Below are 57,416 nucleotides of genomic sequence, written 5' to 3' on the forward strand. Positions count from 1 at the left end.
ACTTGGAGACAAAGCGGCAGTGCCGCGCGGCGTGCATCACCGGGATGTCGAGCCACGAGATGTGGTTGGCCACCAGCATCACCGGGCCAGTGACCGGGGGCTGGCCCAGGATGCGCAGGCTGATGCCCGCATGGGCCAGCAGCTCCATCGACCACACCTGAACGCGGGCGTGCTGCTGGTCCGGCGACAGCGACGGGAACCGCAGCGCCACAATCCACAGGCCCTTGGCAATATGGCCCAGCAGCCGCAAGAGGCGCCAGCTGGCGCGCAGGAACTTCACGGCTGGGCCTTATCGCGTTGAGTCGTCTCAGCTGCGGTCGAAAGCGACCTGTCCGCCCACCAGGGTCATGCGCACGCGGCCGGGCAGCTCGTAGCCCGAGAACGGCGTGTGTTTGCCCTGGCTGGCGAACGCGTCGTCCTGCACCGTCCACGCGGCCTGCGGGTCGAAGATGCAGAGGTCGCCCACGCCGCCTTCCACGATCTGGCCCACGCTGGCCTGCAAGGTGCCGAGCGCATTGCCCAGCACGCGTGCGGGCTCGGCCGTGACCACGGCCAGCGCGCGCTGCAAGGGCACGCCGCTGTCCTGCGACCACTTGAGTGCCAGCGACAGCAGCAGCTCCAGGCCCGTGGCGCCGGGTTCGGCCTCGGCAAACGGCAGGGTCTTGGCGTCTTCATCCACCGGGGTGTGGTCGGACACCAGCGCATCGATGGTGCCATCGAGCAGCGCCGCGCTCAGGGCGTCGCGGTCGCGCTGCTGGCGCAACGGCGGCGTCAGGCGCGCGCGGCTGTCAAAGAAACCGATGTCGTTCTCGGTGAGGTGCAGCGAGTTCATGCTCACATCGGCCGTGACTTTCAGGCCATCGGCCTTGGCGCGGCGCACCAGATCAACACCCGCAGCGCTGCTGAGGCGGCACAGGTGCACGCGCGCGCCGGTGGTCTTGAGCAGTTCAAAAATGGTGTGCAGCGCGATGGTCTCGGCCGCCACGGGCACGCCCGACAGGCCCAGCCGCGTGGCCAGCGCACCGCTGGCGGCCACGCCCTTGCCCAGGTGCATCTCTTGCGGGCGCAGCCACACGGTGTAGCCAAAGGTGGCGGCGTACTGCAGCGCGCGCTGCAGCACCTGGGTGCTGGCCAGCGGCACCTCGGCCTGGCCAAAGCCCACGCAGCCGGACTCGGTCAACTCGGCCATCTCGGTCAGCACCTCGCCGGCCAAACCGCGTGTCAATGCGCCCAGCGGGAACAGGCGCGACTGGTGCAGCTTCTCGGCGCGGAACTTGAGCATCTCCACTAAGCCGGGCTCGTCGAGCACAGGGTCGGTGTCGGGTGGGCACACAAGGCTGGTCACGCCACCGGCCACGGCCGCAGCCATTTCGGATTCGAGCATGCCTTCGTGCTCGTGGCCGGGTTCACGCAGGCGCGCAGCCAGGTCCACCAGGCCGGGCAGCACGATGCAGCCGGCAGCGTTGATGGTGCGATTGGGCGCAAAGTCGGGCGGCACCCGGTTGACCCCCACGATGCGGCCTGCCGCCAGCGCGATGTCGCAGGTCTGGTCAAGGCCCGAGGCGGGGTCGATCACACGGCCGTTCTGGATCAGTATCTTCATGATTTCAAGCCAAATAGGCCGATAGCGCCAGTGATATATGCGCTAGCAGCTATCAAAACAGGAGCATTCACCGAACGGATCACGCTTCATTCCCCGCGACGATGGACATCACCGCCATGCGCACCGCGATGCCGAAGGTCACCTGCGGCAGGATCACGCTCTGCTTGCCATCGACCACGGCGGAGTCGATCTCCACGCCACGGTTGATGGGGCCGGGGTGCATGACGATGGCGTCAGGCTTGGCCAGTTGCAGCTTCTCCTGCGTGAGACCGAAGCTCTTGAAATACTCCTGGCTGGACGGCAGCAGCGCTCCGCTCATGCGCTCGTTCTGCAGGCGCAGCATGATGACCACGTCGGCATCCTTGATGCCCTCTTCGAGCGTGTGGCACACGCGCACGCCCATCTGCGCCATGTCGCTGGGCACCAGGGTGCGCGGGCCCACCACGCGCACTTCGGCACAGCCCAAGGTGGTGAGGCCGTGGATGTCGGAGCGCGCCACACGCGAATGCAGCACGTCACCCACGATGGCCACGGTGAGGTTGCTGAAGTCCTTCTTGTAGTGGCGGATGGTGTACATGTCCAGCAGCCCCTGCGTGGGGTGGGCATGGCGGCCGTCGCCGGCGTTGATCACGTGCACATGGGGCGCCACGTGCTGGGCGATCAGGTAGGGCGCACCCGACTCGCTGTGCCGCACCACGAACAGGTCGGCCGCCATCGCGCTCAGGTTGGCGATGGTGTCGAGCAGCGATTCGCCCTTGCTGGCCGAGCTGCGCGCGATGTCCAGGTTGATCACGTCCGCCGACAGGCGCTTGGCCGCGATCTCGAAGGTGGTGCGGGTGCGCGTGCTGTTCTCGAAGAACAGGTTGAACACGCTCTTGCCGCGCAGCAGAGGCACCTTCTTCACTTCGCGGTCGTTCACGCTCACGAAGTTGGCGGCCGTGTCGAGGATGTGCGTGACGATGTCGCGCGGCAGGCCCTCGATGGACAGCAGGTGGATCAGCTCGCCGTTCTTGTTGAGTTGGGGGTTGCGCTTGTGCAGCACGGTCGGGCCTCTTTAGTCTTTGTCCTGGACTTGGAATTGGAAGGTGCCGCTGTCGCCCCGCGCCAGGGCCAGCGACTGGGCGGCGGGCAGCGCCACGCGCGCGGCGGCAAAGTCGGCCTGCACGGGCAGCTCGCGCCCACCCCGGTCCACCAGCACGGCCAGGCGCACGCTGGCGGGGCGGCCGTAGTCGAACAGCTCGTTGAGCACGGCGCGGATGGTGCGGCCGGTGTAAAGCACGTCGTCGAGCACCAGCACGTCGGCTCCGTTCACATCAAACGGCAGCGCGGTCTGTGCGCTGGCCGACAGGCCGCGCTGCGCGAAGTCGTCGCGGTGCATCACCGACGAGAGCACACCGGCGGGCCCTTCCAGGCCCAGGTCTTTTTGCAGGCGCTCGGCCAGCCAGGCACCGCCCGAGGCAATGCCCGCCAGGCGCGTGGTGGGGGTGAGCATGCTGCGCACGCCGCGCAGCAGCTCGCGGTACAGCGCCTCGGCGTCTAGCACCAGGCTGCCGGACATTCCGGGGGATGGGGTGGTCATGGGAGATTCCTCAAAAACTGTTCCAGGATGATGCAGGCCGAGGCCGCGTCGGCATCCTTGGCGCCACCAGCGATGGCTTCGGTGGTGCTGTAGCGCTCGTCCACCTCAAACACCTGCAGGCCAAAGCGCCCTCGCAACTGGCGCCCGAATTTGAGCGCGCGTGCGGTGTTCTCGTGGCTCGCGCCGTCGGGGTGGTAGGGCACGCCGATCACCAGCGCGTCGGGCTGCCATTCCTTGATGCGCTCGGCCACCTGTGCAAAACGGGCGTCGCCCTCGGCCTGGATAGTGCGCTGGGGGGTGGCGCTTTTGAGCATGCGGTTGCCCGAGGCGACGCCCGTGCGCTTGAGCCCGAAATCAAAAGCAAGAAAAGTCTGGAAATGCGCAGGAACGGCTGGCGGCTGAATGGACTGAGCGGGCGCGCCAGTCATGCGTGCCCCGCCTCGGGCGACAGCATCCAGGCCTGCAGGCCCAGCAGCGACAGGGCCCGGTCGTAACGCTCAGGCACGGGGGTATCGAAGATCACCGACAGATCGGCCGCCACGGTGAGCCAGGCGTTCTCGGCCAGCTCGGATTCGAGCTGCCCCTCGCCCCAGGACGAGTACCCCAGCGTGATCAGCACGCGGCGGGGGCCTGCGCCCGTGGACAGGGCTTCGAGCACGTCCTTGGAGGTGGTCATCTCCAGGCCGCCGGGGATGGTCATGGTGGAGGCATAGGCCGACTCGTCGGTTTCCCCCTTGTCCATGAGCATGGGTTCGTGCAGCACAAATCCGCGCTCGGTCTGCACCGGGCCGCCCTGAAAAACGGGCTCTGTGGTGAGGTCCTCGCGGCGCAGCGACAGGTCCACCTTGTCAAACAGGCCCTTGAGGGTGATATCGGTGGGCTTGTTGATGATGAGGCCGAGCGCACCGCGTTCGCTGTGCTCACACAGATAGACGACGCTGCGCGCAAAAGACTCATCTTCCAGGCCGGGCATCGCGATCAGGAAGTGATGCGTCAGGTTGATGGGCGCAGAATCGAAAGACATCCCGCAATTTTAACGGTGAACATGCCCCCCTCCCCCGAGCCCACTTACTCCCGTGGCCTGGTCTGGTTCCGCCGCGATCTGCGTGCCCACGACCAGGCGGCCCTGTACCACGCGCTGACGCGCTGCGAGCAGGTGTTCTGCGCCTTCGTCTTTGATAAGGACATCCTCGATGCCCTGCCCCGCGCCGACCGGCGGGTGGAGTTCATCCGGGAGTCGCTGGTGGAGCTAGATGAAACCCTGCGCGCACTTTCGGGGCATGAAAGGGGAGGCCTCATCGTGTGGCACGCGGTGGCCAGCGATGCCATTCCGGCACTGGCTAACGCCCTGGACGTGCAGGCGGTCTTTGCCAACCACGATGACGAACCCCAGGCGCTGGACCGCGACCGCTTGGTGCGCACGCGCCTGGCGGCTGCAGGCAAGGCCTTCCACACGTTCAAGGACCATACCCTGCTCGAGCGCAGCGAAGTGCTGACGCAGACCGGCAACCCGTACAGCGTGTTCACACCGTACAAGAATGCATGGCTCAAGAAGATCGATGTGTTCCAGCTCAAGAGCTATCCGGTGGAGCGCCACGCCCACCACTTGGCGGCGCGCCCAGAGGCTCATTGCCAGCCTGTGCCCACCTTGCAGGACCTCGGGTTTGAGCCCACAGCGCTATCCCAGCTGCGCCTGCCCACCGGCGCCCAGGGCGCACAGCAGTTATTCGACGATTTTCTCGGCCGCATCGAGCGGTATGAGGACACGCGCAACTTTCCGGCAGTAAAAGGGCCCAGCTACCTGAGCGTGCACCTGCGGTTTGGCACCATCTCGCCGCGCTTGCTCGCGCGCACGGCGCACCGCCTGATGCTGGAGGGCAACCCGGGCGCCACGACCTGGCTCAGTGAGCTGATCTGGCGGGACTTCTACTTCCAGATCCTGCACCACCACCCGCATGTGGTGGGCCAGAGCTTCAAGCCGGCCTACGACGCCATTGCCTGGGAGACCGGCCCCGAGGCCGATGCCCTGTTTGCCGCCTGGTGCGAGGGCCGCACCGGCTACCCGCTGGTGGATGCCGCCATGGCGCAGATCAACCAGACGGGCTACATGCACAACCGCCTACGCATGGTGGTGGCCAGCTTTCTGGTGAAAGACCTGGGCATCGACTGGCGGCGCGGCGAGGCCTACTTTGCCACGCACCTCAATGACTTCGACCTGGCCGCCAACAACGGCGGCTGGCAGTGGGCCAGCTCCAGCGGGTGTGATGCCCAGCCCTATTTCCGCATCTTCAACCCGGTCAGCCAGAGCGAGAAGTTCGACCCGGAAGGCAAGTTCATCCGCCGTTACCTACCCCAGCTCGCAGCGCTCCCCACCAAGGCACTCCACGCCCCCTGGCTGGCGCGCCCGCTGGAGTTGCAGGAAGCGGGCGTGCGCCTGGGAGACACCTATCCCTTACCCGTGGTGGAGCACGATGCCGCACGGCAACGCACGTTGGAGCGGTATGCCGTGGTGAAGACGGCTGCAGGGTGACAACACACGGACCCACAGACTCAAGCAGGTCGCCGAGGGCTAGCGATGCGCGGTGGGCGGCGGGTCGTCCGGCGGGGGTTCCTCCGGCGCCATCTGCATGCTCTCACCGCCCAACGAGGCCCCGGCGGCCAGCCGCAGCCGCAAGCGCACATCGGTGCGGTTGTCCGCGTTGGCGATGGCTTCTTCGGGCGATATCGCACCGGCCTCCACCATGCCCAGCAGCGACTGGTCAAAGCTCCACATGCCCTGCTCGCCACTGCGGGTGATGGCGGTCTTGAGTTCGTCGATCTGCCCCTTCTGGATCAGCTCGGCCACATAGGGCGTCAGCAGCATGATCTCGGTGGCGGGCACCAGATGGCCTGCAAGCCCCTGGACCAGCCGCTGCGCAATCACGGCGCGCAGGTTGAGCGACAGGTCCATGAGCAGTTGGCGGTGCGCATCCTCGGGGAAGAAATTCACGATGCGCTGCACGGCCTGGTTGGCGTTGTTGGCGTGCAGGGTGGACACACACAGGTGGCCGGATTCGGCGTAGTGCAGCGCATGCTGCATGGTGGCCCGGTCGCGGATCTCGCCAATCATGATCACGTTGGGCGCCTCGCGCATGGCGCGGCGCAGCGCCTCGTCGTAGGACAAGGTATCGAGCCCCACCTCGCGTTGCGTCACCAGGGATTTTTTGTGGCTGTGCAGGTATTCGATGGGGTCTTCCACCGTGAGGATGTGCCCGCCGGTGTGCGTGTTGCGATGGTCCAGCAGTGCCGCCAGCGTGGTGGTCTTGCCGGAGCCTGCCGAGCCCACCGTCAACACCAAGCCCCCTTTGAGAAACGCCAGCCGCTGGAGCACGGGCGGCAACCCCAGTTCTTCCAGCGTGGGAATCCGCGCAATCACATGGCGAATCACCATGCCAACCTGCCCGCGCTGCATGTGCACATTCACCCGAAAGCGCTCACCATCGGCGGTCTGCAGCGAGAGGTCACATTCCATCGTGGCCTCAAACTCCTTGCGCTGGGCCTCCCGCAGGATGGAATAGGCCATTTGCCGCACATCGTCGGCTGAGAGCACTTGCTGCGCAATGGGGATGAAGGCGCCCTGCCGCTTGATGGTGGGCGCAGCACCGGCCATCAGAAAAAGGTCCGAAGCGCGCTCGCGCGCCACCAGGGCCAAGCAAGCCAGCAGCCGGGGATCGGGGGGCGGGGATGGTGTCAGCGGGTTCATCACGGAGACTCGGTCCGCCGTGTCCTTGCACAGGACACAAGCGATGGTGATGAATGAGCACTCCCGACCCAGGCTGACTCGCAGGGTCGGGAGTGGGCCTGCATGGTGTCAGGCCTCGGCCGCTGCGGCGATGCGGGCGTAGTGCTGAATCAAGCTCAGCAGCTCTTCGTCCGAATACGGCTTGCCCAGGTAGTGGTTCACGCCCAGCTCCATTGCATGCTCGCGGTGCTTTTCAGCAATGCGCGAAGTGATCATGATGATGGGCAGATCACGCAAGGCACCGTCTGCACGGATGTTGCGCGCCAGATCGAAGCCGTCCATGCGCGGCATTTCAATGTCGGACAGAACCACCGTCGGACGCTCTTCCTGCAGACGCTCCAGCGCCTGCAGACCATCTGCCGCCAGGGCCACACGGTAGCCTTCGCGCTGCAGCAGGCGCTGCGTGACGCGGCGCACCGTGATGGAGTCGTCCACCACCAGCACCAAAGGCACCTGGCTGGGGCCCGACAACTGCTGGGACACCACGGCTTTGCCCGTGCCGCCGGCAGCGGGGGCGTCGGGTGCTGGCGCCATATCGGCACTGGCTGCGCGCACCTGGTCGCCGTACACCGTGGCCAGGGCCACCGGGTTGTAGATCAGTACCACGGCACCCGAGGCCAGCACAGACATGCCCGCCAGACCTGGCAGACGGGACAACTGCGGCCCCAGGTTCTTCACCACGACTTCCTGGTTGCCCAGCACTTCGTCCACGTGCATGGCCACGCGCTGGGCAGCGCTTCGGAAGATCACCACCGGACGGGTCTTGCCCGCTGGCTCGGTGCTGCGGGTGGACGACTGCAGGAGGGCTCCCGACCAGAAGAACGGGATCTTCTCCATGCCGTCGTCAAACACACCGGTGCGATACGCCTCTGCAAGGTCGGGGGCCGAGGTGCGACGGACGATTTCGACCACGTTGGCCGGAACCCCGATCGCCAGATCGCCCGAGCGCAGCATCACCACCTGCGTCACCGCCGTGGTCAACGGCAGCACCATGCGGAACGCAGCGCCCTTGCCGGCCTCGGTGGTGGTCTCTATGCGGCCGCCAAGCGCGTTGATTTCGGCACGCACCACGTCCATGCCGATGCCACGACCTGCCAGGCCCGTGACCTCCGAGGCCGTCGAGAAGCCCGGCATGAAGATCAGGTTGGCGGCGTCAGCATCGCTCAGCTCCACGCCAGGTTCCACGATGCCCTGGGACAGGGCCTTTTCGCGGATGCGCGGCAGGTTCAGGCCTGCGCCGTCATCACGGAACTCGACAGACACGTCGTTGCCTTCGTGGTGCAGATCCACCGTAATGGTGCCCGACGCCGGCTTGCCAGCCGCCATGCGGACCTCCGGCTCTTCGATGCCGTGGGCCACGCAATTGCGCAGCAAGTGCTCGAAGGCGGGTGTCATGCGGTCCAGCACGCCACGGTCCATTTCAATGGAGCCGCCGGTGATGTCCAGCTTGATCTGTTTGCCGGTTTCCTTGGAGGCCTGGCGCACTACGGCGTACAGGCGTTCGGCAATGCCTTCGAACTCCACCATGCGGGTGCGCAGCAGATCGCGCTGCAACTCACGCGCCTGGCGGCCCTGGGCGATCAGGTCGTCTTCGGCGCCTTCCATGGCGCGTTGCAGATTGCGCTGCACCGTGGCCACGTCGTTGACCGACTCGGCCATCATGCGGGTCAACTCCTGCACCCGGGTGAAGCGGTCGAACTCCAGCGGATCGAAGCCTGCCGCAGAGTCCTTGGACAGCGCCAGGCGCGACTGCATCTGCGACTCGGCTTGCACCTCGATGTCGCGCAATTGCTGGCGCAAGCGGTCCAGGTTGCCCGACAGATCGGTGAGCGAGCTGCGGAACTGGCCCAGGCGCGCGTCGAGGCGTGAACGGCTGATCATCACCTCGCCCGCCTGGTTGACCAGGCGGTCCAGCAGCTGTGCACGCACGCGCACCGACTGGTTGGCCGCCACCCGCAGGGGCGCCAGTTGCGAGGGTCCGGGCAGACGCACGGCCGGGGCCGTCATCGCCACTGGCTTGGCAGACGGTGCGGCCGCCGACGGTAAGGAGGCCTCCGCCACATCCGCCACGCTGGCGCGGGCGGCAGGCACGGCTTCCACTGGCAGGGCCACCACATCGTCCGAGGGAGCCTGGCCAATGGCACGCAGCGCCTCGAAGTTGGCTTGCAGACCGTCGAAACTACCTTGCAGCGGCTCGATCTGGTCGGCCGTGACGTTTTCCGCGTCGAGTTGTTCGATCGCAGATTCCAGCCGGTGGGCCATTTCGCCCAGGCGCATCGCACCGGCCAGTCGTGAACTGCCCTTGAGCGTGTGCAAGGCTCGCAACACTTCGCTGCGGGCGCTGAGGTTGTCGGGTCGCGAGGCCCACTGGCGCAGCGCACCACCCAGCTGGGGCAACAACTCGGCCGCCTCTTCCTCGAAGATGGGGAACAGGTCGGGGTCGATGACGTCGATCGCATCGATATCGTCGTCCGCGTCCGGGATCGAGGCAATGGCATGCGCGATGGCATCATCAATGTGCTGATCATGGTCGTGGACGACCGCAGACAACGCGGGCGCCACATGGCCCACGGCAGGCGCGGACACGGGTTCGGGCACGGCTGGTGCAACTGGCTCAGGCTCGGCGACCGCTGCGGCCGCCTGCGCCACCGGCTCTGGTGCCAATTCGGCAGCGGCAGCTTCGGACGCTTCCTGCTCGGCGGCGTCGAGGTAGGCCTGCGCATCCTCTTCGGGCGGAGACTGGGTGCTGACCACCTCGGTTTCCAGAATCTGGCGCAACTGGGCCAGCACTTCCGGGCTGGGCTCTTTGAGGAACCCGGCAGCGAACTGGTGCAGCAGGCGACGGATGTCTTCCGCCGCTGCCATGAAGGCGGACGCCTGTTCCTCGGTGCCCCCCGACTGCAACTGCACATGCTGCAGCGTGTGCTCCAGCACGCGGGCCATTTCGGACAATGCGGTGAAGCCTACCGTGGCCGAACTGCCCGCCAGCGAGTGCGACAAAGCCACAGCCGTGTCAGGCAGCGGCTCGTGCAGCTCCAGCGCCCATTCCTGCAAGCAGGTCACCAGGCGACGAGACCATTCATCGGCCTCATTCAGGTACACGTTGTACAGCGGGATGCCAATGCGCAGCGTGTCGATGACCTTGACGGCATCGTCGCTGCCGCCTTCTTCCTGCGGCAGGGCATCGAGCAGATTCGCCACGTCTTGCGCGGACCCTGCCTCAGCGAGGTCGTCTGGCAAGGCTTCGGGACTTGCCTCGGCAACGCCCTCGGAGGCAGGTGCCTGCAGTGAAGCAGCCTCGGCAGACTCGGCCTCCAGCAGCTTCTCCAGCTCGGCCACATCCAGCGCTTCCAACCCGTCCGAAGGAACGCTGGCCTCCGTGACCACCCCGGTTTCCGGTTCGGGCGCGTCGAGCACCAGGTCTTCCGGTAGCAGGAATTCGTCGCCCAGAGCGTCTGCAGGGACTTCCAGCGGCGCGTCGACGGGCTCTGCGTGAGCCATTGCTGGCGCTGGCATCTCGGCCGACACAGGTTCCAGATCGGGCAGCTCAAGGTCGAGCACGAAGTCTGCGCTGGACGGATCCACCGCCGGTGCAGGTTCAGAAGCGGAATCGCTCAGTGCTGCGGTGAACACGGAGAAGTCGATCTCCTCGGCCACCTCTGGCGCAGCGCTGGCGGCTTCGGCAGGCTGTTCGGGCACATGGTCCGAGATCTCGGTGGCCTGGAAGTCCGGCACCGCCAGTTCGTCTTCGAGCGTATCGGCAGGAAGGGCCACCGCCGCCATGGTCGGCTCCGGTGCGGGCTCCTCTGCAACGTCTGCCACTGCCGAGGCCAGAACGGGCTCCACGGCGGCAGCGCCACCAGCCGCCATGGCCAGCGGCACCAATGTGCCGTCCAGACGCATGGCGTCGGCAGATCGACGGAAGGACTCGGGGTCCCAGCCCGTCGCCCGGCCTGCAGCGATGTCATCGGCCCAGCTGCTGAAGGCATGCAGGGCATCGGTCGACAACTGCAGCAAGCTGGGCTGCATGGGCTTTTGTTCGGCAAGCCAGACGTTGAGCACCTGCTCCATCGACCACGCGGCTTCGCCAAAGTCGTTCAGCCCCACCATGCGCGAACTGCCCTTGAGCGTATGGAACGCACGACGCAGTGTGGTCTGCTCGCTCAGGTCACCGGGCTCGCCCCGCAGCTGCTCGATGGCAGCCAGGCCGTTCACCACCACTTCGCGCGCCTCTTCGAGGAACACGTCGAGCAGTTCGTCTTCCACATCGGGCACTGCGGCGGGCGCAGCGGCGGGCACCGGGGACGCCGCCTCGGCTGGCGCAGGGGCCACCACGGCAGGGGCCGGAACGTCAAAAGAAATGTCCGGGGCCAGGCCGGCGGGCTCAGCCGCCACGCCAGCATCGGCCGCAGGGGCCGAATCAAAATCAGGGAACGGCGCAAAGTCCGTGGGCTCGCTGGCAGGCTCCTGCACAGGGAACCGGGGAATCACGTCGGGCACCACGGTGGCTGAACGCTCTTCCAGCTTGGCGGGCGCTTCTTCCACCGCATCGGAGGCGCGCGCACGGGTCTTGCCCATGAGGATGCGCAACTCGCCCAGATCTTCGTCGTAGACGAAAAGCTTGCGCGCCATGGTGCGCTGGTAGCTCAGCATGTCGATCAGGAAGCCCAAGGCTCCCAGGCTGTTGCCCAGCTTTTCAAATGCGCCCTGGCGTTCTTCTTCGGGCACTTCATTGATCAGCAGACGCTCCACCGTGTCGCGCATGCGAACCACGGCCAGCGACGCCTGGTCCAACCCCAGCACCGACAGCACGCCACGCATTTGCGCTAGATGCCCTGGCACGGTCGCCAGCACAGCGGTGTCCTTGGGGTTTCGGAAAAACTGGTCCATGGCCTTTTCGGCCTCGCCCAGGGTCACGCGGAGTTCGTCAACCACGCTGCCCATGGTCTGGTTGTCGCTGACCCGGCGGTACAGCTCTTCCATCCATTGTTCGAGCGGTTCGGGCTCGGCACCTGCCGTGACCGCGTCCAGACGCTCTGCGAGACGGCTGGCGCGGGCTTCCATCTGCTCGTCCGCCGTGTCCAGCTCTTCAAAAGCCGCTTGCAGATACAGCACCGAGGTGGCCACTTCCATGGCCAACGCGGGCGATGGAGGCTCACCCGATCGGGTGGTGGAATCAAGGGCACGCGTCAGCGCCTGCGCCAAGTTCTCACTGCCGGGGTGGAGCTTGCGCAGCGAATCGCACACCAGACTGAACTGGTCTGCCGCTGGCTTGAGTTTGTTGCGGTCACCGCCCGCCAGGGCGGACCAGGTTTCCGTGGCCGAAGCAATGCGCTTGCGCGCCTGGGCCAGCACCGCCGGGTCAAAACGGCCAAAGCGGGCGGTCTCGTAGTCCACCGGCTTGAACCGGTCCAACGCAAAAGCTTGGCGAACCGCCCGCAGCGAGGGCGCAGCGTCATCCGGGAGATCTGCCACCCGCGCCTGCGAGCAGAAGAACAGCAGATCCTGCACCAGCCGGTCGGCAATCGTCGGATCACCCTTGGCCAGGGTGGCGTACTGCATGAGCACACGGGACGCCACGCGCTTCACGTACACATCCGGCGGCAGGAGCCCCGAGCCAAAGGCGTCGAAGAAGCCCGCGCAGATTTTCCAGAACGCGCGCGCTTGCCGATCCGTCTGGGCAGCCACAAAACCCAGGCAGGTGTCGCGCAAGCTGAGGGCGGCCTTCAGATCCCCCGACTTGACGATGCGCAGCACCGCAGCATCCAGCCGCGCACGCGCCTCGGGACCATAAGGCAACGGAGGCAGCGACACCGCGCCTTCAGGTTCGCGGAAACGGCGTTCCACCGGCCACAGGTCTGCGGGGTGAACACGATCAGCGCCCGCCAGGGCCTGGGCATCGCGGTATTGCGGAAACAGCGCCACCGGCGACACGGCTTTGCCGGCCAGCACGGTTTCCAGGTATTCGATCAGTGCAAAACTGGCACGCTCGATGACGGCGGCAGCGTCATCGCTGCAGGTCTCGGGGCGCTGCACAAACTTCTGCACCGCCGATTCCATGGACCGCAGCACCAGTGCGGGCGGGCCCATGCCCACCATTTCCAGCGCGCCGCAGGCCTGGTGCAACTGCTGGCGTGCAATGCGCAAGGGGCCAGCGTCCAGCGCCGCCAGATCGGACTCGCGTGCTACCTCGGCATCACGCACAAAGCGACGCATCGCCTTGACGGCACCGTCCAGCGATTTGCGCAGCTCGTCAAGCACCCAAGCCAAAGGACCCAGGTCCTGATCTCCCTGGGTCCCGTCGGCGGCCGGTGCATTGTTGACATCAATAGATGACATGGATTCGTCCCCGGCTGCAATGAGCCAGCTGGTTGATGACTAACTGCTGCGTCAGGCGATCTTGAACCGTGCCACCGATTGGCGCAGTTCTTCGGCCATGTGCGAAAGCTCGCGCACCTGCTGCGCAGTCGTGCGGGTACCTTCACCCGTCTGTTCGGTCACCGCAAAAATGTGCTGGATGTTGTCGGCCACTTCGTTGGCCAGAACAGCTTCCCGGGAAGTCGAAGACGAAATCTGCTCAATCAGTTCAGCCAGACGACGCGACACACGGTCGATTTCGGTCAGTGCGGTACCGGCGCTGTCGGACAGCCGAGCCCCTTCCACTACACCCTGCGTGGAGCGCTCCATAGCGGCCACGGCGTCCTGGGTGTCGGTCTGAATGGCTTTCACCAGCGCCGAGATCTGGCGCGTAGCGTCTGCGGAGCGTTCAGCGAGGCGCTGCACTTCTTCCGCCACCACCGAGAAGCCGCGACCGGCTTCACCGGCAGACGCGGCCTGAATGGCGGCGTTCAGAGCCAGCACGTTCGTCTGCTCGGTAATGTCAGAAATCAGCTCGGTGATTTCACCGATCTCCTGCGACGATTCGCCCAGGCGTTTGATCCGCTTGGAAGTGTCCTGGATCTGGTCGCGGATGGAGTTCATACCGCCGATAGCGTTCTGCACGGCCTGCAGACCCGAGTCCGCAGCTTGCAGCGACTGACGGGCCACCGTAGCGGACTCTTGCGCCTGTGTGGACACCTCGTTGATTCGGGTCGCCATGTCCAGAACGGAGCGGCCGGTTTCGCGAATTTCGCGCAGCTGCTCGGTCGATGCCGCCAGCAGCTCGGTCGAGGTGTTGTCCACCTGAGCGGTCGTCTGCGCCACGCGGGTCGCCGTGTTCTGCACGCTGCCCACCAGCTGGCGCAGCTCTTCCACCGTGTAGTTCACCGAGTCAGCAATAGCGCCAGTGATGTCTTCCGTCACCGTGGCTTCTTGCGTCAAGTCACCTTCAGCAACCGACTGCAGCTCGTTCATCAAACGCAAAATGGCGGCCTGGTTGGCGTCGTTGACGCGCTTGGCTTCCTGCTCTTGGCGCTTGGCGTCGCGTTGCTGGTTTTCAGCAGCTGCCTGACGGCCACGGCTGTCCAGCAGCTGAACGCGCGAAATACCGATACCGCACAGCAGCACGAACAAGCCTGCCAGCGCCAGAGCGGCGAACTGGCCTGCGCCCAGACCGGTCTGGGCGGACAGCTTGCTCTGCAGGCCTTCCAGCTGGCGGCGCAAGGGTTCGCTGTCGGCAATGATGGCGGACTGCGCTTCGCGGGCAGACACCAGACCTTGCAGGTTGCCCAGAATGGCGCTGGCCTGGGTACGGGTCTGTTCGTACAGCTTGATCAGCGCTTCCAATTGCTCGCGGGTCTGCGCGTCCTTGGTGGCCGACAGGCGCAATTCGGGGCTGCCTTCCAGCAGGCCTTGTGCAATTTCCTTGAAGGAGTTCAAGTCCTTGCCCAGCAGGAACACGGCCTCGGGGCTCACGCCTTCCATGGTCTGGAACTCGTTGGCAGACTTGCCGATCCGCTGGGTCAACATCACCAGCTGGCCTGCGGCAGAGATTTCGGCCGCAGGAGCGTTTTGTTGCAGCTTGAGCGACGACACCGTTTCAGCGATTTCCAGCAGGTCGGACGACTGGCGGTTGATGGTGCGCAGAGCGTCACCCACCTGCGTCAGGATCTTTTGCTGGCCCATCACCACGCTGGCATTGCGCTCTGCGCGCTCCATCAGGGGGTTGACGGCGTCCAGATCGGGCTTGAAAGGTTCGCCCAGCGACTGCACACCCAGCTCGTTGTCACCCGCATTCAGGGCGCGCACGTTGCGGGCCAACACGCCCGAGCTTTCCACCACGTCCGGGAACGCCTGTGGACTACCCACCAGCGCCTGCGACACCGACTTGGCGAGACGTTGCGACTGCATCAGCGACTGGCCGGTAGCCGCCAGTTGCTGCGCGGAACGGTCGGCCTGCTGCAGCACCCAACCGGCGATCAGTGCCAGCACCACCACCCCTACGGCCAGCAAGGCCAGCAGTCGGCGCTGATGGCCCGCGGCAGTCGAGCGGCCCAGCAAGGGCAGGCTGATGAGGTCTTCTTCCGCTTCGGGCGCGGTCAGTTCCGGCGTGTAGCCGTCGGGATCGCCCTGGACGCTGTTCATGGCTTCGGCCTGGTAGGAGTCGCGCAGTTGCGAGCCATCCAGGGCTCCCGTGGCCAGGAGGTCCTGCCCATCGTCGGTCGCGCCGGTGGCTGCGCCGGTATCAGGCGTGGCGGGTTTCCGGTTGAACAGTTTTCCAAATTGATTGACGACGGACATGGTGCAGCCTTACAGAAAAACTCAAGCACTGATGCTCAGGAAAGCGGGATGTTGGGACAGGATCTGCAAGTTCAGCTCCTGCCAGCGTGTGCCACTGGAATCGATATAGGTGGTGCCGAAGAAGCTGGGCGAATCCTCGGCCGGCGGTTCGGACGACACAAACGCGTCCGTGCCGCGCAGCCCGGCCAGGCGGTCCACCAGCAGGGCGGCATTGACGTCGAGCGCGGCGTTGAACGCGAGCAGGCTGGCCTCGGACAAGGCTTGCTCGGTGCGCGGTACGGTGGAACCGAGCAAACCCGCCAGGTCCACCACCCCCACCAGGCCACCGCGCAGGTTGGCCACGCCCAGAAACCAGCTCTGGGTGTAAGGCACGGCCTGCACCGACACCCAGGGGAAGATCTCCCCGGACTGCCCCAGGGGGAGCAAATAGAAATTCCCGGCGGACTCTACAGCCAGCCAGGAGGACACGGACGTACCTTCGGACCTTGCAGCCTGCAAGCGGCTGGCAAGTCGGGTCTGGAGCTCCCGTAGGGCTTCGCGGTTTGCCATGAGCGCGCCGCTGCCTCAGTTCAGAGCGTCGATTTTGGCCTGCAGCTCTGCGGGGTCCACCGGCTTGGTGATGTAGCCGCGCGCACCTTGGCGCATGCCCCAGACACGGTCGGTTTCCTGGTTCTTGCTGGTGCACATGATGATGGGCACATCAGCGTAAAGAGGGTCGCGGGTAATGGCACGCGTGAGCTGGAAGCCGTTTTGGCCGGGCATCACCACATCCATCAGGATGAGGTCGGGCTTTTCTTCGGCCAGACGGCGAAATGCCTCTTCGGCATTTTCTGCAGTACGGACTTGCATGCCTTTTTTCTGAAGCAGGTCCGTCAAAAACATCAACTCGGTCTTCGAGTCGTCGACGACCAATACTTTCTGAATGGGCATTAGAGGGCTCCTTGTTGGGAATTGCCAAACTGCTGCACGGCCTGCAACAGCTGGTCTTTGGTAAACGGCTTGGTGAGATATTCCTGGCAGCCGACCATGCGCCCGCGCGCCTTGTCGAACACACCGTCCTTGGAGGACAGCATGACCACCGGGGTATCCGCAAAACGGGCGTTGCGCTTGATGATGGCGCAGGTCTGGTACCCGTCGAGCTTGGGCATGAGGATGTCGCAGAAAATCAGCTGAGGCTGGTAATCGTTGACCTTGGCCAAAGCATCAAAGCCGTCGTCGGCCAACAAGACTTCGTGCCCCCCCTGCTTGAGAAAAATCTCGGCGCTTCGACGGATGGTGTTGCTGTCATCCACCACGAGCACTTTGAAAGATGCGCCTGTTGTAGTCAATTGTCACTGCTCCCGATGGAGAAAATAAACAACGCAGCAGCGAATGGTGCTGGAGCGCCTCAGATCTGGACCATCTCGAAATCTTCCTTGCGGGCGCCACATTCTGGGCAGGTCCAGTTCATGGGGACCTGATCCCAGGGCGTGCCGGGTGCAATGCCGTGCTCGGGAGACCCCGCCGCTTCGTCATAAATCCAGCCGCAAATCAAACACATCCAAGTTTTAAAGTCGGTCACAGCTTAAAGGGCCTTCACATAGAATGCAACGATTGTATCTAGCGATTTCCGCGGCCTGCAGCTTCCGTGCCACCCCTCCAGCAGGATCTGGTCCATGACCACCAAAGCCTCCCTTCCCCCCTCTGAAATCCCAGATATTGACGACGATGACGCGGAGGAAGCGAGCCCGGCCTGTGTGCTGGTCTTCAACGCCAGCGACCCCAGTGGAGCGGGCGGACTGACCGCCGACATCACCACCATCGCCTCCGTCGGCGGACACCCGATCGCCGTGGTCACCGGGGCCTACGCCCGCGACACGGCTCAGATTTTTGACCACTTCAGCTTCGACGACGAGGCGGTGTCCGAGCAGGCGCGGGCCGTGCTGGAAGACCTGCCCGTGCAGGCGATCAAGGTCGGCTTTGTCGGCAGCCCCGAGAACATCAGCACCATTGCAGAGATCACGACCGACTACGACGAAGTCCCCGTGATCGCCTACATGCCCAACCTGTCCTGGTGGCGCGACGAGCTGATTGACGAGTACCTCGACGCCTTCCGCGAGCTGCTGCTGCCCCAGACCTCGGTGTTGGTTGGAAACCACAGCACCCTGTGGCGCTGGCTGCTGCCGGACTGGGCGGGCGAGCGCAGCCCCACCGCCCGTGACATTGCCCGTGCCGCCTCCGAGATGGGCGTGCCTTACACCTTGGTCACTGGCATCCCGCTGCCCGAGCAGTTTGTCGAGAACGTGCTGGCCTCGCCCCAGACCGTGCTGGGCAGTGGCAAGTTTGAGCTGTTCGATGCCACCTTCTCCGGAGCGGGCGACACCCTCTCGGCAGCCCTCACCGCCTTGGTGGGCAGCGGCAACGATCTGGGCGAAGCCACCAGCGAAGCACTGGGCTATCTGGACCGCTGCCTGGATGCAGGCTTTCGCCCCGGCATGGGGCACATCGTGCCCGACCGCATGTTCTGGGCGCAGCCCGAGGACGACGAGACCGGCGGCGACGAAGAAGAACCCACGATTGACGAAACACAGGCCCTGGAGGGTTTTGTGATGCCACCCCATGACACCAAGCACTGATCTCAATATCCCCCTGTTCGAACGCGCCAAGGCGCTGATCCCCGGCGGCGTGAACTCGCCCGTGCGGGCTTTCAAGGCGGTGGGCGGAACGCCCCGGTTTGTGAAACGCGCACAAGGCGCCTACTTCTGGGATGCCAACGACCAGCGCTTCATCGACTACATCGGCTCCTGGGGCCCGATGATCCTGGGCCACGGCCACCCGGCGGTGCTGGAGGCCGTGCAGAAGGCCGCGCTCGAAGGCTTCAGTTTTGGCGCACCCACCGAGCGCGAAGTGGAGCTGGCCGAAGAGATCCTGAGCCTGGTCCCTTCGATGGAGATGATCCGCCTAGTCAGCTCGGGTACCGAAGCGGGCATGAGCGCCATTCGCCTTGCGCGCGGCGCCACGGGTCGCAGCAAGTTCATCAAGTTTGAGGGCTGCTACCACGGCCATGCCGACTCGCTGCTGGTCAAGGCCGGCTCGGGCCTGGCCACGTTTGGCAATGCCACCAGCGCCGGTGTGCCGCCCGAAGTGGTGCAGCACACCATCGTGCTCGAATACAACAACATCCCGCAGCTCGAAGAAGCCTTTGCCCTGCACGGCAAGGAGCTGGCCTGCGTGATGATCGAACCCATTGCGGGCAACATGAACCTGGTGCGCGCCAGCGTGCCCTTCATGAAACGCTGCCGTGAGCTGTGCACCGAGTACGGTGCGCTGCTGGTGCTCGACGAAGTGATGACGGGCTTCCGCGTGGCCCTGGGCAGCGCCCAAAGCGTGTACGCCAAGAGCATCCCCGGTTTCCAACCCGACCTTACCGTGCTGGGCAAGGTGATTGGCGGCGGGATGCCGCTGGCGGCGTTTGGCGGGCCGCGCGCCATCATGGAACATCTCGCGCCACTGGGCGGCGTGTACCAGGCGGGCACGCTGTCGGGCAACCCGGTGGCCACGGCCTGCGGGCTGGCCACGCTGCGCGAGATCCAAAAGCCCGACTTTTTCGATGCGCTGTCGGCCCGCACCCGCTCGCTGGTCGATGGACTACAAGCGGCCGCCGATGCTGAAGGCGTGCCGTTCTGCGGCGACTGCGAGGGCGGCATGTTCGGCTTTTTCCTGCTTCCCGAGCTGCCGCAAAACTACGCCCAGGTGCTCAAGACCGACAGCGCGCGCTTCAACCAGCTGTTCCACGGTCTGCTGGACCGGGGCATCTACATTGCACCGGCCCTGTACGAAGCCGGTTTTGTAAGCGCTGCCCACACTGCCGACGACGTGGCAGCCACTGTGACTGCAGCGCGTGAAGTGTTCAAGACGCTCTCAAAATAATAGCTGTCTGCGCATATTGCACTAGCGCTTCCTGCCTATTTGGCACTGAATGGCCCTCACGAGGGCCATTTTTCATGGCGACGAGGCTTGTGGCGGACAGTCACAGCAGTCCGCGCAGTTCACGGGCGGCCTCCTGCAGCAACGGCAGCATGTCGCGCTGCAAGCTGCCCTCGTCCATCTGCTTGGGCGATGCCACCACGTTGAGCGCCGCCACGGTGTGGCCCTGCAGGTTGCGCAGCGGCACGGCCAGCGCGTGCACGCCCAACTCGTGCTCCTCCACCGCCAGGCAATAGTCGTCGCGCCGCACCTTGGTGATCACCTGCCGCAGCGGGCCCACCTGCGTGATCGTCTGCGGCGTGAGGCGGTGCAGGGGCCGGTTCTTGAGCCAGGCCGTCAGCTCCGCCGGGGGCAGCGCCGCCAGCAACACCCGCCCGGTGGACGTGGGGTGGGCCGGCAGCCGCGCGCCCAGGTGCAAGCCATAGGCCAGCACCCGCGCCGGCGCGCCATACACGCCGCTGCGCGCCACGATCACCACCTCATCCCCGTCCAGCACCACCGCCGAAAACGACTGCTGGGTCAGCGCGGCCAGCCGGTTCAGCGTGGGCTGCAGCACGCGCGGCAGCCGTGCCGACGCAAGGTAGCTGCCCGAAAACCGCAGCACCTTGGGAGCCAGCCAGAAGTAGCTGCCATCCGTCTCCAGGTACCCGAGGTGCGCCAGCGTCAGCAGGTGCCGCCGCGCCGCCGCGCGCGTAAGGCCCGTGCGTTGTGCCGCCAGGGTGGCGTTCAGGCGCTGGCGCTCGGTGTCAAAACTTTCCAGCACGGCCATGCCCTTGGCCATGCCTTCAATGAAATCTGCCTTGGCGATGGGGGTGGAAGCCATGGGCGGTGGTGTGTGCAGTGCAGGTGGATGGACCCGGGGCGCAAGGGCTGGCGGAGCCCCGCAGCAGCTCGGAGCGATGACGGCCAGGGTTGCCAACTCCAGCCACCCCGGAGACTGCGCGATCATCGCACAAAACATCCACTGATCGCACGCAATCGGTAGCGCCGGATATCGCTTTGATCTGGATCAACCTACGCTCAAGGCCATTGGTTTTCGGCATCTCCCCAGCTTCCACATCCCTTTCCAAGAGGTTTCCCATGCGCACCCAGGTTGCCATCATTGGTGCCGGCCCCGCCGGCCTGCTGCTCGGTCAGTTGCTCCACAAGTCTGGCGTTGACGCCGTCATCATCGAGCAGCGCAGCCCCGACTACGTGCTCGGCCGCATCCGCGCCGGGGTGCTGGAGAAGGTCTGCATGGACCTGCTGGACCAGGCAGGCGTGAGCGCCCGCGCCCATGCCGAGGGCCTGCCCCACGATGGCATCGAGCTGCTGTTCAAGGGCCAGCGCCACCGCATCGACCTGCACGAGTTGACCGGCGGCAGCCGCGTGACGGTGTACGGCCAGACCGAAGTGACCCGCGACCTGATGGATGCGCGCGCAGCGGCGGGCCTGATCACCGTGTACGACGCACAGAATGTGCAAGTGCACGACTTTGATGGCCAGCAACCGCGCGTGACGTACGAGAAGGACGGCCAGACCCACGAGCTGGCCTGTGACTTCATCGCGGGCTGCGATGGCTACCACGGTGTGTGCCGCGCCAGTGCGCCAGCCAACCTGCTCAAAACCTATGAGCGCGTGTACCCCTTTGGATGGCTGGGCGTGCTGGCCGATGTACCGCCCGTGTCGCACGAACTGATCTACGCCAACACCGAGCGCGGCTTTGCACTGTGCAGCATGCGCAGCGCCACGCGCAGCCGCTACTACGTGCAGGTGCCCACGACTGACAAAGTCGAGAACTGGACCATCGACCAGTTCTGGACCGAGCTGGGCAACCGCCTGGACCCCGAGGCCCGCGCCAACCTGGTGACCGGTCCGGCGCTGGAGATGAGCATCGCCCCGCTGCGCAGCTTTGTGGCCGAGCCCATGCGCTTTGGCCGGATGTTCCTGGCCGGTGATGCCGCCCACATCGTGCCCCCCACCGGCGCCAAGGGCCTGAACCTGGCCGCCAGCGACGTGGGCTATCTGTGGACCGCACTGTCCGAGTTCTACAACGAGAAATCGTCCGTGGGCATCGACACCTACTCCGACCGCTGCCTGCGCCGCGTGTGGCGAGCCGAGCGTTTTTCGTGGTGGTTCACCTCGCTGATGCACCGCTTTCCAGAAACGGGCGAGTTCGGCCAGAAGATCCAGGAGGCGGAGCTGGACTACCTGGTGCACTCCCGTGCAGCCTCGGTGTCGCTGGCCGAGAACTATGTGGGCCTGCCGATGAACTTTGGGGCCTGAGCCCCGGCCGCCATCGCTTTCAGCGTGGCGCCGATGCGGCCTCCGAGGCCGACGCGCCGGGTGCTGCCGCAGCAGAGGACGGCACCGGCAGCGACACCAGCCACTGCGCCATCTCACGCGCCTGGGCTTCTGTGACTTGCGGGTGGCGGGGCATCACGGTGCGCCCCCACGCGCCCACACTGCCGTTGCGGATCTTGCCGGCCAGGTAATCGACGGCGTCGGCGCGGTCGCGGTACCGCGCTGCAATCTGCTGGAACGAAGGGCCTACGTAGTGGCGCTCCATGCCATGGCAGCGCAGGCAATCGGATGCTTCCACCAGGCGAAGTCCGGCCGATGCGGAGGGCGGTGAAGCAGCGCTGCCTTGCCCGCCAGCACCCGACACGGGCTGCAACATGCGCCAGCCCAGGTTGAGCATGCCCAACACCACCAGCGCCATGAACACCATCAGGGCCCACCCCAGCCAGCGGGGCCGGGGTGGCGGGGTCTCATCGTCGCGGTGCATCATGCACGCGCACCGCTGCGGGCCCCGTCGCCATTCCCGTCATCTCAGTGGCGGAAGTGGCGCACGCCGCTGAAGACCATGGCTACGCCACGCTCGTTGGCCGCGTCGATCACTTCGTTGTCACGCATCGAACCGCCGGGCTGGATCACGCAGGTCGCGCCCGCATCGACCACCACGTCCAGACCGTCGCGGAAGGGGAAGAACGCATCGCTCGCCACCACGGTGCCTTGCAAGGTCAGGCCTGCGTGGCCTGCCTTGATGCTGGCGATGCGGGCCGAGTCCAGGCGGCTCATCTGGCCGGCGCCCACGCCCCTGGTCATGCCGCCCTTGCAGAACACGATGGCGTTGCTCTTGACGTACTTGGCGACCTTCCAGGCGAACAGCAGGTCTTCCATCTCTTCGAGCGTGGGCTGCTTCTTGGTCACGACCTTGAGGTCGATGAGAGACAGCTCGTGGTTGTCGGCCGTCTGCAGCAGCAGGCCCGAGCCGATGCGCTTGGCGTCCATGGCATTGCGGCCGCGCTCCCAGTCGGTCTTGCCACCGTGGGCGGGCAGCGCGATCTTGAGCAGGCGCACATTGGCCTTGGCCTTGAAGATTTCCAGCGCATCGGCGGTGAAGTCGGGGGCCATCAGCACTTCGACAAACTGCTTGCTGACCTGCGCTGCGGCGGCGCCGTCCACCACGCGGTTGAACGCGATGATGCCGCCGAAAGCGCTGGTGGGGTCGGTCTGGAAGGCCTTGCTGTAAGCGCTCAGCGCATCCAGGCCCACGGCCACGCCGCAGGGGTTGGCGTGCTTGACGATCACGCAGGCGGCGGCTTCAAAGCTCTTCACGCATTCCCACGCGGCATCAGCGTCGGCGATGTTGTTGTAGCTCAGCTCCTTGCCCTGCAGCTGCACGCCGGTGACCAGCGAGCCGGGCGCAGGGTGCAGGTCGCGGTACAGCGCGGCCTGCTGGTGGCTGTTTTCGCCATAGCGCAGGTCCTGCACCTTGGTGAAGATGCCGTTGCTCTGGCCGGGGAACTGGGTGCGCGTGGGCACGTAGGTTTCCGACAGCTTGTCTTCTTCGAACGTGACGGACGAGAGGTAGTCGCTGATGGCGCCGTCGTACTGGGCGATGCGATTGAACGCGGCCACCGACAGCGCAAAGCGCAGCTTGTCGCTCAACTTGCCACCGGCCTTCAGTTCGGCCAGCACGGCGTCGTACTGGTCGGCCGACGTGATCACGCCCACGTCCTTCCAGTTCTTGGCGGCGCTGCGCACCATGGCGGGGCCGCCGATGTCGATGTTCTCGATGGCGTCGGCCAGTGTGCAGCCAGCCTTGGCCACGGTGGCTTCAAAGGGATACAGGTTGACCACCAGCAGGTCGATGGTGTCGATGCCGTGTTCCTTCAGCGCAGCCATGTGTTCTGGCAGCTCGCGGCGGGCCAGCAGCCCGCCGTGCACCTTGGGGTGCAACGTCTTCACGCGGCCGTCCAGCATTTCGGGGAATTGCGTGACCTCAGCCACTTCGGTCACGGGCAGGCCCTTGTCGGCCAGCAGCTTGGCGGTGCCGCCGGTGGACAGCAGCTTGATGCCCAGCGCGTGCAGCGCTTGCGCGAATTCGACGATGCCGGTCTTGTCAGAAACGGAGAGGAGTGCGTTCATGGTGGTGGTGCGGAGGTTTTGAATAAAAACGGGCTGTAGCGCTAGTGCATCATGCACTGGCAGCTATTAATTTAGTAGTTGTATGTCTTGTAGAGCAGTCAGAGGCTGAGAGTTTTTTGGCCGCGCCCGAAAGGCGCGCGAAAACGCTTCGGATCTAGGCGCAAAGCACAGCCATAGCTCGGGCTATGGCGAGCATTTGGAACGACGAGCCGGAGTGTTTTGGCGTGCATGGCGGGTTCGGACAAGAGACTCTCAGTCTCTTAGAGCAGCTTGTGCTCGACCAGCTTCTTGCGCAGTGTGTTGCGGTTCAGGCCCAGCCATTCGGCGGCGCGCGACTGGTTGTTGTCGGCCTGCTGCATCACGACTTCCAGCAGCGGCCTTTCGACCACACGCACCAGCATGTCGTACATGCCATCGGGCGTCTCGCCGCCCAGGTCGCGAAAGTAGCCCTGCAGACTCTCGCGCACGCATTCTTCTATGTGTTTCTTGCTCATGCAGCCAATCCCTCTTGTTCTTCTGTGTCGGCATCCACGTCGGTGGCGGCAGGCAACCGGTCCATCTGCTGGCCCAGGGCGTCCAGGTAGTCAGCCACGGCCTGCCACTGCGTGGTGCAGTCTTCGATCGTATTGATGTGTGCCCGCAGGGCCTCGCCGCCGGGCAGCGCGCGCAGGTACCAGGCAATGTGCTTGCGCGCACTGCGCACCCCGGTCAGCTCGCCGTACAGGCTGTAGTGGTCTTGCAGGTGGTCCAGAAGCAGTCGGCGCACCTCGGCCACCAGCGGTGGCGCCAGGTGTTCGCCCGTGGCCAGAAAGTGGCCGATCTCGCGGAAGATCCACGGTCGGCCCTGGGCGGCACGGCCGATCATGATCGCGTCGGCGCCGGTGGCGGCCAGCACGTCGCGCGCCTTTTCGGGCGAGGTGATGTCGCCGTTGGCGACCACGGGCACTTTCACCGCCGCCTTGACGGCTGCGATGGTGTCGTACTCGGCTTGACCTTTGTAGCCCTGCTCGCGTGTGCGGCCGTGCACCGTGAGCATCTGGATGCCCACGGCCTCGAACTGGCGCGCAAGCTGCACAGCGTTCTTGTGCTCCTGGCACCAGCCGGTGCGCATCTTCAGCGTGACGGGCACGTTGTAGGGAGCGCAGGCCTCGACCACGGCAGCGGCAATCTCCACCGCCAGGGCTTCGTTCTGCATCAGCGCAGAGCCCGCCCATTTGTTGCAGACCTTCTTGGCCGGACAGCCCATGTTGATGTCGATGATCTGCGCGCCGCGCTCCACGTTGTAGACCGCTGCTTCGGCCATCATCGGCGCATCGGTGCCGGCAATCTGCACGGCAATGGGCCCCGGCTCCCCTTCATGGTTGGCCCGGCGCGAGGTCTTGAGGCTGTTCCACAAGTCCTTGCGCGAGGTCACCATCTCACTCACCGCATAGCCTGCCCCTAGCGCCTTGCACAGCTGGCGGAACGGCCGGTCGGTGACGCCCGCCATCGGGGCGACGAACAACCGGTTCGCCAAAGGAATGTGGCCGATTTGCATGGGCGGGGTAGGAAGCGGGGAGGCAGCAAAAGATGCTGAAAAAGGAGGCGGGATTGTACCTGCTCAAAATTTCAGCAACTGAAATGGGGTGCACGCGCTTTCTATCTGCGGCCAAGGCTCCATTGACGGACCGCTATGGGCCTGCGCCCTCTAACCTCCCCCTGAGGTCAGGTGCCCCGGGGACAGAGCCTCACTTCACCGTGCGGCGAGATCGGTGTCTGCAGCCTGCGCGGGCGGCAGACCCCGCTGCGCGAAATGCCACCAGGCATCCGGCAGGTTGTCGAACTGGTGGCGCGCCATGAGCGCACGCAGCCACTGGCGGTTGTGCAACACATCGGGGGAAAAACCCGTGGCTCCCGCTGCGGCCTCGGATCGTGCAGCGCCCGCCGGGGTGCCCATGTCCACCGCTTGCCCGTCGGCCAGCGGCCCGCGCACCACCTTGTGGGCCTTGGTGCCATCCACCACCTGCACCTGCACCACCCAGCCCCCGCTGGCAGCGTTGCAGGTGGCCTGCAATGCCATCCCTTGGGACTGCAGCTCACGGCCAATACGCTCCAGCGCGGGCCTTGCGGTGGGCTCCTTGTCGCAGGGCGAGGTGGCCGTCTGCTCCCACGGCATGACCCCGCTTTGCAGTCCCGGGGTGGGCACCGCGGCCTGGGGGCTGTGCGCACACGCCGACAGCAGCAAGGCCACGGCCACGGACGACCAGCGGGTCGCTGGCGGCATGGCAGCGGTGGGATTCAAGCGGCGGGAAGTGGGCGTGGTGGGCAATGCCAGCATGGGCGACCTCCTGGGTGTGTCATTCAGGGCCAATGTGTTTTCACGATACAAAAGCCCTTCCAGCCCGGCCATGCGCCGATGGCGCGCGCCGCTGTAGGACAGCGCCCCCAGGGGCGAACGAAGCCCCGGCAGCCCCCTACACTCAGCCGCTATGGAAATCTGGATGCACCAGCTGCTCGAATGGCTGGCCCTGCCGCAGTTCGGACTGAGCACGGTCTTTGTGGTGTCGTTTGTCTCGGCCACGCTGCTGCCACTGGGCTCCGAGCCGGCCGTGTTTGGCCTGATCAAGCTCAACCCGGACCTCTTCTGGCCTGCCATCCTGGTCGCCACCGTGGGCAACACCCTGGGCGGTGGCGTGAGCTGGTGGATGGGCCTGGGGGCGCACAAGGCCGTGGACAAGGCGCGAGGCAATGCGACCGAGGTGCAGGCGTTGAACTGGCTCAAGCGCTTTGGCGCGCGCGCCTGCCTGCTGAGCTGGCTGCCGGTGGTGGGCGACCCGCTGTGCGCGGTGGCCGGCTGGCTCAAGCTGCCGTTCTGGCAATGCCTGGCCTACATGGCTGTGGGCAAGTTTCTGCGCTATCTGGCGATGACCAGCGTGCTGCTGTATTTCATGCCTGGTCATCTGGCGATTTAGGTTGTTGCCGGTCAGAGCCCTGCTGCAATGGGCTTTGGCAATGAACTCATGGTGGTTCGATGCCTCCGATGCGCAGGGCGCCTGGGGGCTTGTGCGCCCATGCGGGCGAGTCCCTACAAGAACGCGTGGCTGCTGGGAATCGACAAGTCCGACATCTGCGAGTCGCCCTTGGCAATCGGCTCCTCGACCACCACCTGGTTGCGCCCGCCCTCCTTGGCCATGTACATGGCGGTGTCTGCCCGCGAGAAGAACTCCAGCACCGACTCGCCCAGCACATACTGCGTCACGCCGATGGAGACCGTCACGCGGCCCTTGAGCAGGCCCGTCCAGGCGTGCGACTCCACCTGGGCCCGGATGCGCTCGCAGGTGTTGAGCGAGGGCAGCAGCGAGGTGGCCGGGAAGATCAGCAAGAACTCTTCCCCCCCATACCGCCCAAACACATCACCGCCACGCACGCCCTGCTGCGCAATGCGGGCAAAGGTGCGCAACACCTCGTCGCCTCCGAGGTGGCCCAGCTCGTCGTTGATGCGTTTGAAGTGGTCAATGTCCAGCACAGCCAGGCACAGCGGAATCCCGCTTTCATCGGCCAGCTGCTTTTGTTCTTCGAGCGCCGCCAGGATGTAGCGGCGGTTGAAGCAGCCCAGCAAGGTGTCGCGCTGCGCGTCTTCCTGGATGTTCTTGATCTTGCGGCTGGCCTGGTACAGGCTGCGGTACAGCCGCTGCACGCGGCCCATGAGGACGATGAACGCCGGCACCGATACGGCCAGTGCCAGCAGGTGCATCAGCTCCAGCCGCAACAGGGCGTCGTTGCCCTGCTCTGCATAGTGCGCAGCAATCACCGCCGCATAGGCGCACAACACAGCGGCCGTCAGCACCAGCAGCGTGCGCCGGGGCACGGTGAAGATGGCGTAGGCCACTGCCACGAACATGAACGGCGCCAGCAGGATCTGCGTGACCGGCTCCAGATAAAACACCACCAGCATGCCGCCGATGGCCGTGGTCACGATGCCCAGCTTGAGATGCCGCAGCCTGAGCTTGCGCTGCAAGCCCGACCGGAACACGGCACCGAAAACGGCAAAGCCCGCAGCCGTGAGGCCAGCCAGTACCCATAACACCTGAGCCCCCACCACGCCCAGGGCGTAAAACCCCGCCAGGGCCAGCGCGTACAGGCCAATCAGCCCTGCCACGGCCCACCACTTGGACGAAGCGCTGCGTTCGCCCCGGGGGCCAAAGCCGTCCAGTGCGCGCCGTCCAGGTCGGACGGCCACCGACGAAGAATCGTCGAACTCCAGCACGGCATCGGTCAACGGGAAGGCATCCGTCGCCGAAAACAGGTTTTTGCGTCCAAAAAGCATGTGGTGGCGGGCTCAGGCCTGAAAGAGAAAGGAAAGGTGGCGCAGCAACACACATGCGGCACCCGTCAGACAAATCGCAGGATCTTACGCGTGGCTGACAAAATCGATCTGCGCGTTTTCCAGTAGCCCAGGTGACAACCGCCCACCCGCAGGCGCGCTATGCGAGCACCGCCCGCTGGCGTGCCCACCAGCCCTCCACGCTGTACACCACCAAAGCCGCCCAGATCAGCACAAAGCCCACCAGACGCGCAGGCTGAAAGGCCTCGTTGTACACCCAGACGCCCAGTGCAAACTGCAGGCTGGGGGAGATGTATTGCAGGATACCCAGCGTGGACATGGGAATGCGCCGCGCGCCAGCGGCAAACAGCAGCAGAGGCACGGCGGTCATGGGCCCAGCCAAAAGCAACCAGCCCACGGTGGACGCATCCCCCTGCACCAGGGCCCCCTGCCCCTGCCAGCTCCACCACGCCAGCACCACGGCGGCCACCGGCGCCAGCATCAAGGTCTCCAGCGTGAGCCCCTCCAGAGCGCCCAGCACCGCCACCTTGCGCAACAGACCATAAAACCCGAAGGTCAGGGCCAGCACCAGCGCGATCCAGGGCAGGCGCCCTGCCTGCACGGCCAGCCACAGCACACCGGCCGCAGCCACTGCAACAGCCAGCCATTGGCCTGGCCGGGGGCGCTCGCGCAGGAACACGAAGCCCAGCGCCACATTCACCAGCGGCAAGATGAAATACCCCAGGCTCGCATCGACCACATGGTGGTTCTGCACGGCCCACACGTAAGTCAGCCAGTTGCCCGACAGCAGCACTGCCGACAGCGCAAAGGCCCCCAGCACACGCGGCTGGCGCACCACCGACGCCATCCACGCCCATTGCCTGCGCACCGCCAGCAGCCCCAGCACCACGGCCAGCGACCACAGCGTGCGGTGCATCACCACCTCCAGCGAGGGCACATCGGCCACCTGCTTGAAGTACAGCGGGAACAATCCCCAGGCGACATAGGCCAGGGCGGCGTAGAGGATTCCGGTATTCATACGCAAAAAACCCAGAACGGGTAAATGGGTGGACAGCCGCGGGATCGAACGCGGCATCGCCAGAAAAAATCCCTGCCAGCCCAAGGGCAGACAGGGATGGCGGGGAGCACGGCAGACCCACACGGGTCTGGGGGGTGGTCAGACGTTGAACAGGAAGTTCAGCACATCACCGTCCTTGACCACGTACTCCTTACCTTCGGCGCGCATCTTGCCGGCATCCTTGGCGCCCTGCTCGCCCTTGTAGGCGATGAAGTCCTCAAAGGCGATGGTCTGCGCGCGGATGAAGCCGCGCTCGAAGTCGCCGTGGATCACGCCCGCCGCCTGGGGGGCGGTGTCGCCGATGTGGATGGTCCAGGCGCGCACTTCCTTCACGCCCGCCGTGAAGTAGGTCTGCAGGCCCAGCAGTTTGAAGGCGCCACGGATCAGGCGCGCCAGGCCCGGCTCGGTCTGGCCCATCTCGGCCAGGAACATGTCGCGGTCTTCGTCGCTCATTTCGGCCATCTCGGCTTCCATCTTGGCGCAGATGGCCACCACGGGGGCGTTCTGGCTGGCCGCGTAGTCCTTGAGGCGGTCTAGGAACGGGTTGTTCTCGAAGCCGTCTTCGCTCACGTTGCCCACGAACATCGCGGGCTTGGCCGTGATCAGGCACAGGGACTTGAGCAGGGGCTGCTCTTCCTTGGTGATCTCGACCGAGCGGGCGGGCTTGCCTTCGTTGAGGGCAGCCTGGATGCGCGTGAGCAGCGCCACCAGCTTGGCGGCATCCTTGTCGTTGCCCGACTTGGCGGCCTTGGTGTAGCGGTTCAGGGCCTTCTCGACCGTACCTAGGTCGGCCAAGCACAGCTCGGTCTGGATCACTTCGATGTCGGAGATCGGGTCCACACGGCCTGCCACGTGGATCACGTTGTCGTCTTCAAAGCAGCGCACCACGTTGACGATGGCATCGGTTTCACGGATGTGGGCCAGGAACTGGTTGCCCAGGCCTTCCCCCTGGCTGGCGCCCGCCACCAAACCGGCAATGTCTACAAACTCGACGATGGCAGGGACGATGCGCTCTGGGTGGATGATCTCGGCCAGTTGCTGGAGGCGGGGGTCCGGCACTTCCACCACGCCCACATTGGGCTCGATGGTGCAGAAGGGATAGTTTTCGGCGGCAATACCAGCCTTGGTCAGCGCGTTGAAAAGGGTGGACTTGCCGACGTTGGGCAGGCCCACGATGCCGCATTGGAGGCTCATGGCAGGGCTTTCTGGTGTTCTGGAGACAAACCGCCGATTTTACGGGCCCGCCCAGCACCCGCTGCCGAGGGCCTGCATCAGGCCTTCATTCAAACCGCAAATCGGCGGCCATGCGCTGCCCCACGCGCAGCCACTGCCCCGCACCACTGCGCACGATGGCGTTCATGCCAAAGGTGATGGCGCCGTCCAGTCGCTTGTCCTGGCGGTAGGTGCGCAGGGTATCGCCCACCGACGGATGGCTCTCGGCTGTGGCCGGGTCGATGTCGGGAATGGGGCATCGCGAGCAGGGCTTTACCGGCTGCAGGTGGACGTCGGCGGTGCCATCGCCCTCCACATGAATCATGTCCACACGGTCTTCGTCGTGGGCATCCACTCCGGCCAAGACCACATTGGGCCGGAACCGCTCCATGCCAACGGCGGAATGCCCCTCGGCGGCAAGCCGCACATTGAGGTCCTGCAAGGAGGCCTCACTGGTCACCAGCAGCGGAAACCCGTCGGCAAACTGGTTGGGGACCTCCACGCCCCCCGTCCACTCCAGGCTGGACAGGCGCCGATGCTCTGGGTCAAACCGCACCAGGCGGCAGGGCTGCCCCAGAAAATCGCTGAACCACTGCGCCGCCACAGGACCCATGTCCCACGCAGGCACCGTGTCGCGCCAGACGGTCACCGTGGCCGGAGCTTCCACCGCATCGATCGCCACATGCAATGCCAGCATGCCCGGAGCCCGCAGCACCATTTCGTCGCTCTTGAGCTGAGGCCGGATCAGCGCCATGCGGGGCAAGCTGCGCTGGGTGAGGAACATGCCCTGCGCATCCACCACCATCCAGGCGCGGTCCAGATCCAACCCGGTCTCGGTGAGCAGCGCCTGCTGCACCTCGATGCCCGCACAGGATTTGACGGGGTACACAAACAGCCGCGCAATGGTGCCGGACAGATCAGACTCGGAAGGGAAACTCACGCCAGGTGCTCCTGAAGAAGGGTGCCAGAAAGGCCAGACCGCAATTCTGCCCTCTCATCGCAGGGGGTAAGACCCCTCCTACAATGCCTCTCATGGCCCCAACCTTTGATATCTGTATTCGTGGCACCGGCATCGTGGGCCGAACCTTGGCCTTGTTGCTGGCGCGGGAACGACTGAAGGTGGCCCTGGTGCCCGCCCCGGGCCCACACAGCGCGGCGGCCGCCGACGTACGGGCTTATGCCCTGAATGCAGCGTCCCGTAGCCTGCTCGAATCGCTGCGCAGCTGGCCCGATGCTGAACACGCCACCGCCGTCAAGCACATGCAGGTACAGGGTGATCAGGACGGCTGCGTGCATTTCGATGCCACTCCCCAAAGGGTGGAAGCACTCGCCTGGATTGTGGATGTGCCGGCCCTGGAAGAGCGCCTGGCCCAGGCTGTGCGGTTTCAGCCCCTGGTGGAGGTGGTGGACAGCCCGGTGGCCGCGCCCCTGACCGTGGTGTGCGAAGGCCGCGCCAGCACCACCCGGGCCGAGTTTGGCGTGCGCTTTGACGTGACGCCCTATGCCCAGCACGCGATTGCCACGCGGGTGCGCTGCGAACACCCACATGGACAGGTGGCACGCCAGTGGCTTTCGCCCCAAGGCATTCTGGCTTTTTTGCCGCTGGAGGGCGCTCAGGGGAACTCTGTGGCCGTGGTGTGGTCCGTCCCTGAGGACCGGGTGTCCGCACTGATGGCCTTGCCTGCCGACGCTTTTGCGCAAGAGTTGCAGACGGCGAGCCAGCACACACTGGGCAACGTTCAACTCATTGCAGAGCGTGCCACGTGGCCGCTGCAACTGGCCAAGGCAGACCGCTGGTGCGGCGCTACCTCTACCGGAAATGCTGCACGAAGCTGGGTGCTCGCGGGCGATGCCGCCCACAACGTGCACCCGCTGGCAGGGCAAGGGCTGAATCTGGGGCTGGCTGATGTGGCAGCCCTGGCCGAGGTGCTGCGCACCCGCGACTACTGGCGCAGCGTGGCTGACTTGCGACTGCTGCGCCGCTATGAGCGGCAGCAAAAAGCAGCCCTGGCAGCGATGGGCTTGGCCACCGATGGATTGCAGCAACTGTTTGCGCGCCAGGAAGCCCCCTGGCAAGCCCTGCGCAATTGGGGCATGAAGGGCTTTGAACGCAGCGGCATGCTGAAAGATTTTGTGGCCCGCCAAGCCATGGGAATGCGCTGAACGCGCGAGTTTGATAAACAGGAATACGATGAAACTGACCACTGCTTTGCTGACCGTTGGGGCAGCCACCCTGAGCCTGAGCGCCACAGCGCAAGAGGACGCCATCCGCAAGGCATTGGCCCAACGTATTCCTCAGATGGACAAGATCGACGAAGTGCGCGCTACGCCCATGAAGGGGTTGTACGAGGTGCGCATCGGCACAGACCTGTTCTACACCGACGCCAAGGGCGACTATGTGATCCAGGGCGAACTCATCGACTCCAAAGCGCGCCGCAACCTGACCGAAGACCGTATCAGCAAGCTGACGGCTGTGAGCTTCTCAGCCCTGCCCTTGAAAGATGCCGTGACCATTGTGCGCGGCGACGGCAAGCGCAAGGTGGCCGTGTTCGAGGACCCCAACTGTGGGTACTGCAAACGCTTTGAGCGCGACCTGCAGCAGATCAACAACGTGACGGTGTACCTGTTCTTGTACCCCATCCTGAGCCCGGATTCGGCCGAAAAGTCGCGCAACATCTGGTGTTCCAAGGACCAGGCCACGGCATGGCAAGACCAGATGGTGCGTGACAAGCCCGCACCGGCAGCCAGCTGCGACACCAGCGCACTGCAACGCAACCTGGCCTTTGGCAAGAAGTACAAGATCACCGGCACCCCCACCCTGATTTTTGCCAACGGCACACGCGTGCCCGGCGCCATCGGCGCCCAGGAGGTGGAGAAACGCCTGGCCGAAGCCGCCAGCGACACCACCACCGCTAATTAATAGCCGCTGAAAGCCCCCGACCGACGACTCCGCGCGGCCCTTGCGCGGCACATGCCATGCCCCTCTCCCGCCCAGCCTCTGCCGCAGACATTCACTACCGCGTCGAACCCACAGACCTGAATGCGCATCTGTTCACCGTTACGCTGACGGTGCAGCGGCCGACGGCATCGCAAGAGCTGTCTCTGCCGGTCTGGATCCCGGGCAGCTACCTAGTTCGGGAGTTCTCCAAGAATCTGCAAGCGCTGGCGGCTCGGCAAGGCCAACGCGCTTTGCAAACGGCCCAACTGGACAAGCACCGCTGGCAAGTGCAATGCGCAGAGGGCAAGCCCTTGGTGCTGACCTATCAGGTGTGCGCCTACGACAGCTCCGTACGCACTGCCTGGCTGGACGCCTCACGCGGCTTTTTCAACGGCACCAGTCTGTGCCTGCGCGTACATGGCCAGGAGACGCAGCCCCACACCCTGGAGCTGGCACGCACGGCTGCCACAGCGACCTGGGCTGCCGCCACCGGTCTGCGGCCCCTGGATACCGACAAACAAGGCTTTGGCCTGTACCTGGCGGCCGACTACGACGAGCTGGTGGATTGCCCGGTGGAGCTGGGCAACTTCTGGGTGGGGCGCTTTAAGGCCTGCGGCATTGCCCACCAGTTTGTGGTGGCGGGAGCGGCTCCATCGTTCGACGGCAAGCGGCTGCTGGCCGACACGCAGAAAATTTGTGAAACCGCCATTCGCTTCTGGCACCGCGAGGGTAAGGCGCCGTTCAAAAGCTACGTCTTCATGCTCAACGCCGTGGGAGACGGCTATGGCGGGCTGGAACACCGCAACTCGACAGCGCTGATTTGCGGACGGCGTGATCTGCCGCGTCAGGGCGAGGCGCGGGCCAGTGAGGGTTACACCACGCTGCTGGGCCTCATCAGCCACGAATACTTTCACACCTGGAACGTCAAGCGCTTGCGGCCCGCCGAGTTCGCCCGCTACGACTATGCGCAGGAGAACTACACCGAGTTGCTGTGGTTCTTCGAAGGTTTTACCAGTTACTACGACGACCTGCTGCTACGCCGCGCCGGGCTGCTGGACGACGCCACCTATCTCAAGCTCATCACCAAAACCATCAACCAGGTGCTACAAACACCCGGCCGGTCAGTACAAACCGTGGCCCAGGCCAGTTTTGACGCGTGGGTGAAGTACTACCGGCAGGACGAGAATACACCCAACACCACCGTCAGCTACTACACCAAAGGCTCTCTGGTGGCCCTGTGCCTGGACCTGGCCCTGCGGCGTGAGGGCAAAGCCACTTTGGACGATGTGATGCGTGCACTGTGGAAGCGCTGCGCGGGCGGGCCGATGACCGAAGCAGATCTGCGCGCCGTGCTCCACGACTTGGCCGGGCGACCATTCGACAAAGAGCTGGCGCACTGGGTGCATAGCACTGTCGATCTGCCCCTGGAAGAGCTGCTGGCGGCCCACGGCGTGGCGCTCAAGGCCGACCGGCCGCAGCTGGCCCAGCGCTTGGGTCTGCGTGTGGCCGAGAACCACAGCGTGCAGATCAAGACCGTGCTGCGTGGCGGAGCCGCAGAGAAGGCAGGAATGTCTGCCGGCGATGAGTGGCTGGGCATAGAAGTGCAGGGCCAGGGCTGGCGCATTAGCAAGCTCGACGACGTCACTTTCTACGCGGGGACCCACACCACCCTGCAGGCCCTGGTGGCACGCGACGGGCGGCTCCTGCGCCTGCCCTTGGAAATGCCGCTGGTCCAGTCGACTGGAGTCCCTGCCAAGGGCCGACGCAACGCTGCAGCTCCATCCATGGCGCCAGACACCATCAGCCTGACGGTGACAGACGCCGCCGCGCTGGGACGCTGGCTGACCTGACGACAGCAAAGCCCCACTGCCTTGGGTATATTGCTGCAGCTTTCATAACCAACCATAACCCCCAGGAGATTTCATGGCTTACGAAACCATCGAGGTGCGCGTTGAAGCGGACAAGGTCGGCATCATCACCCTCAACAGGCCCAAGCAACTCAATGCGCTGAACGACCAACTCATGAATGAACTGGGCGCTGCCCTCAAGGCCTTCGATGCGGACGAAAAGATCGGCTGCATGATCGTCACCGGCAGCGAAAAGGCTTTTGCGGCGGGCGCGGACATTGGTGCCATGGCCAAGTACAGCTTTGCTGACACCTACAAGGGCGACTACATCACCCGCAACTGGGAGACCATCCGCTCCATCCGCAAGCCCGTCATTGCAGCCGTCAGCGGCTTTGCACTGGGCGGCGGCTGCGAGCTGGCCATGATGTGCGACTTCATCATCGCTGCGGACAATGCCAAGTTCGGCCAGCCCGAGATCAAGCTGGGCGTGATCCCTGGTGCCGGTGGCACGCAGCGCCTGCCCCGCGCTGTGGGCAAGTCCAAGGCCATGGACATGGCACTGACAGGCCGCATGATGGACGCGACCGAAGCTGAGCGCGCTGGGCTGGTCAGCCGCGTAGTGGCTTACGACAAGCTCATGGACGAAGCGCTGGGCGCTGCCATCATCATTGCCGGCTTCTCGCAGATTGCCGTCATGGCGGCCAAGGAATCGGTCAACCGTGCCTTCGAGGGCACGCTTGCCGACGGCGTGATGTTCGAGCGCCGCCTGTTCCACGCGCTGTTTGCCACCCAAGACCAGAAGGAAGGCATGGACGCGTTCATGAACAAACGCACGGCAAACTTCACACACCAATAATTTTTGTTCTATAATCTTGGTCTGCGGTCGTATAGCTCAGTTGGTTAGAGCGCAGCATTCATAATGCTGATGTCGGTGGTTCAAGTCCACCTACGACCACCAAATACAAAAACCCACAGTGAGGCAACCCACTGTGGGTTTTTTCTTTCAGGCAAGCCCAAGAACCCGCTCCAGTGACCATTGATGCACGGGCCGCTTGACTTGTCCGAGGGATGTGCCACGCTGGCAACCCCCTTCTAAAATTGTGCCTTCAGCCCCTGGATGTAAACCATGAACCGCTGCACCACACGCTCTTCCGGCCCAGCCCCCTCCCGCCGGGCACCTCGATTTTTCCAAGCTGCATTGCTGGCAGTGATGGCCAGCACAGCCCTCTGCGCCGTGGCACCCGCCTCGGCCCAGACCCAGCCCGGCCTGGGCCTCTCACGCCCGTTCCCTGAAGCCGCGCTGCGTGGCACGTTGAGCATCAACACCGCGTCCGAAGCCACACTCAATGGCAAGACCATCCGCATGGCCCCGGGCATGCGGCTGTTCAGCCCCCAGAACACCCTGGTCATGGCGCACACCGTGATGGGCCAGACCTTCAAGGTCAACTATGTGCTGGAGAACAGCACCGGCATGCTGCACGCTGCCTGGATCCTGACCGAAGGCGAGGCCGCGCAGCCTCGCAAGGGCAGCGATGCCGTCATCACCAACATCACGACCAGCTCGGGCGCCGCGCTGAAGTAACCCTTCAGCGGCGCTACTGCCAGGCCGCTGCGCCGCTGCCCCTTCACAGTCTCCGCGCCACGCAGGGCGCGGTGTTTGCTTGCCTTTTTGCGAAATTGCCATGGCCAAAAAAGTCTTCATCAAAACCTTCGGCTGCCAGATGAACGAGTACGACTCGGACAAGATGGCCGACGTGCTCAACGCCGCGCAGGGCTATGAGCCCACCCAGAACGTGGACGAGGCCGACCTCATCCTCTTCAACACCTGCTCCGTGCGCGAGAAAGCGCAAGAGAAGGTCTTCAGCGACCTGGGTCGCATCAAGCACCTGAAGGCGCGCGGCGTGAAGATTGGCGTGGGAGGCTGCGTGGCCAGCCAGGAAGGCGCCGAGATCATCAAGCGCGCCCCGTATGTGGACGTGGTGTTTGGCCCGCAAACCCTGCACCGCCTGCCCGAGATGCTCAACCAGCGCGAGCAGCTCGATAAGCCACAGGTGGACATCAGCTTCCCCGAGATTGAAAAGTTCGACCACCTGCCGCCCGCGCGCGTCGAAGGTGCCTCGGCCTTTGTGTCAATCATGGAAGGCTGCAGCAAATACTGCAGCTACTGCGTGGTGCCCTACACCCGTGGCGAAGAAGTGAGCCGCCCGTTTGACGATGTGCTGGTCGAAGTGGCGGGCCTGGCCGACCAGGGCGTGAAGGAAATCACCCTGCTGGGCCAGAACGTGAACGCCTACCTGGGCAAGATGGGCGGCACGGCCGAAATTGCCGACTTTGCGCTGCTGCTCGAATACGTGTCGGACATTCCCGGCATCGAGCGCATCCGCTACACCACCAGCCACCCCAACGAGTTCACGCCCGGGCTGATCGAGGCCTATGCCAAGCTACCCAAGCTGGCCAGCCACCTGCACCTGCCCGTGCAGCACGGCAGCGACCGCATTTTGATGGCCATGAAGCGCGGCTACACCGCCATGGAATACAAGAGCACGGTGCGCAAGCTGCGCGCCATCCGCCCCGATCTGGCCATGAGCAGCGACTTCATCGTGGGCTTCCCCGGCGAGACGGAAGACGACTTCAACAAGATGATGAAGCTGATCGACGACATCCACTTCGACAACAGCTTCAGTTTCATCTTCAGCCCACGCCCTGGCACGCCTGCTGCGGGCCTGCACGACGACACGCCGCACGATTTGAAGCTGCGCCGCTTGCAGCACCTGCAGGGCGTTATCAACGCCAACATCAAGTCCATCAGCGAAAGCCGCGTGGGCACGGTGCAGCGCATTCTGGTGGAGGGCGCCTCCAAGCGCGATGCGGGCGAGCTGATGGGCCGCACCGAATGCAACCGCGTGGTCAACTTTGCCGGGCAGCCTCGCCTGGTGGGGCAGATGGTGGATGTGACCATCACCGAAGCCAAGGCCTACACCCTGCGGGGCGAGGTGCTGACGCACGAAACCGCCGCACTGGCCGGCTGACGCGCGGGTACCGACACCCCGCACGCCCCGCGCCCTTTTGGCTGCAATGCCCACCCCCAGCACACCGCCCAAGGCACCGCCACCCGCCGAAGGCCTGTTGCATGGCCTCTCCTTCCAGCAACTGTTGCTGCTGGCGTTCGTGCTGATTGCCGGCTTGCTGGGGGTCAGCTCGCTGCGGGCTTTGCACACGCTGGAGCAGCTCATGGTGCTCAGCCGCCACGGCACAGCCGAGGCCACTGCGCTGACTGCAGCCGCACAGGGCCTGAACCAGCGCGGCCAGGCCCTGGAGCGCGCAGCGCGGCAGTCCCTGGTGCTGCGGGATGCGCCCCTGCGCCGCAGCTTCGACGACATGGCGGTCGAGGCCCTCACGGTGCTCGACCATTTGCAGGCCGCAGGCCTGCCCGCTGCGCAGACCGGGGCATGGCGCACCCACCTCGATGCCGTCAAAGCCCTGCTGGACGCACCGCCGGACCGCGCACTGGACAACGAACGCCTGGTTGCCGAAGAGTTTGTGGCCCTGGAGACCTTGCACGGCACCATGGTGCAGACGGTGCAGGACCTCAACACCCAACGCAACAACGCGCTGCAGGACGAGGTGGAGCAAAGCCGCCGCAGCGTGACGCACCAGGTGGTGGGCGCGATTGTGCTGGCGCTGGTGCTGGCGTTGTCGCTGGGCATCTGGCTCGCGCGGCCGTTCAAGCGACTGGAGGGTGCGATCCGTCAGCTGGGCGAAAACCAGCTGGACGAGCCGGTGCTGATCTCCGGCCCGGACGACGTTCGCCGGCTGGGCCAGCAACTGGAGTGGCTGCGGCTGCGGCTGCTGGAGCTGGACGCCGACAAGGCGCGTTTCCTGCGCCATGTGTCCCACGAACTCAAGACGCCGCTGGCCGCGCTGCGCGAAGGCGTGGCATTGCTGCAGGATGGCGTGACAGGCGAACTCACTGCAGGCCAGCGCGAGGTCGCGCAAATCCTGCACCACAACACGCTGCAGCTGCAAGGTGAGATCGAGGCCCTGCTGCGCTTCAATGCCGCCGCTTTTGAGGCTCGCCAGCTGCAGCGCCGCGACACCGACCTGCTGGCGCTGCTGGAGGCCCAGGTCGAGGCCCAGCGGCTGCAGTGGCAGGCCAAGGGCCTGACCGTGCGGGTAGAGGGGCCGCCCGTGCGCATGCCCGTTGACGCCGACAAGATCACCTCCGCCGTCAGCAATCTGCTGTCCAACGCCATCCGCTTTTCACCGCCCCAGGGCACGGTGCGGCTGGTGCTCTCGCAACCTCCCGGTCATGTGCGTCTGGACGTCTTTGACCAAGGCCCCGGCGTGGACCGGGTGGATCGTGACCGCGTGTTTGAACCCTTTTACCGGGGTGTTCGCCAACCAGACGATGCCGTGCGCGGCACCGGCATCGGTCTGTCCATCGTGCAGGAATATGTGCAGGCCCATGGCGGCAGCGTGCGCCTGGTGGACGAAGGCGCACACTCCTTCTTTCGCATCGAACTTCCCCATGCCGCCTAGCAGTCCTCCCCTTCCCTCCCACGCCCTGCGATGGCCGCTGCTTGCGCTGGGCGCCGTGCTGGCGGGCTGTGCCACCACCACGCCCCCACCCGCCCCCGCCCAGACGCCACCGGTCGCGATGATCATTGCCGTGCCCGTGGCCCCGACGGTGGAAGTGGGCCCTGCCGAAGCAAGGAGCACCGACGCGGACACCCACCACCCCCCCGTCGTGCTGCTGCTGGCCCAGACGGACCGTGTGCTCAAGCTGCCCCCGGCCGAACTCGCCAAGGAGATCGCCCGGCTGGGCGAAGCGGAAGACGCTACCCCCGACACGCCGCTGCTGCTGGCCACGGCCCTGGCGCAAACCCGCCAGGCCGTGGACACCGCCCGCGCGCTGGGCCTGGTGCAGCGCGTGTTGGGCAACACCAGCCCCGCAGCGCAGCCGCTGCATCCCCTGGCCCGGCTGCTGGAGGCCCGACTGCTGCAACAACGCCGGCTGGAGGACCAACTCGACCGCCAGGCGCAGCAACTGCGCGACACCCAACGCCGCAACGACCAGCTCAGCGAACGCCTGGAAGCCGTGCGCGCCATCGAACGCAGCCTGAGCACCCGCCCAGCGCCCGCCGCATCTCAGTCCGCCCCAGCGGTGGGCAACGGATCCGCGCCACGGCCCGCCCCCTGACCATTTCCCCCGCCATGGACTCCTCTGCCCCCCACCGTGCCGCCCCTCCCGCCCGCATCCTGGTGGTGGACGACGACGCCGACATGCTGCGGCTGCTGTCGCTGCGCCTGAAAGCCGCCGGGCACGACGTGGTGGCCGTGGGCTCTGCCGAAGCGGCACTAGCGCAGCTGGACATTGCGCGCCCGCAGCTGGTGCTCAGCGATGTGCGCCTGCCAGGGCGCGACGGCCTGGCCCTGTTTGACGAAGTGCGTGCCCGCCACCCCTCTCTGCCCGTGATCCTGCTGACCGCACACGGCACCATTCCCGATGCCGTCGAGGCCACGTCGCGCGGGGTGTTCACCTACCTGACCAAGCCCTACGACGGCAAGGAGCTGCTGGAAAAGATCGCACAGGCGCTGGCGCTCAGCGCCCCTGCCGTGGCGCAGCCGCATGCCAACGAGGACTGGCGGGCCGAGATCGTGAGCCGGTCGCACCGCATGACGGACCTGTTGTCCGAGGCGTACATGGTCGCCCAGTCCGACGCCAGCGTGCTGCTGCGCGGCGACAGCGGCTCGGGCAAGGAGCTGCTGGCACGCGCCATCCACCGGGCGAGCCCGCGCGCAGCACGCCCGTTTGTGGCCGTCAACTGCGGCGCCATCCCCGAGGCGCTGCTGGAGTCCGAGCTGTTCGGCCACGTCAAAGGCGCCTTCACCGATGCGGTGAGCAACCACAAGGGGCTGTTCCAGGCTGCGGACGGCGGCACCCTGCTGCTGGATGAGATTGGCGACATGCCCCCGGCCCTGCAGGTCAAGCTGCTGCGGGTGCTGCAGGAGCGCGCCGTGCGCCCCGTGGGTGCCAGCCAGGCCACGCCCATCGACGTGCGCATCATCTCGGCCACGCACCGGGACCTGGAGGCCGCCATGGCCAGCGCGCAGTTCCGCGAGGACCTGTATTACCGGCTGAATGTGGTGTCGCTGGTGCTGCCCACCCTGGCCGAGCGGCGCGAAGACATCGCGCTGCTGGCCAATCACTTTCTGGACCGCCTGTCCCGCAAATACGACAAGCGCCTGTCTGGCTTTGCGCCAGAGGCGCTCAAGGCACTGACCACCGCCGCCTGGCCGGGCAACGTGCGCCAGCTCTACAACGTAGTCGAGCAGGTGTGCGCCCTGTCCACCACTCCCCTGGTGCCCCTGACGCTGGTGCAGCGCGCACTCCGCACCCCGTCCACCCAGGTGCTGAGCTTTGCGGAGGCCCGCCAGCGTTTCGAGCGCGAGTACCTGGTGGGCCTGCTCAAGATGACCGATGGCAATGTGGCCGATGCGGCGCGGCTGGCGCAACGCAACCGCACCGAGTTCTACCGCCTGCTGCAAAAGCACGCGCTGACGCCGGGGCAGTTTAAGCAGGATGCAGTCGATTCAGACGATGTCGTGGATGAGCGACACGAATAAGTCATTGATTTACCGGGTGTTTTGATCCAACCACCCACCCCTTGTCGCCATCCGGCGACAAAAAGCAGGGGCTGATAGGCGCCCACAGGCGATTGCACAACTGCTTACACGCAGAGGCCACTCCAACCCATTGATTTCAAAGCATTTTTTGCAGCTGGCACAGGGTTTGCCCTATGCCTGGCATGCACGCAGTTTTTCCCTCCTTTTTCCGCCACATAGGACGGCACGCAGGGCCCGCAATGGCCCTGGCCACCGCCCTGCTGGCTGGGGGCGCACACGCACAGGGCTTTGACTTCGAGAGCGTGACCCGCCTCGCCCGCGAACGCGCCAGCCAACCCTACCGGCCCGTGAGCGACAGGCTCCCGGCCGACCTCGCAAAGCTCAACTACGACCAGGTGCGCGACATCCGCTGGCGCCCTGATCGCGCCCTGTGGCGGGCCGAGAAGTTGCCTTACGAGGCCATGTTCTTCCATCTGGGGCTCTACCAGAAGGAGCCTGTGCTGATCAACGAAGTGACGCCCCAGGGCGTGCGCCACATTCCCTACAGACGCGCGGACTTTGACTACGGCAAGAACCAGCTGCGGCCCGAGGCCTGGGGCGACCTGGGCTTTGCAGGCTTTCGTCTGCACAACCACCTGAACTCCAGCGCCTACAAGGACGAGCTGGTGGTCTTCCAGGGTGCGAGCTACTTCCGCGCGCTGGGCCAAGGCCAGCAGTACGGCCTGTCAGCGCGCGGGCTGGCCATTGACACCGTGGGCGGCCGGGGCGAGGAATTTCCCCGCTTCACCGAGTTCTGGCTGGTGCGGCCCGACCCGCTGTCCACCCAGGTCACGGTGTATGCGCTGCTCGACTCGCCACGCGCCACGGGCGCCTACCGCTTCGACATCCAGCCCGGCGCGCAGACCACCACCACGGTACGCAGCCGCATTTTTGTGCGCGCCGCCTCGGGCACCCCACCCATCGCCACACTGGGCGTTGCGCCGCTGACCAGCATGTTCTTCTTCGGCGAGAACCAGCCGCGCAAGGAGGACTTCCGCCCCGAAGTGCATGACTCCGACGGACTCATGGTGGCCACGGGCGAAGGCGAGTGGCTGTGGCGCCCGCTGCAGAACCCCCGGCAAACACTGGTCACCTCGTTCGCCACCAAAAACCCTAAGGGCTTTGGCCTGATGCAACGCGACCGCCAGTGGGCCAGCTACGAGGACGTGGAGGCCCGCTACGAGCGCCGCCCCAGCGCCTGGGTCCGTCCCCTGCACGACTGGGGCGCTGGCCGCGTGGAGCTGGTGCAGCTGAACACCCCCGATGAGACGCACGACAACATCGTGGCGTACTGGGTGCCCGCCCAGATGCCCGCCCCCGGCCAGCCGCTGGAATTTGCCTATGAGCTGAGCTGGCAGGGCGACGAACAGCAGCGCCCGCCCGGCGCCTGGGCCACCCAGTCGCGCCGTGGCATGGGCTACACCAAGCTGTCGGCCCAGGCCCTGCGCCAGCAGGTGCAGTACGTGGTCGATTTCGAGGGCCCGGCTCTCAAGGCCCTGCCTGCGGAGGCCTCCCTCAAGGTCGTTGTGACCAGCGATGCCAACGGCAAGGTGCTGGAAAACATTGCCTACCGCAACCCCGCCACCGGCGGGTGGCGCATGACCGTTCGCATCCAGCGCCTGCAGGCTGACCGGCCCATCGAGCTGCGCGCTTTTCTCCAACACGACAACCACGCTGTGAGTGAAACATGGACGCACATCAGTCTTCCCGAGTAAGCCCTCATGACCCCCACGACACCCACGCATCCACCGGCCCTGCCGTGGTCGCGCGGCGCGGTGTGGCCTACCCCCGGCCAACCCCCAGCCGACGCAGCACACTGCGAGAGGAGCGTCACCCCAATGCGGTGACGGCACCGCCCCTGCACCGTGGCTCCATGGTGCCCCTGCCCTGGCGCGGCTTCTGGAACAGCGTGGGCACTGCCGTGCTGCTGCGCCTCACGGGCCGCACGTCTCCGCAACCCGCACCGGCCAGGGTGGCACAGGCCCCCGCTGAATCCACCGCCGCCTGGCAAGGCGCAGCGCAGCGCCGCCGCTGGACGTTTGCGCTGCTCACTGTGCTGACGACGGCCTTGGCCAGCACCCTGTTTGCCAGCGTGCAGCCCGACTACGAAAACGCGTGGCTGAGCTACGGCCAGATCGCGCTGTTTGCCCTGCTGTCCGCCTGGGTGGTGACCGGCTTTTTGACCGGGCTGATGGGCTTTTGGGTGATGCTGCGCGGCGACCGGCATGCACTGTCGGCGCGCAGCGTGGCTGGGCACACGCTGGCGCCCGACGCCCGCACCGCCATCATCATGCCGATCTGCAACGAAGACGTGGCCACCGTGTTTGCCGGGCTGCGGGCCACCTGCGAGTCGGTGGCCGCCACCGGCCATGGCACCACGTTCGACGTGTTTGTGCTCTCCGACAGCAACGACCCCGCCATTGCCCGCGCCGAGCGCGCTGCCTGGGAAGAGCTGCGCAACGCCCTGGCGCAGCACAGCCAGCAGCCCCAGGTGCAGGTGTACTACCGCCTGCGCACGCGCCGCACGCACCGCAAGGCAGGCAACGTGGCCGACTTCTGCCGCCGCTGGGGCAAGGACTACCGCTACATGGTGGTGCTGGACGCCGACAGCGTGATGAGCGGCGACTGCATCGTTTCCATGGCCAAGCTGATGGAAGCCCACCCCACGGCCGGCATCATCCAGACCGCCACGCAGGCCATCGGCCATGTCACGCTACACGCCCGCGCGCAGCAGTTCGCGTCGCGCGTCACGGGCCGCCTGTTCACGCTGGGCATGCAGTACTGGCAGCTGGGCGAATCTCACTACTGGGGCCACAACGCCATCATCCGCGTGGCGCCCTTCATGCAGCACTGCGCGCTGGCGCCCATCCAGGGCACGGGTGGTCTGTCTGGCGGCATCATGTCGCACGACTTTGTGGAGGCCGCACTGATGCGCCGCGCGGGCTACCACGTGTGGCTGGTGGCCGACCTGATCGGCAGCTACGAGCAGCAGCCGCCCGACCTGCTGGCCGAACTGCAGCGCGACCGGCGCTGGTGTCAGGGCAACCTGCAGAACGCGCGCCTGATGGCCGAGCCCGGCATCCACCCCGTGCACCGCTCCATGTTCATCACCGGCGCCATGGCTTATCTGTCGGCGCCGCTGTGGCTGGCCTTCCTCACGCTGGGCACGGCCCTGTGGCTGTCGGGCGCCAAGCTGGTGGCGGACTGGCACATCCTGCCCGCCGAGCTGCTAGCGCTGTGGGCCTGGACCCTGTGCCTGCTGTTCCTGCCCCGCATCCTGGGCGTGACGGCGGTGTTCATGCGCCGCGAGCAAAAGCAGTACGGCGGCGCTTTCAGCCTGCTCAAGAGCGCCGTGCTGGAGAGCATCATGGCCATCCTGCAGGCGCCCGTTCGCATGCTGGCGCATTCGCTGTTCGTGCTGATCGCATTGACTGGACTGAAGCTGGAGTGGAAGTCGCCCCCGCGCGAAGCCCATGCAGTGCCCTGGCGCGACGCCGTGCGCCAGCTGGCCCCTATGAGCGCGGTGATCGCCCTGCTGGCGGCGGGCGTGGCGCTGATCGACAGCAGCGCGCTGTTGTGGCTGATGCCTGTGGGCTTGCCGCTGGCACTGGCGATTCCGCTGGCGGTGTGGACCAGCCAGATCGCGCTGGGCCGGGCGCTGCGTGCCCAACGGCTGCTGCTGATTCCTGAAGAGTCGTGGTCGCCCCCGGTGCTGCGCCGCGCCTGGATGCACGCCGGGCGCATGGGACGGCCCATGGCCTTGCAAACCGCCTGAGGTGCCAGACCGCACCACCGCTCCCAGCCGGGCGGGCCATAAAAAAGCCGACACATGTCGGCTTTTTTGTTTACTCATATTTTCATAGCAGCTCAGGCATATGGTTGTAGCGCCTGGAGCCAAAAAGGCTTGAAAACCTTTCAGAAAGGCATCTTGGGCATGCCTCCGCCGCCCATGCCCTTCATGCCGCCCATGCGTTTCATCATCTTCATCAGGCCGCCGCCCTTCATCTTCTTCATCATGCCCTGCATTTGTTCGAACTCCTTGAGCAGGCGGTTGACCTCCTGCACATGCACGCCCGCGCCGTTGGCGATGCGCTTCTTGCGCGTGGCCTTGATGAGTTCGGGCTTGCGGCGCTCCAGGGGGGTCATGCTCTGGATGATGCCTTCCTTGCGCTTGATGTCCTTTTCGGCCTTGTCCATGTCCAGCGAACCGGCCTTGGCGGTGAGCTGAGAGGGCAACTTGTCCATCAGGCTGGACAGCCCGCCCATCTGCTTCATCTGCTGGATCTGCGAGAGAAAGTCGTTCAGGTCGAACCCGTCTCCGCTCTTGACCTTGGCCGCCAGCTTTTGTGCGGCCTCCATGTCCACCCCGGCGGTGACCTGCTCCACCAGCGCCACGATGTCGCCCATGCCCAGGATGCGGCCTGCATGGCGTTCGGCATCGAACACTTCCAGCCCGTCGATCTTCTCCGAGACACCCGCAAACTTGATGGGCGCCCCGGTGATCTGGCGCACGGACAGCGCAGCACCACCGCGCGAGTCGCCGTCGAGCTTGGTGAGCACGATGCCGGTGAGGGGCAGCGCCTCCTTGAAGGCCTTGGCCGTGTTGATAGCGTCCTGGCCCTGCATGGCATCCACCACGAACAGGGTCTCGACAGGGTTGATCGCAGCATGCAGGTCCTTGATTTCATTCATCAAGGCTTCGTCAATCGCCAGACGGCCGGCCGTATCGACCAGCAGCACGTCAAAGTAGTGCTTCTTGGCGTAGTCCAGGGCGGCGCGGGCGATGTCGAGCGGCTTCTGGTCGGGCGTGCTGGGGAACCATTCGGCCCCGGCCTGCTTGGTCACGGTCTTGAGCTGCTCGATGGCGGCCGGGCGGTACACGTCGCCCGACACGGTCAGCACCTTCTTCTTGCGCTTTTCGATCAGGTGCTTGGCCAGCTTGGCCGTGGTGGTGGTCTTGCCCGCACCTTGCAGGCCGGCCATCAGGATCACGGCGGGCGGCTGGGCAGCCAGATTGATGTCGGCCACGCCCTCGCCCATGGTGGCGGCCAGTTCGCGGTTGACGATGCTGACCAGCGTCTGCCCGGGCTTGAGCGAACCCAGCACCTCCTGGCCCAGGGCCTTTTCCTTGACGCGGGCGATGAAGTCGCGCACCACGGGCAGGGCCACGTCGGCTTCGAGCAGCGCCATGCGCACTTCGCGCAGCATGTCCTGCACGTTGGATTCGGTGATGCGGGCCTGGCCACGCATCTCCTTGACGAGGCGCGTGAGTTTGTCGGTAAGGGCGGAGGCCATAGGGGTGTTTCCGGTATTGGCTGCGCGCCGTCAACAAGGGCGTTGCGTGCGCAGCCCCGCCAGGGCGCTGGCGGTGGGCGAAAGGCTAAACTGTGCCCATGATTTTAACGAGTAGCTCCCCCGTCAGTTGGCTGCTGGCCCTGGCCGCTGCTGTGGCCTATGCCGTACCGGCTGCTGCAGCCTCCCGCCTGGGGGCTGCAGCAGCACGCAATGCACTGCTGGTCGCGTGGTTGCTGCACGGCGCCGTGCTGGTCTGGGGCCTGTGGGGCGATGCGCCCCGGTTCGGTTTTGCGCCCGCGCTGTCGATGACCGCCTGGCTGGTGCTCACGGTCTATGCCGTGGAACGGCAGTTGTTTCCACAAATGCAGTCACGCTGGGTACTGGCAGGGCTGGGCGCGGCCGCCATCGTGCTGGCGATGCTGTTCCCCGGGCAGCCGCTGCACGTGACCGCATCTGCCTGGCTGCCTTTGCACCTGGCGCTGGGCATTGCGTGTTATGGCCTGTTTGCAGCGGCGGTGGTGCACGCCTGGCTCATGACACGCGCCGAACGCCACATCCGGCAGGCTGAAGACCCGCACAGCGGCATCCCGCTGCTGACGCTGGAGCGGCTGACCTTCCGGTTCGTGACGGCGGGGTTTGTACTGCTTACCGCCACCTTGCTGGCCGGTTGGCTGTTTGGCGAGACGCTGTATGGCCGGGCCTGGCGGTGGGACCACAAGGCCGTGTTCTCGATGCTCTCGTGGCTGACCTTTGCCACGTTGCTGCTGGGCCGTGCCCGCTTTGGCTGGCGGGGCCGCAATGCGGTGCGTGTGTTGTATGCGGGCTCGGCCCTGTTGCTGCTGGCCTATGTGGGCTCGCGTTTTGTATTGGAAGTTGTTCTGGGCCGCAGCGTATGAAGTACCTGGTCTTGTTGGTCGTCATCGCGGTGGCCGTAGGTATCTGGCGCAGCCGCCGCGCCCCTGATGCGGCGGCGCCCAAAGCGCCCCCCACACCGCCTGCCCTGCCGCAGGACATGCTGGCCTGCGCGCACTGCGGCGTGCACATCCCACAGGCCGAAGCCCTGATGATGGGCAGTCAGGCCTATTGCAGTGCCGAGCACCGGCGCATGGGCCCGGCCTGAGCGACGCCTTGCCGTTGTGACCATGCAAGCAGCGCCCGCAGGCCCACTGCCGCTTTCCGCAGACGCTCCCTTCGCACGGCTGTGGCTCGGTTTTCTGACGGGCCGCGTGATGGTTGCCCTGGCACTTTTGGTGCTGCAGGGGGCCGGGCAGCTGATCAATCAAGCGGCGGCGCCTTCCGTGCTCGCAGTCTGCGTGGCCTATCTCGTGGCCACCGTGGTGCTGCGGGTGCTGTCGCGCAAAGCCCCGCCGTCGCCCAGCGCCGGCCCGCAGTGGCTACCCTCCATCGGGGTGGACCTGGCCGCGATCACCGCGCTGCAGCTCTTGCATGCGGGCGCCATGAACTACACGCCGCTGTTCGGACTGCCCATCCTGATCGCTGCGGTCATGGGCACGCTGACCCTGGCCCTGGGCACCACCGCGGCAGTCACGCTGCTGCTGCTGGGCTGGGCCTGGTGGGTGGGCCAGTACAGCACGGGCGACGAAGGCCAGCGCTACCTGCAAAGTGCGCTGACTGGCACGGGCTATTTCATCGTGAGCTACCTGGTGCACCAGCTCGCCACCCGCCTGGCACGCGAGCAGGAAGTGGCACAACAAAGCCAGATCGCAGCCCGCGTACAGACCCAGGTCAGTGCACTGGTCATCCAGAACCTGACCGATGGCGTACTGGTGGTGGACGAAAACGACCTGGTGCGCATTGCCAACCCCGCAGGGCTGCAGCTGTTGGGTGGCGTGGCACTGACCGAGTTGCCGTTTGCCCTGACCTCCACCGCGCCGTGGCACCCCCTGGTGATTTTGGCGCGGCGCACCTTCCGTCACGAACAGCCCCAGACGGCCGATGTTGATCTGCTGCACGAAGGCCAGAGCCCCACCGGCCTGCATGTGCGCACCTGGCTCACGTCCACCCGCAATGCGGCCTTGCAGACGCACTCCGAGCGGCTGTGCGTGATGTTCCTGCACGATCTGCGGGAAATGGAAGCGCGGCTGCGCACCGAAAAACTCGCGGCCATGGGCCGCATGTCTGCCGCTGTGGCCCACGAAATCCGCAACCCACTGGCCGCCATCGTGCAGGCCAATGCCCTGCTGGAAGAAGACCTGCACGAGCCAGCACAAAAGCGCCTGGCGCACATGGTGCAGCAGAACGCCGACCGCTTGGCACGCATTGCCGAAGAGGTGCTGGACATTGCCCGCGTGCAGCACCAGATCAGCCACGCCCCCGCCTCCACCGTGGTGCTGGACGAAACCGTCGCCCAGATCTGGAACGACTGGCAGGCCCAGGACCCCGCGCGGCGGCGCGCCATGGTGTCGCTGGATACCGGTGCCACCCAGGTGGAGTTTGACGCCGAGCACCTGCGCCGCGTTCTGGTCAACCTACTGGACAACGCCCTGCGCTACATGGGCCCGGAGCCCGACTCGCTGTCGGTGACCACGCGCAATACGCCTGCCGGCCAGGTCAGCCTGCAGGTGTGGAGCGACGGAGCGCCCATGGACAAATCCGTGGAGCGGCATCTGTTCGAGCCCTTCTTCTCGTCCGAGAGCCGCTCCAGCGGCCTGGGCCTCTATATTTGCCGGGAGCTGTGCCAGCGCCATGGCGCCTCCATCAGCTACCAGCGCCTGAACCGCCCCACCGCACGCGGAGACATCGGAGGCAACGCCTTCACCGTGGGCTTCCGCCGCACGACCCGCCCCGCCGACAATGCCACCTTGTTTGACACCATCGTGGTCTGACTGCTGCCCCCAATGAACGCCCCTGCCGCCTCCATCCTTGTCGTTGACGACGAACCCGATCTGCGCACCCTGTACGAGCTCACCTTGCTGCGTGAGGGCTACCGGGTCGAGACGGCGTCCAACGTGCAGGAGGCCCGCGAGCAGCTCAAGGCCCAGCGTTTTGACGCGGTGATCACTGACATGCGACTGCCTGACGGGTTCGGCATGGAGCTGCTGCAGGACCTGCGCGACCAGCAGCGCCGGGAGCGCTGCGTGGTCATGACCGCCTACGGATCGGCAGAAAATGCGGTCGAGGCGCTGCGCGCCGGGGCCTTCGATTACCTCACCAAGCCCGTGGACCTCAAGCAGTTCCGCTCGGTGGTGGCCTCGGCCATCCAGGGCACCGGCGGAGTCCCCCCTCCGCGTGCGGCACGCAGCAACGGCTCCAGCCGGTCTCCCAATGCGGCGGCGGCCAGCGAATTCGGCAGTGCCAACGCCGCCCTGGATCGCCTGGTGGGCGAGTCCGACGCCATCCGCAACGTCAAACAGCGCGTGGCCAAGGTGTCGCGCGGCATGGCGCCCGTGCTGATCCATGGTGAGTCGGGCACCGGCAAGGAGTTGGTGGCCCAGGCCTTGCACGCCAGCAGCCAGCGCGCGGATGGCCCCCTGGTCGCCGTGAACTGCGGAGCCATCCCTGAAAACCTGCTGGAAGCCGAATTCTTTGGTGCCCGAAAGGGCTCCTACACCGGGGCTTCGCAAGACCGTGACGGCTACTTCCAGGCCGCACGCGGGGGCACCCTGTTCCTCGACGAAATCGGTGACCTGCCGCTGGCGATGCAATCCAAGTTGTTGCGCGCCATCCAGGAGCGCAGCGTGCGGCCGCTGGGCTCCACCCAGGAAGAAACCGTGGACGTGCGCATCGTCAGCGCTACCCACCGCGACTTGGCAGCCGATGTCCAGGCCGGCCGGTTCCGCCAGGATCTGTACTACCGGCTCAATGTGATCGAGATCGTCATCCCGCCGCTGCGCGAACGTCGGGAGGATTTGCCCGCACTGTGTGCAGCACTGCTCACCCGCATTGCCAACGAGTCCGGCATGCCGGTACCCCAGCTCACCGACCGCGCACTGAACGCTATCGCCGCCCACCCGCTGACCGGAAACGTCCGCGAGCTGGAAAACCTGCTGCACCGTGCAGTGGCGTTGAGCGATGGGGACGAGTTGCAGGTGGATGCACCCAGCGGCGCGGCAGAGGTGCAGATGGCGCGGCCCGCGACACCCGCGTTGGCCACTGCGGCAGAGGGTTCGGCCGGCGGCACCTCCGTCCCGTCCGATGCCGCTCCAACCCAGCAGCACTTGGCCAGCGGATGCACCGTGCCCCTCCCCAGCGACCTGCAGGCCTGGCTGGATCAGCAAGAGCGCGAGATCCTGATCCGCGCGCTCAAAGAATCCGGATTCAACCGCACGGCCACGGCGGCACGCCTGGGCATCAGCCTGCGCCAGATTCGCTACCGCATTGCCCGCCTGAACATCGCGGTACCCAACGACCAGGACCCGCATGACGACCAGGGCTGACAGCGCCCGGGCAGCAGCCCCCACGCATTGGGACGGCGGATGGCACCTGGCGGCACAGCGGCTGGCATCACCGAACTACGGACCACGCCCCGTACAGGCCTCGGGGGTGGACCTGATCGTGGTGCATTCCATCAGTCTGCCCCCGGGTGAATACGGTGGCTGCGCCGTGCAACAGCTGTTCACCAACACTTTGGACTGGGACGCGCACCCTTACTACCAGAGCATTCGCGGACTGCAGGTGTCCGCCCATTTTTTCATCGAGCGCACCGGTGCGCTGTGGCAGTTTGTGGATTGCGACCAGCGAGCCTGGCATGCGGGGCAATCGTTCTACCGAGGCAGAAGCCAGTGCAACGACGATTCCATCGGCATTGAACTGGAAGGCCTGGAGGGCCTCACCTTCGAGTCCGCCCAATACGAGACACTGGCCCGGGTCTGCCAGGACATTGCGCAGCGTTACCCCATCAAGCACATCGCGGGGCATGAACACATCGCCCCGGGGCGCAAGCTTGACCCCGGCCCGGGGTTTGACTGGTCCAGGCTGCAACAGGCCCTGGACTGGCCAGTGCAGCGATTCCCGCAAGGCACACAGACAGGCCCGCAGCAGCTTCGCTGACGCCGCGCTTTCACTGTCGCACGGGCGCATCAAGGCAATTTTTTCTTTGTGCGTTCGCACATATTTTTGCAGCCAAGCACTGCGCGGCCTAGCGCAGGAAATCCGCCGCCAAGGTACGCCACTGCGAGGTTTTGCATCGCCCACATCACGTTTACAAGGGTTCGCCGCAGGTGCCGATTGCCAAGGCAACGGGGTTGGGAACATGCTGTTTCGGTTTTGGGGACTCATTCCGGCGGTACACTACCGGTAGTGTCTTGAACCGCCTCGACACACCATATATAGTGTGCGCCAGGCTGAAGTCCGGTGCAGCACCCACACCCTGCGGCGGCGCTCCAGGCCGCACGCCACCCCAGACAGCCCACAGAAGAGGACACCCATGCAAGCTGCTTTGAACACGCCTTCCCCATCGCCCACCGCCTCTGCGGATACCGCCACACACGCTGCAGCGGCCGCAGCTTCCGGGCACCCGCTCACGCATTACCAGATCATTCGCCGCAACGGCGCGGTGGTGCCGTTCGAGCCCCAGAAAATTGCAGTGGCGATGATGAAGGCGTTTCTGGCAGTGCACGGCACGCAGGGCGCCGCCTCTGCCAGCGTGCGCGAGGTGGTAGACACGCTCACCCAGAACGTGGTCCGCGCCCTGATGCGCTCGCGCCCGGGCGGCGGCACCTTCCATATTGAAGATGTGCAGGACCAGGTCGAGCTGGGCCTGATGCGCGGCGAGCACCACGAAGTCGCCCGCGCCTACGTGCTGTACCGCGAGCGCCGCACGCAGGAGCGCGCCCACCACCAGGAACAGCTCGCTCCCGCCACCCCGGTGATGCACGTGATCGACAACGGCCAACGTGTGCAGCTGGACATCCTGCGCCTGCACGCATTGATCGAGTCGGCCTGCGCCAACCTGGGCGCTGACATCAAGGCCGCTCCCATCGTCGCCGAGACCATGCGCAACCTGTATGACGGCGTTCCCATGGACGAGGTCTACAAGGCATCCATTCTGGCCGCCCGCACCCTGATCGAAAAAGATCCCGACTACACCTACGCCACGGCCCGCTTGCTGCTGCATACCATCGTGCGTGAGGTGCTGGGGCGTGACGTGACCCAAAGCGACATGGGCCAGGCCTACAAGGACTATTTCCCCTCCTTCATCCAGAAGGGGGTGGACAACGAGCTGCTGGATGAGCGCCTGCTCAAGCAATACGATCTGAACCGCCTGGGCGCTGCGCTCAAGGCCGAGCGCGACCTGCAGTTCGATTACCTCGGCCTGCAGACGCTGTACGACCGCTACTTCCTGCACGTCAAGAAGACCCGCATCGAGCTGCCCCAGGCCTTCTTCATGCGTGTGGCCATGGGCCTGGCACTGAACGAAACCGACCGCGAGGCACGGGCCATCGAGTTCTACGAAGTGCTGTCCAGCTTCGACTTCATGTCCAGCACGCCCACGCTGTTCAACAGCGGCACGCTGCGCTCGCAGCTGTCGAGCTGCTACCTGACCACGGTGCCGGACGACCTCGATGGCATCTACGAGTCCATCAAGGAAAACGCCCTGCTGTCCAAGTTCGCGGGCGGCCTGGGCAACGACTGGACGCGCGTGCGCGCCCTGGGCAGCCACATCAAGGGCACCAACGGCGAATCGCAAGGCGTAGTGCCATTCCTGAAGGTGGTGAACGACACGGCCGTGGCAGTGAACCAGGGCGGCAAGCGCAAGGGCGCCGTCTGTACGTACCTGGAAACCTGGCACCTGGACATCGAAGAGTTCCTGGAACTGCGCAAGAACACCGGCGATGACCGCCGCCGCACGCACGACATGAACACGGCGAACTGGATTCCCGACCTGTTCATGCGCCGCGTGATGGAAAAGGGCACCTGGACCCTGTTCTCGCCCTCCAACGTGCCGGATCTGCACGATCTGTTCGGTGCCGACTTTGAAAAGGCCTACGTGGCCTACGAAGAAAAGGCCGCACGCGGCGAGATCAAGCCCGCCAAGACCGTGCAGGCCACCGACCTCTGGCGCAAGATTCTGACCATGCTGTTTGAAACCGGCCATCCCTGGATCACGTTCAAGGATGCCTGCAACGTGCGCTCGCCCCAGCAGCACGCTGGCGTGGTGCACTCGTCCAATCTGTGCACCGAGATCACGCTGAACACCAGCGACACCGAAACTGCCGTTTGCAACCTCGGCTCGGTCAACCTGCTGCAGCACATCAAAGACGGCCAGATCGATCACGAGAAGCTCAAGAAGACCATCACCGTGGCCATGCGCATGCTGGACAACGTGATCGACATCAACTACTACGCCGTGAACAAGGCCCGCGACTCCAACCTGCGCCATCGCCCCGTGGGCCTGGGCGTGATGGCCTTCCAGGACAGCCTGTATGCGCTGCGCATTCCTTATGCCTCGCAGGAAGCGGTGGAATTCGCCGACAAGTCGATGGAAGCCATCTGCTACTACGCTTATTGGGCGTCCACCGAGCTCGCCAAGGAACGCGGCCAGTACTCCAGCTACAAGGGTTCGCTGTGGGACCGCGGCATCCTGCCGTTTGATACGCTGGACATGCTTGCCAAGGCCCGTGGCGGTTATGTGGAAGTGGACCGCTCGTCCACGATGGACTGGGACGCGCTGCGCAAGAAGATTGCGCAGGACGGCATGCGCAACTCCAACTGCGTGGCCATTGCGCCCACCGCCACCATCTCCAACATCATCGGCGTGGATGCCTCGATCGAGCCCTCGTTTGGCAACCTGTCGGTCAAGTCCAACCTGTCGGGCGAGTTCACCGTGATCAACAGCGGGCTGGTGCGCGATCTCAAACGCCTGGGCCTGTGGGACGACGTGATGATCATGGACCTCAAGCACTTCAAGGGTTCGCTGCATCCCATTGACCGCGTGCCGCAGGACATCAAGGCGCTGTACTCCACAGCTTTTGAAGTCGAGCCCCAGTGGCTGGTTGAGGCCGCATCGCGCCGCCAGAAGTGGATCGATCAGGCACAGAGCCTGAACATCTACATGGCTGGCGCATCGGGCAAGAAGCTCGACGACACCTACAAGCTGGCATGGGTCCGTGGCCTCAAGACCACGTACTACCTGCGCACGCAAAGCGCCACACACGTCGAGATGAGCACCGTGAACACGCGCCAGCTCAATGCCGTGTCGTCGGGTGGAGACAGCGGCGCATCGGCAGCTTCTGCCACGGCGCAAGCGCAGCCCAGCCCGCTGGAAGCCGCTGCTGCAGCTGCTGCTCAACAGGCCGCGGCGGTGCCAGCGACGGACGTGAAGTTCTGCGCCATCGACGATCCTGGCTGCGAGGCCTGCCAGTAAGCACTTTGCGAGCAACGCTTCGGAATCGCCCGGGGCGTTGCTTCGGTGCTGTGAAGCAACAAAACCTTGCTGCACAACGCTTCAGTGCTTTTCTTTTCGCAGCACTGCTTTCATAATCCGAACACTGGAAAATCTATGTTGACCTGGGACGAAGAAGTCAAGCCCTCATCGCAAAATCAACTGGACGGCGGTCTGCCCAACAACCGCCAGGTGGGACAACCGCCTCTCGCTTTCCAGACACCTTCGCTGCAACCCGTGGGCGCCGCGTCCACCGCAGCACACACCTCCACGACATCCGTCACTGCTGCAGCGCATCGCCGCGTCAATGCAGCTGACAAGCGCATCATCAACGGCCAGACCGACGTCAACCAGTTGGTGCCCTTCAAGTACAAGTGGGCGTGGGAAAAATACCTGGCCACCTGCGCTAACCACTGGATGCCCCAAGAGGTGAACATGACGCGCGACATCGCGTTGTGGAAGGACCCCAACGGCCTGACCGACGACGAGCGCCGCATCATCAAGCGCAACCTCGGCTTCTTCGTCACCGCCGACTCGCTGGCCGCCAACAACATCGTGCTGGGCACTTACCGCCACATCACTGCCCCTGAGTGCCGCCAGTTCCTGCTGCGCCAGGCCTTCGAAGAAGCGATCCACACCCACGCCTACCAGTACATCGTCGAGTCGCTGGGCCTAGATGAGAGCGAGATCTTCAACGCCTATAACGAAGTCCAGTCGATCCGTGACAAGGACGAGTTCCTGATCCCCTTCATCGAAGCGATCATGGACCCATCCTTCAAAACCGGTACCCCCGAAACCGACCAGACCCTGCTCAAATCGCTGATCGTTTTTGCCTGCCTGATGGAAGGCCTTTTCTTCTACGTGGGCTTCACGCAAATCCTGGCGCTGGGTCGGCAGAACAAGATGACGGGCGCTGCAGAGCAGTACCAGTACATCCTGCGCGACGAGTCGATGCACTGCAACTTCGGCATCGATCTGATCAACCAGCTCAAGCTGGAAAACCCGCACCTGTGGACGGCGGAATTCAAGGCCGAGATCAAGGCACTGTTCCTCAAGGCTGTCGAGCTGGAGTACCGCTACGCCGAAGACACCATGCCCCGTGGCGTGCTGGGCATGAACGCCTCCATGTTCAAGGGCTACCTGCGCTATATCGCCAACCGCCGCGCAACGCAGATCGGGCTGGAGACACTGTTCCCCAACGAAGAAAACCCGTTCCCGTGGATGAGCGAGATGATCGACCTCAAGAAGGAACGCAACTTCTTCGAGACCCGGGTTATTGAATACCAGTCCGGTGGTGCGCTGTCCTGGGACTAGCGCCTTTTTTTGCAGGCCACACCACATGGATTTTTACACCACGCCCAGCACCGACAGCGCCGCAGAGTGCTGCCCTGCGAGGCGTTCCCGTGTTCATGGAGATGGAGTTTTGATCCATCTCCATGGATCGCTTTCTGTCCACTGCAGACAGGGAGTGCTCTTTGCAAATTGACCCAAGGAGAACATGATGGCAACTGCGAAAAAACCGGCCGCTAAAAAGGCTGTTCCCGCGAAGAAGGCTGCAACGGCCAAACCCGTAGCCGCAAAGAAGGCTGCACCTGCCAAGAAGGCAGCAGCGCCGGCAAAGAAAGCCGCTCCTGCCAAGAAGGCCGTAGCTGCGAAAAAGGCTGCACCCGCCAAGAAGGCAGCAGCACCGGCAAAGAAAGCCGCTCCCGCCA

General features: G+C 65.2%; 48 protein-coding genes and 1 tRNA gene (1 of these 49 only partly in view). 24 read left to right on the forward strand and 25 right to left on the reverse strand.

What is annotated here, in order from left to right; genetic code table 11:
* The 6 genes from ACODSM_RS10025 to ACODSM_RS10050 form a co-directional block, all read right to left on the reverse strand.
* A protein-coding gene (locus ACODSM_RS10025; protein WP_488805153.1) for a lysophospholipid acyltransferase family protein crosses the window boundary here: on the reverse strand, positions 1-280 show its start. Its footprint begins 458 nt before the window's first position; the window shows 280 of its 738 coding nt (coding positions 1-280); the start codon lies at positions 278-280; its stop codon lies beyond the left edge, outside the window.
* Positions 281-307: 27 nt separating this feature from the next.
* Positions 308-1,603, reverse strand: a complete 1,296-nt coding sequence (locus ACODSM_RS10030) for a dihydroorotase (protein WP_488805154.1) — start codon at positions 1,601-1,603, stop codon at positions 308-310.
* A 79-nt stretch (positions 1,604-1,682) separates the two neighbouring features.
* On the reverse strand, positions 1,683-2,645 hold the full coding sequence (locus ACODSM_RS10035) for an aspartate carbamoyltransferase catalytic subunit (protein ID WP_015015580.1): 963 nt from the start codon (positions 2,643-2,645) through the stop codon (positions 1,683-1,685).
* Between the two features lie 12 nt (positions 2,646-2,657).
* Positions 2,658-3,182, reverse strand: a complete 525-nt coding sequence (gene pyrR / locus ACODSM_RS10040; protein ID WP_015015581.1) for a bifunctional pyr operon transcriptional regulator/uracil phosphoribosyltransferase PyrR — start codon at positions 3,180-3,182, stop codon at positions 2,658-2,660.
* Positions 3,179-3,610 (reverse strand): Holliday junction resolvase RuvX, encoded by a 432-nt coding sequence (ruvX, locus tag ACODSM_RS10045; RefSeq protein WP_488805155.1) that lies wholly within the window; start codon positions 3,608-3,610, stop codon positions 3,179-3,181. The genes pyrR and ruvX overlap by 4 nt, the downstream gene beginning before the upstream one ends.
* Positions 3,607-4,206 carry a YqgE/AlgH family protein gene (locus ACODSM_RS10050; protein WP_488805156.1) on the reverse strand — a complete coding sequence of 200 codons (600 nt, stop codon included), beginning with the start codon at positions 4,204-4,206 and terminating at the stop codon, positions 3,607-3,609. The genes ruvX and ACODSM_RS10050 overlap by 4 nt, the downstream gene beginning before the upstream one ends.
* A 21-nt stretch (positions 4,207-4,227) precedes the next feature.
* On the opposite strand from ACODSM_RS10050, the gene ACODSM_RS10055 reads away from it, so the two are divergent.
* Entirely contained in the window at positions 4,228-5,712 is a 1,485-nt protein-coding gene (locus ACODSM_RS10055) for a cryptochrome/photolyase family protein (RefSeq protein ID WP_488805157.1), read from the forward strand.
* 39 nt (positions 5,713-5,751) lie between these two features.
* Here the strand turns inward: ACODSM_RS10055 and ACODSM_RS10060 are convergent, their stop codons facing one another.
* The 7 genes from ACODSM_RS10060 to ACODSM_RS10090 all read right to left on the reverse strand — a co-directional run bounded on the left by ACODSM_RS10060 (position 5,752) and on the right by ACODSM_RS10090 (position 17,203).
* Positions 5,752-6,924, reverse strand: a complete 1,173-nt coding sequence (locus ACODSM_RS10060; protein WP_488805158.1) for a PilT/PilU family type 4a pilus ATPase — start codon at positions 6,922-6,924, stop codon at positions 5,752-5,754.
* A 108-nt stretch (positions 6,925-7,032) separates the two neighbouring features.
* Entirely contained in the window at positions 7,033-13,302 is a 6,270-nt protein-coding gene (locus tag ACODSM_RS10065) for a hybrid sensor histidine kinase/response regulator (protein ID WP_488805159.1), read from the reverse strand.
* 51 nt (positions 13,303-13,353) lie between these two features.
* Positions 13,354-15,642, reverse strand: a complete 2,289-nt coding sequence (locus ACODSM_RS10070; protein WP_056746880.1) for a methyl-accepting chemotaxis protein — start codon at positions 15,640-15,642, stop codon at positions 13,354-13,356.
* A 21-nt stretch (positions 15,643-15,663) separates the two neighbouring features.
* Positions 15,664-16,191, reverse strand: a complete 528-nt coding sequence (locus ACODSM_RS10075) for a chemotaxis protein CheW (RefSeq protein ID WP_209818234.1) — start codon at positions 16,189-16,191, stop codon at positions 15,664-15,666.
* Positions 16,192-16,206: 15 nt separating this feature from the next.
* Entirely contained in the window at positions 16,207-16,572 is a 366-nt protein-coding gene (locus tag ACODSM_RS10080; RefSeq protein WP_005796104.1) for a response regulator, read from the reverse strand.
* Positions 16,572-16,970 carry a response regulator gene (locus ACODSM_RS10085; RefSeq protein WP_060984016.1) on the reverse strand — a complete coding sequence of 133 codons (399 nt, stop codon included), beginning with the start codon at positions 16,968-16,970 and terminating at the stop codon, positions 16,572-16,574. Before ACODSM_RS10085 ends, ACODSM_RS10080 begins: the two co-directional genes overlap by 1 nt.
* Before the next feature lie 59 nt (positions 16,971-17,029).
* Positions 17,030-17,203: a rubredoxin gene (locus tag ACODSM_RS10090; RefSeq protein ID WP_082753119.1), complete on the reverse strand. Its 174-nt coding sequence runs from the start codon at positions 17,201-17,203 to the stop codon at positions 17,030-17,032.
* Positions 17,204-17,297: 94 nt separating this feature from the next.
* Here ACODSM_RS10090 and thiD point away from each other — a divergent pair, with 94 nt between their 5' ends.
* On the forward strand, positions 17,298-18,257 hold the full coding sequence (gene thiD / locus ACODSM_RS10095; protein WP_488805160.1) for a bifunctional hydroxymethylpyrimidine kinase/phosphomethylpyrimidine kinase: 960 nt from the start codon (positions 17,298-17,300) through the stop codon (positions 18,255-18,257).
* Positions 18,241-19,551, forward strand: a complete 1,311-nt coding sequence (gene hemL, locus ACODSM_RS10100) for a glutamate-1-semialdehyde 2,1-aminomutase (protein WP_488805161.1) — start codon at positions 18,241-18,243, stop codon at positions 19,549-19,551. The genes thiD and hemL overlap by 17 nt, the downstream gene beginning before the upstream one ends.
* Before the next feature lie 100 nt (positions 19,552-19,651).
* Here the strand turns inward: hemL and ACODSM_RS10105 are convergent, their stop codons facing one another.
* Entirely contained in the window at positions 19,652-20,431 is a 780-nt protein-coding gene (locus tag ACODSM_RS10105; RefSeq protein ID WP_488805162.1) for an IclR family transcriptional regulator domain-containing protein, read from the reverse strand.
* Between the two features lie 257 nt (positions 20,432-20,688).
* Here ACODSM_RS10105 and pobA point away from each other — a divergent pair, with 257 nt between their 5' ends.
* Positions 20,689-21,873: a 4-hydroxybenzoate 3-monooxygenase gene (pobA, locus tag ACODSM_RS10110; protein WP_488805163.1), complete on the forward strand. Its 1,185-nt coding sequence runs from the start codon at positions 20,689-20,691 to the stop codon at positions 21,871-21,873.
* 19 nt (positions 21,874-21,892) lie between these two features.
* Here pobA and ACODSM_RS10115 read toward each other — a convergent pair whose 3' ends face one another.
* The 5 genes from ACODSM_RS10115 to ACODSM_RS10135 form a co-directional block, all read right to left on the reverse strand.
* On the reverse strand, positions 21,893-22,378 hold the full coding sequence (locus ACODSM_RS10115) for a c-type cytochrome (RefSeq protein WP_488805164.1): 486 nt from the start codon (positions 22,376-22,378) through the stop codon (positions 21,893-21,895).
* Positions 22,379-22,419: 41 nt separating this feature from the next.
* Positions 22,420-24,021, reverse strand: coding sequence for a bifunctional phosphoribosylaminoimidazolecarboxamide formyltransferase/IMP cyclohydrolase (gene purH / locus ACODSM_RS10120; protein WP_488805165.1), 1,602 nt, complete (start codon positions 24,019-24,021; stop codon positions 22,420-22,422).
* A gap of 260 nt (positions 24,022-24,281) precedes the next feature.
* Positions 24,282-24,515, reverse strand: coding sequence for a Fis family transcriptional regulator (locus ACODSM_RS10125; RefSeq protein WP_015015597.1), 234 nt, complete (start codon positions 24,513-24,515; stop codon positions 24,282-24,284).
* On the reverse strand, positions 24,512-25,558 hold the full coding sequence (gene dusB, locus ACODSM_RS10130; protein WP_488805166.1) for a tRNA dihydrouridine synthase DusB: 1,047 nt from the start codon (positions 25,556-25,558) through the stop codon (positions 24,512-24,514). Before dusB ends, ACODSM_RS10125 begins: the two co-directional genes overlap by 4 nt.
* A gap of 195 nt (positions 25,559-25,753) precedes the next feature.
* Complete coding sequence (locus ACODSM_RS10135) at positions 25,754-26,338, reverse strand: M15 family metallopeptidase (RefSeq protein ID WP_488805167.1); 585 nt, start codon at positions 26,336-26,338, stop codon at positions 25,754-25,756.
* A 151-nt stretch (positions 26,339-26,489) separates the two neighbouring features.
* On the opposite strand from ACODSM_RS10135, the gene ACODSM_RS10140 reads away from it, so the two are divergent.
* Positions 26,490-26,972, forward strand: coding sequence for a YqaA family protein (locus ACODSM_RS10140; RefSeq protein ID WP_043565663.1), 483 nt, complete (start codon positions 26,490-26,492; stop codon positions 26,970-26,972).
* A gap of 113 nt (positions 26,973-27,085) precedes the next feature.
* Here the strand turns inward: ACODSM_RS10140 and ACODSM_RS10145 are convergent, their stop codons facing one another.
* The 4 genes from ACODSM_RS10145 to ACODSM_RS10160 all read right to left on the reverse strand — a co-directional run bounded on the left by ACODSM_RS10145 (position 27,086) and on the right by ACODSM_RS10160 (position 31,554).
* Positions 27,086-28,327: a GGDEF domain-containing protein gene (locus ACODSM_RS10145; RefSeq protein WP_488805168.1), complete on the reverse strand. Its 1,242-nt coding sequence runs from the start codon at positions 28,325-28,327 to the stop codon at positions 27,086-27,088.
* 157 nt (positions 28,328-28,484) lie between these two features.
* Positions 28,485-29,363 carry an EamA family transporter RarD gene (gene rarD, locus ACODSM_RS10150; RefSeq protein WP_291443792.1) on the reverse strand — a complete coding sequence of 293 codons (879 nt, stop codon included), beginning with the start codon at positions 29,361-29,363 and terminating at the stop codon, positions 28,485-28,487.
* Between the two features lie 138 nt (positions 29,364-29,501).
* Positions 29,502-30,596 carry a redox-regulated ATPase YchF gene (gene ychF / locus ACODSM_RS10155; protein WP_015015603.1) on the reverse strand — a complete coding sequence of 365 codons (1,095 nt, stop codon included), beginning with the start codon at positions 30,594-30,596 and terminating at the stop codon, positions 29,502-29,504.
* Positions 30,597-30,681: 85 nt separating this feature from the next.
* Complete coding sequence (locus tag ACODSM_RS10160; protein WP_488805169.1) at positions 30,682-31,554, reverse strand: MOSC domain-containing protein; 873 nt, start codon at positions 31,552-31,554, stop codon at positions 30,682-30,684.
* An 83-nt stretch (positions 31,555-31,637) separates the two neighbouring features.
* Between ACODSM_RS10160 and ACODSM_RS10165 the strand changes: the two genes are divergently transcribed.
* The 12 genes from ACODSM_RS10165 (at position 31,638) to mdoH (ending at position 45,840) form a co-directional block, all read left to right on the forward strand.
* A complete protein-coding gene (locus tag ACODSM_RS10165; RefSeq protein ID WP_488805170.1) occupies positions 31,638-32,777 on the forward strand; it encodes an FAD-dependent monooxygenase in 1,140 nt (379 codons plus the stop codon).
* A 28-nt stretch (positions 32,778-32,805) separates the two neighbouring features.
* On the forward strand, positions 32,806-33,534 hold the full coding sequence (locus ACODSM_RS10170) for a DsbC family protein (protein ID WP_488805171.1): 729 nt from the start codon (positions 32,806-32,808) through the stop codon (positions 33,532-33,534).
* 56 nt (positions 33,535-33,590) lie between these two features.
* Entirely contained in the window at positions 33,591-35,402 is a 1,812-nt protein-coding gene (locus ACODSM_RS10175) for a M61 family metallopeptidase (RefSeq protein ID WP_488805172.1), read from the forward strand.
* Between the two features lie 73 nt (positions 35,403-35,475).
* Positions 35,476-36,255, forward strand: a complete 780-nt coding sequence (locus ACODSM_RS10180; protein ID WP_291443782.1) for an enoyl-CoA hydratase — start codon at positions 35,476-35,478, stop codon at positions 36,253-36,255.
* 25 nt (positions 36,256-36,280) lie between these two features.
* Positions 36,281-36,357, forward strand: a tRNA-Met gene (locus ACODSM_RS10185).
* Positions 36,358-36,525: 168 nt separating this feature from the next.
* A complete protein-coding gene (locus ACODSM_RS10190; protein WP_488805173.1) occupies positions 36,526-36,981 on the forward strand; it encodes a hypothetical protein in 456 nt (151 codons plus the stop codon).
* Between the two features lie 100 nt (positions 36,982-37,081).
* A complete protein-coding gene (gene miaB, locus ACODSM_RS10195) occupies positions 37,082-38,428 on the forward strand; it encodes a tRNA (N6-isopentenyl adenosine(37)-C2)-methylthiotransferase MiaB (protein WP_488805174.1) in 1,347 nt (448 codons plus the stop codon).
* A gap of 46 nt (positions 38,429-38,474) precedes the next feature.
* The gene (locus tag ACODSM_RS10200) at positions 38,475-39,938 is read left to right on the forward strand and encodes a sensor histidine kinase (RefSeq protein WP_291443777.1); all 1,464 of its coding nucleotides are present in this window, start codon (positions 38,475-38,477) and stop codon (positions 39,936-39,938) included.
* Positions 39,928-40,599: a hypothetical protein gene (locus ACODSM_RS10205; protein ID WP_488805175.1), complete on the forward strand. Its 672-nt coding sequence runs from the start codon at positions 39,928-39,930 to the stop codon at positions 40,597-40,599. The genes ACODSM_RS10200 and ACODSM_RS10205 overlap by 11 nt, the downstream gene beginning before the upstream one ends.
* A 14-nt stretch (positions 40,600-40,613) precedes the next feature.
* Positions 40,614-42,026: a sigma 54-interacting transcriptional regulator gene (locus tag ACODSM_RS10210; RefSeq protein WP_488805176.1), complete on the forward strand. Its 1,413-nt coding sequence runs from the start codon at positions 40,614-40,616 to the stop codon at positions 42,024-42,026.
* Between the two features lie 239 nt (positions 42,027-42,265).
* Positions 42,266-43,780, forward strand: a complete 1,515-nt coding sequence (locus ACODSM_RS10215) for a glucan biosynthesis protein G (protein WP_488805177.1) — start codon at positions 42,266-42,268, stop codon at positions 43,778-43,780.
* Entirely contained in the window at positions 43,753-45,840 is a 2,088-nt protein-coding gene (mdoH, locus tag ACODSM_RS10220) for a glucans biosynthesis glucosyltransferase MdoH (RefSeq protein ID WP_488805178.1), read from the forward strand. The genes ACODSM_RS10215 and mdoH overlap by 28 nt, the downstream gene beginning before the upstream one ends.
* 140 nt (positions 45,841-45,980) lie before the next feature.
* Here mdoH and ffh read toward each other — a convergent pair whose 3' ends face one another.
* The gene (gene ffh, locus ACODSM_RS10225; RefSeq protein WP_291443769.1) at positions 45,981-47,360 is read right to left on the reverse strand and encodes a signal recognition particle protein; all 1,380 of its coding nucleotides are present in this window, start codon (positions 47,358-47,360) and stop codon (positions 45,981-45,983) included.
* Between the two features lie 98 nt (positions 47,361-47,458).
* Between ffh and ACODSM_RS10230 the strand changes: the two genes are divergently transcribed.
* From ACODSM_RS10230 to ACODSM_RS10260, 7 genes are all read left to right on the forward strand, one after another.
* Entirely contained in the window at positions 47,459-48,256 is a 798-nt protein-coding gene (locus ACODSM_RS10230) for a cytochrome C assembly family protein (RefSeq protein ID WP_488805179.1), read from the forward strand.
* A complete protein-coding gene (locus ACODSM_RS10235; RefSeq protein WP_015015618.1) occupies positions 48,253-48,480 on the forward strand; it encodes a PP0621 family protein in 228 nt (75 codons plus the stop codon). Before ACODSM_RS10230 ends, ACODSM_RS10235 begins: the two co-directional genes overlap by 4 nt.
* A 22-nt stretch (positions 48,481-48,502) precedes the next feature.
* A complete protein-coding gene (locus ACODSM_RS10240) occupies positions 48,503-50,206 on the forward strand; it encodes a two-component system sensor histidine kinase NtrB (RefSeq protein WP_488805180.1) in 1,704 nt (567 codons plus the stop codon).
* Positions 50,207-50,218: 12 nt separating this feature from the next.
* Positions 50,219-51,757: a sigma-54-dependent transcriptional regulator gene (locus tag ACODSM_RS10245; protein ID WP_488805181.1), complete on the forward strand. Its 1,539-nt coding sequence runs from the start codon at positions 50,219-50,221 to the stop codon at positions 51,755-51,757.
* Complete coding sequence (gene ampD / locus ACODSM_RS10250; protein WP_488805182.1) at positions 51,741-52,370, forward strand: 1,6-anhydro-N-acetylmuramyl-L-alanine amidase AmpD; 630 nt, start codon at positions 51,741-51,743, stop codon at positions 52,368-52,370. The genes ACODSM_RS10245 and ampD overlap by 17 nt, the downstream gene beginning before the upstream one ends.
* 376 nt (positions 52,371-52,746) lie before the next feature.
* Positions 52,747-55,686 (forward strand): ribonucleoside-diphosphate reductase subunit alpha, encoded by a 2,940-nt coding sequence (locus ACODSM_RS10255; RefSeq protein ID WP_488805183.1) that lies wholly within the window; start codon positions 52,747-52,749, stop codon positions 55,684-55,686.
* A gap of 135 nt (positions 55,687-55,821) precedes the next feature.
* Complete coding sequence (locus tag ACODSM_RS10260; protein ID WP_295942528.1) at positions 55,822-57,018, forward strand: ribonucleotide-diphosphate reductase subunit beta; 1,197 nt, start codon at positions 55,822-55,824, stop codon at positions 57,016-57,018.
* A gap of 93 nt (positions 57,019-57,111) precedes the next feature.
* Here ACODSM_RS10260 and ACODSM_RS10265 read toward each other — a convergent pair.
* A partial coding sequence (locus ACODSM_RS10265) for a hypothetical protein (protein WP_488805184.1) occupies positions 57,112-57,416 on the reverse strand: 305 nt, incomplete at its 5' end.

It is taken from the genome of Acidovorax sp. FG42, assembly GCF_057809195.1.

Excerpts from the sequence above, each read along its gene's own strand:
- thiD (WP_488805160.1), top strand. The coding sequence starts at position 17,298 with ATGACCACCAAAGCCTCCCTTCCCCCCTCTGAAATCCCAGATATTGAC.
- ACODSM_RS10125 (WP_015015597.1), bottom strand. The coding sequence starts at position 24,515 with ATGAGCAAGAAACACATAGAAGAATGCGTGCGCGAGAGTCTGCAGGGC.
- ampD (WP_488805182.1), top strand. The coding sequence starts at position 51,741 with ATGACGACCAGGGCTGACAGCGCCCGGGCAGCAGCCCCCACGCATTGG.
- ACODSM_RS10170 (WP_488805171.1), top strand. The coding sequence starts at position 32,806 with ATGAAACTGACCACTGCTTTGCTGACCGTTGGGGCAGCCACCCTGAGC.
- ACODSM_RS10115 (WP_488805164.1), bottom strand. The coding sequence starts at position 22,378 with ATGATGCACCGCGACGATGAGACCCCGCCACCCCGGCCCCGCTGGCTG.
- ACODSM_RS10260 (WP_295942528.1), top strand. The coding sequence starts at position 55,822 with ATGTTGACCTGGGACGAAGAAGTCAAGCCCTCATCGCAAAATCAACTG.
- ACODSM_RS10135 (WP_488805167.1), bottom strand. The coding sequence starts at position 26,338 with ATGCTGGCATTGCCCACCACGCCCACTTCCCGCCGCTTGAATCCCACC.
- ACODSM_RS10055 (WP_488805157.1), top strand. The coding sequence starts at position 4,228 with ATGCCCCCCTCCCCCGAGCCCACTTACTCCCGTGGCCTGGTCTGGTTC.
- ACODSM_RS10075 (WP_209818234.1), bottom strand. The coding sequence starts at position 16,191 with ATGGCAAACCGCGAAGCCCTACGGGAGCTCCAGACCCGACTTGCCAGC.
- ACODSM_RS10030 (WP_488805154.1), bottom strand. The coding sequence starts at position 1,603 with ATGAAGATACTGATCCAGAACGGCCGTGTGATCGACCCCGCCTCGGGC.
- ruvX (WP_488805155.1), bottom strand. The coding sequence starts at position 3,610 with ATGACTGGCGCGCCCGCTCAGTCCATTCAGCCGCCAGCCGTTCCTGCG.
- ffh (WP_291443769.1), bottom strand. The coding sequence starts at position 47,360 with ATGGCCTCCGCCCTTACCGACAAACTCACGCGCCTCGTCAAGGAGATG.
- ACODSM_RS10065 (WP_488805159.1), bottom strand. The coding sequence starts at position 13,302 with ATGTCATCTATTGATGTCAACAATGCACCGGCCGCCGACGGGACCCAG.
- ACODSM_RS10215 (WP_488805177.1), top strand. The coding sequence starts at position 42,266 with ATGGCCCTGGCCACCGCCCTGCTGGCTGGGGGCGCACACGCACAGGGC.
- dusB (WP_488805166.1), bottom strand. The coding sequence starts at position 25,558 with ATGCAAATCGGCCACATTCCTTTGGCGAACCGGTTGTTCGTCGCCCCG.
- ACODSM_RS10245 (WP_488805181.1), top strand. The coding sequence starts at position 50,219 with ATGAACGCCCCTGCCGCCTCCATCCTTGTCGTTGACGACGAACCCGAT.
- rarD (WP_291443792.1), bottom strand. The coding sequence starts at position 29,363 with ATGAATACCGGAATCCTCTACGCCGCCCTGGCCTATGTCGCCTGGGGA.
- ACODSM_RS10175 (WP_488805172.1), top strand. The coding sequence starts at position 33,591 with ATGCCCCTCTCCCGCCCAGCCTCTGCCGCAGACATTCACTACCGCGTC.
- ychF (WP_015015603.1), bottom strand. The coding sequence starts at position 30,596 with ATGAGCCTCCAATGCGGCATCGTGGGCCTGCCCAACGTCGGCAAGTCC.
- ACODSM_RS10205 (WP_488805175.1), top strand. The coding sequence starts at position 39,928 with ATGCCGCCTAGCAGTCCTCCCCTTCCCTCCCACGCCCTGCGATGGCCG.
- ACODSM_RS10105 (WP_488805162.1), bottom strand. The coding sequence starts at position 20,431 with ATGGCTTCCACCCCCATCGCCAAGGCAGATTTCATTGAAGGCATGGCC.
- ACODSM_RS10190 (WP_488805173.1), top strand. The coding sequence starts at position 36,526 with ATGAACCGCTGCACCACACGCTCTTCCGGCCCAGCCCCCTCCCGCCGG.
- ACODSM_RS10230 (WP_488805179.1), top strand. The coding sequence starts at position 47,459 with ATGATTTTAACGAGTAGCTCCCCCGTCAGTTGGCTGCTGGCCCTGGCC.
- ACODSM_RS10180 (WP_291443782.1), top strand. The coding sequence starts at position 35,476 with ATGGCTTACGAAACCATCGAGGTGCGCGTTGAAGCGGACAAGGTCGGC.
- pobA (WP_488805163.1), top strand. The coding sequence starts at position 20,689 with ATGCGCACCCAGGTTGCCATCATTGGTGCCGGCCCCGCCGGCCTGCTG.
- ACODSM_RS10235 (WP_015015618.1), top strand. The coding sequence starts at position 48,253 with ATGAAGTACCTGGTCTTGTTGGTCGTCATCGCGGTGGCCGTAGGTATC.
- ACODSM_RS10050 (WP_488805156.1), bottom strand. The coding sequence starts at position 4,206 with ATGTCTTTCGATTCTGCGCCCATCAACCTGACGCATCACTTCCTGATC.
- hemL (WP_488805161.1), top strand. The coding sequence starts at position 18,241 with ATGACACCAAGCACTGATCTCAATATCCCCCTGTTCGAACGCGCCAAG.
- ACODSM_RS10165 (WP_488805170.1), top strand. The coding sequence starts at position 31,638 with ATGCCTCTCATGGCCCCAACCTTTGATATCTGTATTCGTGGCACCGGC.
- ACODSM_RS10140 (WP_043565663.1), top strand. The coding sequence starts at position 26,490 with ATGGAAATCTGGATGCACCAGCTGCTCGAATGGCTGGCCCTGCCGCAG.
- mdoH (WP_488805178.1), top strand. The coding sequence starts at position 43,753 with ATGGACGCACATCAGTCTTCCCGAGTAAGCCCTCATGACCCCCACGAC.
- purH (WP_488805165.1), bottom strand. The coding sequence starts at position 24,021 with ATGAACGCACTCCTCTCCGTTTCTGACAAGACCGGCATCGTCGAATTC.
- pyrR (WP_015015581.1), bottom strand. The coding sequence starts at position 3,182 with ATGACCACCCCATCCCCCGGAATGTCCGGCAGCCTGGTGCTAGACGCC.
- ACODSM_RS10200 (WP_291443777.1), top strand. The coding sequence starts at position 38,475 with ATGCCCACCCCCAGCACACCGCCCAAGGCACCGCCACCCGCCGAAGGC.
- ACODSM_RS10255 (WP_488805183.1), top strand. The coding sequence starts at position 52,747 with ATGCAAGCTGCTTTGAACACGCCTTCCCCATCGCCCACCGCCTCTGCG.
- ACODSM_RS10070 (WP_056746880.1), bottom strand. The coding sequence starts at position 15,642 with ATGTCCGTCGTCAATCAATTTGGAAAACTGTTCAACCGGAAACCCGCC.
- ACODSM_RS10080 (WP_005796104.1), bottom strand. The coding sequence starts at position 16,572 with ATGCCCATTCAGAAAGTATTGGTCGTCGACGACTCGAAGACCGAGTTG.
- ACODSM_RS10240 (WP_488805180.1), top strand. The coding sequence starts at position 48,503 with ATGCAAGCAGCGCCCGCAGGCCCACTGCCGCTTTCCGCAGACGCTCCC.
- miaB (WP_488805174.1), top strand. The coding sequence starts at position 37,082 with ATGGCCAAAAAAGTCTTCATCAAAACCTTCGGCTGCCAGATGAACGAG.
- ACODSM_RS10210 (WP_488805176.1), top strand. The coding sequence starts at position 40,614 with ATGGACTCCTCTGCCCCCCACCGTGCCGCCCCTCCCGCCCGCATCCTG.
- ACODSM_RS10145 (WP_488805168.1), bottom strand. The coding sequence starts at position 28,327 with ATGCTTTTTGGACGCAAAAACCTGTTTTCGGCGACGGATGCCTTCCCG.
- ACODSM_RS10060 (WP_488805158.1), bottom strand. The coding sequence starts at position 6,924 with ATGAACCCGCTGACACCATCCCCGCCCCCCGATCCCCGGCTGCTGGCT.